General features: G+C 69.6%; 68 protein-coding genes and 1 pseudogene. 21 read left to right on the top strand and 48 right to left on the bottom strand.

Annotation, left to right across the window (positions count from 1 at the left end; genetic code table 11):
- Positions 1-220 precede the first annotated feature (220 nt).
- Entirely contained in the window at positions 221-1,570 is a 1,350-nt protein-coding gene (locus A7B18_RS17205; protein WP_342747181.1) for a phosphodiester glycosidase family protein, read from the top strand.
- Between the two features lie 28 nt (positions 1,571-1,598).
- Here the strand turns inward: A7B18_RS17205 and A7B18_RS17200 are convergent, their stop codons facing one another.
- The 3 genes from A7B18_RS17200 to A7B18_RS17190 are packed head-to-tail and all read right to left on the bottom strand — an operon-like array spanning position 1,599 to position 3,331.
- Positions 1,599-2,141 carry a 3'-5' exonuclease gene (locus A7B18_RS17200; RefSeq protein ID WP_102127930.1) on the bottom strand — a complete coding sequence of 181 codons (543 nt, stop codon included), beginning with the start codon at positions 2,139-2,141 and terminating at the stop codon, positions 1,599-1,601.
- Positions 2,142-2,192: 51 nt separating this feature from the next.
- A complete protein-coding gene (gene uvsE / locus A7B18_RS17195) occupies positions 2,193-3,158 on the bottom strand; it encodes a UV DNA damage repair endonuclease UvsE (protein ID WP_281260172.1) in 966 nt (321 codons plus the stop codon).
- The gene (locus A7B18_RS17190; protein ID WP_102127924.1) at positions 3,155-3,331 is read right to left on the bottom strand and encodes a DUF2256 domain-containing protein; all 177 of its coding nucleotides are present in this window, start codon (positions 3,329-3,331) and stop codon (positions 3,155-3,157) included. Before A7B18_RS17190 ends, uvsE begins: the two co-directional genes overlap by 4 nt.
- 281 nt (positions 3,332-3,612) lie before the next feature.
- Here A7B18_RS17190 and A7B18_RS22925 point away from each other — a divergent pair, with 281 nt between their 5' ends.
- Together A7B18_RS22925 and A7B18_RS17185 are read left to right on the top strand one after the other, a co-directional pair.
- The gene (locus tag A7B18_RS22925; RefSeq protein ID WP_281260171.1) at positions 3,613-3,738 is read left to right on the top strand and encodes a hypothetical protein; all 126 of its coding nucleotides are present in this window, start codon (positions 3,613-3,615) and stop codon (positions 3,736-3,738) included.
- 28 nt (positions 3,739-3,766) lie between these two features.
- Positions 3,767-4,216 carry a helix-turn-helix domain-containing protein gene (locus A7B18_RS17185; protein ID WP_180970211.1) on the top strand — a complete coding sequence of 150 codons (450 nt, stop codon included), beginning with the start codon at positions 3,767-3,769 and terminating at the stop codon, positions 4,214-4,216.
- Positions 4,217-4,234: 18 nt separating this feature from the next.
- Here the strand turns inward: A7B18_RS17185 and A7B18_RS17180 are convergent, their stop codons facing one another.
- Complete coding sequence (locus A7B18_RS17180) at positions 4,235-5,323, bottom strand: 3-deoxy-7-phosphoheptulonate synthase (RefSeq protein ID WP_102127922.1); 1,089 nt, start codon at positions 5,321-5,323, stop codon at positions 4,235-4,237.
- 293 nt (positions 5,324-5,616) lie between these two features.
- Here A7B18_RS17180 and A7B18_RS17175 point away from each other — a divergent pair, with 293 nt between their 5' ends.
- From A7B18_RS17175 to A7B18_RS17135, 9 genes are all read left to right on the top strand, one after another.
- Positions 5,617-6,285, top strand: coding sequence for a hypothetical protein (locus A7B18_RS17175; protein ID WP_102127921.1), 669 nt, complete (start codon positions 5,617-5,619; stop codon positions 6,283-6,285).
- Between the two features lie 297 nt (positions 6,286-6,582).
- Entirely contained in the window at positions 6,583-8,907 is a 2,325-nt protein-coding gene (gene mbhE / locus A7B18_RS17170) for a hydrogen gas-evolving membrane-bound hydrogenase subunit E (protein ID WP_102127920.1), read from the top strand.
- On the top strand, positions 8,904-9,389 hold the full coding sequence (gene nha, locus A7B18_RS17165; protein ID WP_102127919.1) for a cation/proton antiporter, MnhB/MrpB subunit: 486 nt from the start codon (positions 8,904-8,906) through the stop codon (positions 9,387-9,389). The genes mbhE and nha overlap by 4 nt, the downstream gene beginning before the upstream one ends.
- Before the next feature lie 142 nt (positions 9,390-9,531).
- Positions 9,532-9,987 carry a sodium:proton antiporter gene (locus A7B18_RS17160; protein ID WP_102127918.1) on the top strand — a complete coding sequence of 152 codons (456 nt, stop codon included), beginning with the start codon at positions 9,532-9,534 and terminating at the stop codon, positions 9,985-9,987.
- Complete coding sequence (locus tag A7B18_RS17155; protein ID WP_102127917.1) at positions 9,984-11,522, top strand: proton-conducting transporter transmembrane domain-containing protein; 1,539 nt, start codon at positions 9,984-9,986, stop codon at positions 11,520-11,522. Before A7B18_RS17160 ends, A7B18_RS17155 begins: the two co-directional genes overlap by 4 nt.
- Positions 11,519-12,019, top strand: a complete 501-nt coding sequence (locus A7B18_RS17150) for a Na+/H+ antiporter subunit E (protein WP_102127916.1) — start codon at positions 11,519-11,521, stop codon at positions 12,017-12,019. The genes A7B18_RS17155 and A7B18_RS17150 overlap by 4 nt, the downstream gene beginning before the upstream one ends.
- Positions 12,016-12,276 (top strand): MrpF/PhaF family protein, encoded by a 261-nt coding sequence (locus A7B18_RS17145; protein ID WP_102127915.1) that lies wholly within the window; start codon positions 12,016-12,018, stop codon positions 12,274-12,276. Before A7B18_RS17150 ends, A7B18_RS17145 begins: the two co-directional genes overlap by 4 nt.
- 33 nt (positions 12,277-12,309) lie before the next feature.
- Positions 12,310-12,702: a monovalent cation/H(+) antiporter subunit G gene (gene mnhG, locus A7B18_RS17140; RefSeq protein ID WP_102127914.1), complete on the top strand. Its 393-nt coding sequence runs from the start codon at positions 12,310-12,312 to the stop codon at positions 12,700-12,702.
- Positions 12,699-12,953 (top strand): DUF7683 domain-containing protein, encoded by a 255-nt coding sequence (locus A7B18_RS17135; protein WP_102127913.1) that lies wholly within the window; start codon positions 12,699-12,701, stop codon positions 12,951-12,953. Before mnhG ends, A7B18_RS17135 begins: the two co-directional genes overlap by 4 nt.
- 7 nt (positions 12,954-12,960) lie before the next feature.
- On the opposite strand, the gene A7B18_RS17130 is transcribed toward A7B18_RS17135, so the two are convergent.
- Entirely contained in the window at positions 12,961-13,950 is a 990-nt protein-coding gene (locus A7B18_RS17130; protein ID WP_245872938.1) for a TerC/Alx family metal homeostasis membrane protein, read from the bottom strand.
- Between the two features lie 297 nt (positions 13,951-14,247).
- Positions 14,248-14,571 carry a hypothetical protein gene (locus tag A7B18_RS17125; protein ID WP_102127911.1) on the bottom strand — a complete coding sequence of 108 codons (324 nt, stop codon included), beginning with the start codon at positions 14,569-14,571 and terminating at the stop codon, positions 14,248-14,250.
- Positions 14,572-14,693: 122 nt separating this feature from the next.
- Between A7B18_RS17125 and A7B18_RS17120 the strand changes: the two genes are divergently transcribed.
- The 3 genes from A7B18_RS17120 (at position 14,694) to A7B18_RS17110 (ending at position 18,311) form a co-directional block, all read left to right on the top strand.
- On the top strand, positions 14,694-16,430 hold the full coding sequence (locus A7B18_RS17120; protein ID WP_102127910.1) for a circularly permuted type 2 ATP-grasp protein: 1,737 nt from the start codon (positions 14,694-14,696) through the stop codon (positions 16,428-16,430).
- Positions 16,431-17,384, top strand: coding sequence for an alpha-E domain-containing protein (locus A7B18_RS17115; RefSeq protein ID WP_180970210.1), 954 nt, complete (start codon positions 16,431-16,433; stop codon positions 17,382-17,384). It begins immediately after the preceding gene.
- 102 nt (positions 17,385-17,486) lie between these two features.
- On the top strand, positions 17,487-18,311 hold the full coding sequence (locus tag A7B18_RS17110; RefSeq protein ID WP_102127909.1) for a transglutaminase family protein: 825 nt from the start codon (positions 17,487-17,489) through the stop codon (positions 18,309-18,311).
- A gap of 70 nt (positions 18,312-18,381) precedes the next feature.
- Here A7B18_RS17110 and A7B18_RS17105 read toward each other — a convergent pair whose 3' ends face one another.
- Positions 18,382-18,963 (bottom strand): YIP1 family protein, encoded by a 582-nt coding sequence (locus A7B18_RS17105; RefSeq protein WP_102127908.1) that lies wholly within the window; start codon positions 18,961-18,963, stop codon positions 18,382-18,384.
- Between the two features lie 128 nt (positions 18,964-19,091).
- Here A7B18_RS17105 and A7B18_RS17100 point away from each other — a divergent pair, with 128 nt between their 5' ends.
- Genes A7B18_RS17100 through A7B18_RS17090 form a run of 3 tightly spaced genes read left to right on the top strand, consistent with a single transcriptional unit; the run spans position 19,092 to position 21,112 of the window.
- On the top strand, positions 19,092-19,916 hold the full coding sequence (locus tag A7B18_RS17100) for an SDR family NAD(P)-dependent oxidoreductase (RefSeq protein WP_102127907.1): 825 nt from the start codon (positions 19,092-19,094) through the stop codon (positions 19,914-19,916).
- A 57-nt stretch (positions 19,917-19,973) separates the two neighbouring features.
- The gene (gene era, locus A7B18_RS17095; protein WP_102127906.1) at positions 19,974-20,915 is read left to right on the top strand and encodes a GTPase Era; all 942 of its coding nucleotides are present in this window, start codon (positions 19,974-19,976) and stop codon (positions 20,913-20,915) included.
- Between the two features lie 2 nt (positions 20,916-20,917).
- The gene (locus A7B18_RS17090) at positions 20,918-21,112 is read left to right on the top strand and encodes a hypothetical protein (RefSeq protein ID WP_102127905.1); all 195 of its coding nucleotides are present in this window, start codon (positions 20,918-20,920) and stop codon (positions 21,110-21,112) included.
- A 27-nt stretch (positions 21,113-21,139) separates the two neighbouring features.
- Here A7B18_RS17090 and A7B18_RS17085 read toward each other — a convergent pair.
- The 5 genes and pseudogenes from A7B18_RS17085 to A7B18_RS17070 form a co-directional block, all read right to left on the bottom strand.
- Positions 21,140-21,475 (bottom strand): annotated as a pseudogene (locus A7B18_RS17085) (NUDIX domain-containing protein); the annotation flags it as partial.
- 15 nt (positions 21,476-21,490) lie between these two features.
- Positions 21,491-21,613, bottom strand: a complete 123-nt coding sequence (locus tag A7B18_RS22920) for an NUDIX hydrolase (protein ID WP_281260170.1) — start codon at positions 21,611-21,613, stop codon at positions 21,491-21,493.
- On the bottom strand, positions 21,614-22,168 hold the full coding sequence (locus tag A7B18_RS17080; RefSeq protein WP_281260169.1) for a YfiT family bacillithiol transferase: 555 nt from the start codon (positions 22,166-22,168) through the stop codon (positions 21,614-21,616).
- Between the two features lie 35 nt (positions 22,169-22,203).
- Positions 22,204-22,533 (bottom strand): nucleotide pyrophosphohydrolase, encoded by a 330-nt coding sequence (locus A7B18_RS17075; protein WP_102127904.1) that lies wholly within the window; start codon positions 22,531-22,533, stop codon positions 22,204-22,206.
- Between the two features lie 73 nt (positions 22,534-22,606).
- On the bottom strand, positions 22,607-23,092 hold the full coding sequence (locus A7B18_RS17070) for a DUF4384 domain-containing protein (protein WP_102127903.1): 486 nt from the start codon (positions 23,090-23,092) through the stop codon (positions 22,607-22,609).
- 125 nt (positions 23,093-23,217) lie between these two features.
- Here A7B18_RS17070 and ftsH point away from each other — a divergent pair, with 125 nt between their 5' ends.
- Positions 23,218-25,095 (top strand): ATP-dependent zinc metalloprotease FtsH, encoded by a 1,878-nt coding sequence (gene ftsH, locus A7B18_RS17065; protein WP_102127902.1) that lies wholly within the window; start codon positions 23,218-23,220, stop codon positions 25,093-25,095.
- A 68-nt stretch (positions 25,096-25,163) separates the two neighbouring features.
- On the opposite strand, the gene A7B18_RS17060 is transcribed toward ftsH, so the two are convergent.
- From A7B18_RS17060 to A7B18_RS17045, 4 genes are all read right to left on the bottom strand, one after another.
- A complete protein-coding gene (locus A7B18_RS17060; RefSeq protein WP_102127901.1) occupies positions 25,164-26,345 on the bottom strand; it encodes a mechanosensitive ion channel family protein in 1,182 nt (393 codons plus the stop codon).
- A 43-nt stretch (positions 26,346-26,388) separates the two neighbouring features.
- The gene (gene plsX, locus A7B18_RS17055) at positions 26,389-27,435 is read right to left on the bottom strand and encodes a phosphate acyltransferase PlsX (protein WP_102127900.1); all 1,047 of its coding nucleotides are present in this window, start codon (positions 27,433-27,435) and stop codon (positions 26,389-26,391) included.
- A complete protein-coding gene (locus A7B18_RS17050) occupies positions 27,425-28,018 on the bottom strand; it encodes a LabA-like NYN domain-containing protein (protein WP_102127927.1) in 594 nt (197 codons plus the stop codon). Before A7B18_RS17050 ends, plsX begins: the two co-directional genes overlap by 11 nt.
- Positions 28,019-28,097: 79 nt before the next feature.
- Complete coding sequence (locus A7B18_RS17045) at positions 28,098-28,424, bottom strand: DUF309 domain-containing protein (protein ID WP_102127899.1); 327 nt, start codon at positions 28,422-28,424, stop codon at positions 28,098-28,100.
- A 95-nt stretch (positions 28,425-28,519) separates the two neighbouring features.
- On the opposite strand from A7B18_RS17045, the gene trxA reads away from it, so the two are divergent.
- Positions 28,520-28,858 (top strand): thioredoxin, encoded by a 339-nt coding sequence (gene trxA / locus A7B18_RS17040; RefSeq protein WP_102127898.1) that lies wholly within the window; start codon positions 28,520-28,522, stop codon positions 28,856-28,858.
- A gap of 48 nt (positions 28,859-28,906) precedes the next feature.
- Here trxA and A7B18_RS17035 read toward each other — a convergent pair whose 3' ends face one another.
- The gene (locus tag A7B18_RS17035; RefSeq protein WP_102127897.1) at positions 28,907-29,485 is read right to left on the bottom strand and encodes an RBBP9/YdeN family alpha/beta hydrolase; all 579 of its coding nucleotides are present in this window, start codon (positions 29,483-29,485) and stop codon (positions 28,907-28,909) included.
- 48 nt (positions 29,486-29,533) lie between these two features.
- Between A7B18_RS17035 and A7B18_RS17030 the strand changes: the two genes are divergently transcribed.
- Positions 29,534-30,061 (top strand): HIT family protein, encoded by a 528-nt coding sequence (locus tag A7B18_RS17030; protein ID WP_102127926.1) that lies wholly within the window; start codon positions 29,534-29,536, stop codon positions 30,059-30,061.
- 179 nt (positions 30,062-30,240) lie between these two features.
- On the opposite strand, the gene rplQ is transcribed toward A7B18_RS17030, so the two are convergent.
- The 31 genes from rplQ to A7B18_RS16875 all read right to left on the bottom strand — a co-directional run.
- The gene (gene rplQ, locus A7B18_RS17025; RefSeq protein ID WP_102127896.1) at positions 30,241-30,591 is read right to left on the bottom strand and encodes a 50S ribosomal protein L17; all 351 of its coding nucleotides are present in this window, start codon (positions 30,589-30,591) and stop codon (positions 30,241-30,243) included.
- A gap of 147 nt (positions 30,592-30,738) precedes the next feature.
- Complete coding sequence (locus A7B18_RS17020) at positions 30,739-31,743, bottom strand: DNA-directed RNA polymerase subunit alpha (RefSeq protein WP_102127895.1); 1,005 nt, start codon at positions 31,741-31,743, stop codon at positions 30,739-30,741.
- A gap of 12 nt (positions 31,744-31,755) precedes the next feature.
- Positions 31,756-32,376, bottom strand: a complete 621-nt coding sequence (gene rpsD / locus A7B18_RS17015; protein WP_102127894.1) for a 30S ribosomal protein S4 — start codon at positions 32,374-32,376, stop codon at positions 31,756-31,758.
- Between the two features lie 135 nt (positions 32,377-32,511).
- A complete protein-coding gene (gene rpsK / locus A7B18_RS17010) occupies positions 32,512-32,907 on the bottom strand; it encodes a 30S ribosomal protein S11 (RefSeq protein WP_102127893.1) in 396 nt (131 codons plus the stop codon).
- A gap of 3 nt (positions 32,908-32,910) precedes the next feature.
- Positions 32,911-33,291 (bottom strand): 30S ribosomal protein S13, encoded by a 381-nt coding sequence (gene rpsM / locus A7B18_RS17005; RefSeq protein ID WP_102127892.1) that lies wholly within the window; start codon positions 33,289-33,291, stop codon positions 32,911-32,913.
- A 1-nt stretch (position 33,292) separates the two neighbouring features.
- The gene (rpmJ, locus tag A7B18_RS17000) at positions 33,293-33,406 is read right to left on the bottom strand and encodes a 50S ribosomal protein L36 (protein WP_102127891.1); all 114 of its coding nucleotides are present in this window, start codon (positions 33,404-33,406) and stop codon (positions 33,293-33,295) included.
- A 124-nt stretch (positions 33,407-33,530) separates the two neighbouring features.
- A complete protein-coding gene (infA, locus tag A7B18_RS16995) occupies positions 33,531-33,773 on the bottom strand; it encodes a translation initiation factor IF-1 (protein ID WP_019588656.1) in 243 nt (80 codons plus the stop codon).
- 161 nt (positions 33,774-33,934) lie between these two features.
- The gene (locus A7B18_RS16990; RefSeq protein ID WP_102127890.1) at positions 33,935-34,528 is read right to left on the bottom strand and encodes an adenylate kinase; all 594 of its coding nucleotides are present in this window, start codon (positions 34,526-34,528) and stop codon (positions 33,935-33,937) included.
- A 132-nt stretch (positions 34,529-34,660) separates the two neighbouring features.
- Positions 34,661-35,986, bottom strand: a complete 1,326-nt coding sequence (gene secY, locus A7B18_RS16985; protein WP_102127889.1) for a preprotein translocase subunit SecY — start codon at positions 35,984-35,986, stop codon at positions 34,661-34,663.
- Position 35,987: 1 nt separating this feature from the next.
- Positions 35,988-36,464 carry a 50S ribosomal protein L15 gene (rplO, locus tag A7B18_RS16980; protein WP_102127888.1) on the bottom strand — a complete coding sequence of 159 codons (477 nt, stop codon included), beginning with the start codon at positions 36,462-36,464 and terminating at the stop codon, positions 35,988-35,990.
- Positions 36,461-36,628 (bottom strand): 50S ribosomal protein L30, encoded by a 168-nt coding sequence (gene rpmD, locus A7B18_RS16975; RefSeq protein ID WP_102127925.1) that lies wholly within the window; start codon positions 36,626-36,628, stop codon positions 36,461-36,463. Before rpmD ends, rplO begins: the two co-directional genes overlap by 4 nt.
- Before the next feature lie 11 nt (positions 36,629-36,639).
- Positions 36,640-37,176 (bottom strand): 30S ribosomal protein S5, encoded by a 537-nt coding sequence (rpsE, locus tag A7B18_RS16970; protein WP_180970209.1) that lies wholly within the window; start codon positions 37,174-37,176, stop codon positions 36,640-36,642.
- Complete coding sequence (gene rplR / locus A7B18_RS16965; RefSeq protein WP_102127886.1) at positions 37,166-37,504, bottom strand: 50S ribosomal protein L18; 339 nt, start codon at positions 37,502-37,504, stop codon at positions 37,166-37,168. The genes rpsE and rplR overlap by 11 nt, the downstream gene beginning before the upstream one ends.
- Complete coding sequence (gene rplF, locus A7B18_RS16960; RefSeq protein ID WP_102127885.1) at positions 37,504-38,061, bottom strand: 50S ribosomal protein L6; 558 nt, start codon at positions 38,059-38,061, stop codon at positions 37,504-37,506. The genes rplR and rplF overlap by 1 nt, the downstream gene beginning before the upstream one ends.
- Positions 38,062-38,119: 58 nt before the next feature.
- Positions 38,120-38,521, bottom strand: a complete 402-nt coding sequence (gene rpsH / locus A7B18_RS16955; RefSeq protein ID WP_102127884.1) for a 30S ribosomal protein S8 — start codon at positions 38,519-38,521, stop codon at positions 38,120-38,122.
- Between the two features lie 217 nt (positions 38,522-38,738).
- On the bottom strand, positions 38,739-38,924 hold the full coding sequence (locus tag A7B18_RS16950) for a type Z 30S ribosomal protein S14 (RefSeq protein WP_102127883.1): 186 nt from the start codon (positions 38,922-38,924) through the stop codon (positions 38,739-38,741).
- 10 nt (positions 38,925-38,934) lie between these two features.
- On the bottom strand, positions 38,935-39,474 hold the full coding sequence (rplE, locus tag A7B18_RS16945) for a 50S ribosomal protein L5 (RefSeq protein ID WP_102127882.1): 540 nt from the start codon (positions 39,472-39,474) through the stop codon (positions 38,935-38,937).
- A 60-nt stretch (positions 39,475-39,534) separates the two neighbouring features.
- Complete coding sequence (gene rplX / locus A7B18_RS16940; RefSeq protein WP_102127881.1) at positions 39,535-39,882, bottom strand: 50S ribosomal protein L24; 348 nt, start codon at positions 39,880-39,882, stop codon at positions 39,535-39,537.
- Positions 39,882-40,286: a 50S ribosomal protein L14 gene (rplN, locus tag A7B18_RS16935; protein ID WP_102127880.1), complete on the bottom strand. Its 405-nt coding sequence runs from the start codon at positions 40,284-40,286 to the stop codon at positions 39,882-39,884. The genes rplX and rplN overlap by 1 nt, the downstream gene beginning before the upstream one ends.
- Entirely contained in the window at positions 40,283-40,567 is a 285-nt protein-coding gene (gene rpsQ / locus A7B18_RS16930; protein ID WP_102127879.1) for a 30S ribosomal protein S17, read from the bottom strand. Before rpsQ ends, rplN begins: the two co-directional genes overlap by 4 nt.
- On the bottom strand, positions 40,564-40,791 hold the full coding sequence (gene rpmC, locus A7B18_RS16925) for a 50S ribosomal protein L29 (RefSeq protein ID WP_102127878.1): 228 nt from the start codon (positions 40,789-40,791) through the stop codon (positions 40,564-40,566). Before rpmC ends, rpsQ begins: the two co-directional genes overlap by 4 nt.
- Positions 40,778-41,203, bottom strand: coding sequence for a 50S ribosomal protein L16 (rplP, locus tag A7B18_RS16920; RefSeq protein ID WP_102127877.1), 426 nt, complete (start codon positions 41,201-41,203; stop codon positions 40,778-40,780). The genes rpmC and rplP overlap by 14 nt, the downstream gene beginning before the upstream one ends.
- Positions 41,203-41,946, bottom strand: coding sequence for a 30S ribosomal protein S3 (gene rpsC, locus A7B18_RS16915; protein ID WP_102127876.1), 744 nt, complete (start codon positions 41,944-41,946; stop codon positions 41,203-41,205). The genes rplP and rpsC overlap by 1 nt, the downstream gene beginning before the upstream one ends.
- Positions 41,946-42,371 carry a 50S ribosomal protein L22 gene (rplV, locus tag A7B18_RS16910; RefSeq protein ID WP_102127875.1) on the bottom strand — a complete coding sequence of 142 codons (426 nt, stop codon included), beginning with the start codon at positions 42,369-42,371 and terminating at the stop codon, positions 41,946-41,948. The genes rpsC and rplV overlap by 1 nt, the downstream gene beginning before the upstream one ends.
- Entirely contained in the window at positions 42,368-42,655 is a 288-nt protein-coding gene (gene rpsS, locus A7B18_RS16905) for a 30S ribosomal protein S19 (protein ID WP_019588638.1), read from the bottom strand. Before rpsS ends, rplV begins: the two co-directional genes overlap by 4 nt.
- 12 nt (positions 42,656-42,667) lie before the next feature.
- The gene (gene rplB, locus A7B18_RS16900; protein WP_102127874.1) at positions 42,668-43,501 is read right to left on the bottom strand and encodes a 50S ribosomal protein L2; all 834 of its coding nucleotides are present in this window, start codon (positions 43,499-43,501) and stop codon (positions 42,668-42,670) included.
- Between the two features lie 13 nt (positions 43,502-43,514).
- Positions 43,515-43,802: a 50S ribosomal protein L23 gene (locus tag A7B18_RS16895; protein ID WP_102127873.1), complete on the bottom strand. Its 288-nt coding sequence runs from the start codon at positions 43,800-43,802 to the stop codon at positions 43,515-43,517.
- A complete protein-coding gene (gene rplD, locus A7B18_RS16890) occupies positions 43,799-44,440 on the bottom strand; it encodes a 50S ribosomal protein L4 (RefSeq protein WP_102127872.1) in 642 nt (213 codons plus the stop codon). The genes A7B18_RS16895 and rplD overlap by 4 nt, the downstream gene beginning before the upstream one ends.
- Position 44,441: 1 nt before the next feature.
- Positions 44,442-45,065 (bottom strand): 50S ribosomal protein L3, encoded by a 624-nt coding sequence (rplC, locus tag A7B18_RS16885; protein ID WP_102127871.1) that lies wholly within the window; start codon positions 45,063-45,065, stop codon positions 44,442-44,444.
- Positions 45,062-45,385 carry a 30S ribosomal protein S10 gene (gene rpsJ, locus A7B18_RS16880; protein ID WP_102127870.1) on the bottom strand — a complete coding sequence of 108 codons (324 nt, stop codon included), beginning with the start codon at positions 45,383-45,385 and terminating at the stop codon, positions 45,062-45,064. Before rpsJ ends, rplC begins: the two co-directional genes overlap by 4 nt.
- 4 nt (positions 45,386-45,389) lie before the next feature.
- Positions 45,390-45,535, bottom strand: a 146-nt coding sequence (locus A7B18_RS16875; RefSeq protein ID WP_483863808.1) for an EF-Tu C-terminal domain-related protein, incomplete at its 5' end; no start/stop codon positions are given.

The following is a 45,535-nucleotide window of genomic DNA, read 5'->3' as shown; positions in this document are numbered from 1 at the left end:
TTGTATCACTTCTACGCCTATCTCTCTTTTTTTTTTTTTTTTAATGATCCGGCGCCCCCCGAGATCTCCCCTCTTCCCCTCCCCGCCGCTCTCCCGCCCCCCCGCCCCGGGAACGCCCGCGCCCTCCACCCCCGCCGCGCCGCTGCCCACCCCTTCCGTCCCGGCGACGCCGCCCACCGTCTCTCCTCCCCCGGCGCCGGCCCTCCCGCCCCCGGCCTCGGTGGCGAACCTCGACACGGTGCGGGTGAGCCGGACGCTGCACCGCACGGTGGAGGTGCAGCGGGTGGTGCTCGAACTCAGCGGCGAGGCGCCCCACCAGATCACGCGGGAGGGCGCCGGGCTGAGCGTGGTGCTGCCGGGGGTCACGTCGAGCCCGTCCTCGCAGACGCTGGAGAGCGGAGACCTGCTCGGCGTCGAGCCCGGCGTGGTGGGCGGCCCGGCGGGCACGAGGACGGCCCGGACGACCGTGCGCCTGAGAACCGGCGGCGGCACGACCGAGGTGTTCACGCTGGAAGACCCCCCGCGTGTGGTGATCGACACGACGACCCACACCGACCCCCGCGTGCCGCCGCCCATCGACCCCGAGGGGCTGCCGGAGGGCGTGACGTACCGGGCGCGCGGAACGCTGCATCTGCTGAGCTTCGATCCCGCCCGTTTCCAGCCGCGGGTGGTGACGGCCCCGCTGGGCGCGGCGCGCGACGTGGCCGCCCTCGTGAAGGCGGCGGGCGGCGTGGCGGGGGTGAACGGCGGGTATTTCGACCCGGCGAGCCACCTGCCCGTCGATCTGGTGGCGGTGGGCGGGCTGATGACGGCCCCCAGCCTGGAGCGGCGGGCGACGGTGGGCTTCACGGCGCAGGGGGGGACCTTCTTCGGCTACCCGCGCCCGCGCTACGTGCTGAGCGGCGCTTTCGGCACCGTCACCGTGAATAGCGTCGGGGCGAAGGTGCGGCCCGAGCTGCTCACGGCCTTCGTGGGAGACGGGCACACCGCCGTGGGCGCCGAGGGGCTCACCACCCTGTACCTCACGCCGGGGGCGGCGGCGGTCTCACGGGTGGTCTCCGGGCGCAACGTGCCCTCCGGCGCAACGCTCGCCTTCACCTTCGACCCGGCCCGTTTCCCGCAACTCCCGCGCGGGGTGGGCGAGCCCCTGAGCCCCACCCTGAACTGGCAGGCGACCGACGCCCCCTGGACGACGGCGCAAGACGCCCTGAGCGCCGGGCCCCTCCTCGTGCGGGAGGGACGGGTGGTCGTCAACCCGGGGCGCGAGCAGTTCGACACGCGGGCGGGCGTCTGGCGGCCCACCCGGCAGGTCGCCTTCGGGGTGATGGCGGGGCAGCCCACCATCGCCTACCTCGAACACGGGTCGCCCGAAGCCTTTGCCGCCGCGCTCGCCGCCGCCGGGGTGCGCGACGCCGTGCGGCTCGACAGCGGCAGCAGCGCGACCGCCTACCTGACGGGGGGTTACGGGGGGCTGGGCGGCTACCTCAACACCGTCTGGAGTCGGCCCGTGCCCAACGCCATCGTCTTCGTGCCGAAGGGCCATGGGGCACCCGCCGCCGTGAAACCGTAGGCGGTCCGCCCCGGCCCGACCTCACCCCTCACCCCTGAGCCCTCAGCCGCTCCATCAGGCGGACGAAGGCCTCGGCGGTGACCCGCGCGTCGCTCAGAGAGCGGTGGCGACCGCCGCGCGCGAAGCCGAGGTCGAGGCGCTGGGCGAGCACGTCGAGGTTGTGGGACCGCTCGCCGGGGAAGGCCTGGCGGGAGAGCCGCATGGTGCAGTGTTCGGCGGGGGGCGCCCAGGTCAGGCCGTGGCGACCCGCGGCGGCGCGCATGAAGCCCCGGTCGAAGCCGATGTTGTGCGCGACCACGGGCGAGTCGCCCACGAAGCTGAGGAACTCGGGCAGCGCGTCGGCGGGGTGCGGCGCGTCCCGCACCATCTCGTCGCTGATGCCGTGAATGCGCTGCACCCGCCAGGGAATGGGCAGCGGCTCGCCCCCCGCCCCCAGCGGCCTGACGAGCGTCTCGAAGCGTTCGGCCTCCTGCACCCGCCCGTCGCGGACGCGCCACGCCCCGATCTCCACGATGGCGTCGCGCTCGGGCGACAGGCCGGTGGTCTCCAGGTCGAAGACGACGACATTCACGCCCCGCAGGGTAGCGCAGCCGGGCCACACGGGAGAGGCGGCCCCTCTGGCCTATTCCCGGGCCGCCTCCAGGGGCACGCCGTCCACGGTCAGCTCCTCCGCGGTCGGCAGCGGCACCCCGGGCAGCCCCATCAGCGCCGCGACCGCCTCCTCCTTGCCCTTGGCCTCGACCTCGATCCACGGCACGTCGAGGTAGGCGCTCGGGAAGTCCGTGATCAGGTGGCTGTGGCGGCGGTCTTGCGGGCTGTCGATGCCGTTGGAGAGGTGGACCACCTGCCACTCGGGGGGGCGCCACGTCTCGCGGGCCTTCATGACCCACTCGCGGACGCTGGGGTCCTCCTGCCCCTCCAGCTTCTCGCGGACGACGTGGTGGTGGGCGTCGAAGACGAGGGGCGCGCCGGTCGCCTCGCAGACGGGGAGGAGGTCTTGGGGGCCGTAGGCGCGCTCGTCGTTCTCGAAGCCCAGCCGCAGCCGGGCGCCGTCGGGCAGGTCGGGCACGAGGGCGGCGAGTTCGGCGGCGCGGCCCCCCTTGCCGCCGTGCAGCAGCAGCAGGTTCCAGGGCGAGCGCTCGAAGCCGAAGCGGTCGAGCGTGTCCGCGTGCGCGACGAGCGTGCGGGCGCTGGAGGCGCGGACCTCGGGGCGCTCGGAATTGAGGACGATGAACTGCTCGGGGTGCATCAGCACCCGGATTCCGGCGTCCAGAAAAGCCTGACCGGCCTCCCGCATGGGCAGCGCGAGGTGATCGAGGACCCCCCGCCCGGTGTCGTCTCCCTCCAGGTCGAACATCGGGAAGAGGCTCGAACTCAGGCGGTAGAGCCGGATGCCCCGGGCGGCGCAGAAGTCCGCGGCCCGCCGCACCCGCGAGAGGTTGTCCGCGTAGAGGTCGAGGAGCTTGGCCTCGCGCTCCCCGGGCGAGAGCTTGAGGTAATTCGTCAGGGTGACCGTGCGGAAGCGCACCTCGGGCCCGACCGTCATGCACACCAGGCCGTAGGCGGGCAAGAAGGCGGGCGCGGTCACGAGGCCCCCCGCTTCGCCGCCGCCCGGCAGCGGTCGGAGCAGTACCGCACGTTCTCCCAGTCGCGCTCCCACTTCTTGCGCCAGGTGAAGGGCAGGCCGCAGACCGGACACACCTTGCTGGGGCGCTCGCCCGGCTTGCGGCCCCCGCCGAAACTTTTGCGGGGCTCAGGCATAGGCCGTCCCCTCCCGGCCTGCCTTGTCCGTTCTGCCTGCCTCCACACCTGTCACGCCAACCCGCATGGCGACAGTCTGCCGCACGTCACCGTGCCGGAACGTGGGGAAAGGTGAAGGTGGCGCGGGGAGAGAAGAAAGGGGGTCAATGGCGCCGTTCCGAGACAGGTGGAGCGAGGAGCTGAGGCAGTCACGCAGAGCGTTCACTTTTAAGTGAACATGGCAGGGCGTCCGGGGCTTCGACTTCTCCACCGCCGGGGTCTTGGACTGGGAGGTGGAGGCGGTGTGGAAGGCCCTGGACAGCGGCGAGCTGCGCGTGAGCGTCCACGCCCAGAACGAGATCAACCTCGACGCCCTCACCCTGGACGATGTGTTTTCGGCTGGCGCGGGACCTCCTACATCGTCGTGACCGCGATGGCGAACGGAGAGGAGGAGCTATGCCCGACACCCCCATGACCCACCCCTTCCCCAGCCGTGAGGGCGTCACGGTGAGCCTCAACGACGTGCCCACCACCCTCGACGCCGAAACCGGCGAGGTGATCGGCTTTCGCCTCAATGTGTCGCGGGCCATCGCCCACCTCGTTCAGGAAGCGGCTCGTGGGCAGACGCCCGGCACCACCGTCGAGCGACGCTATGAGGCCCCCCCGAAGCAGACCCTCCCGACGCCGGACCCCGTGAGCCTGGAGCTGCGCCGGGTGCTGCGCAAGCGGGGCCTGACGGGCGCCGAGATCGCCGAGCGGCTGGGGATCAAGCCTCCGCTGGTGTCCCGCTGGCTCAGCCCCACCTCCCACGGGCACGGCATGGAAACCCTGCGGCGCATCGCCGATGCCCTGGACATGGACGTGGAAGTCAGGCTCAAGCCCAGGGAGCGCCAGGAGGCTTCGTAATCTCTCCGCCCGCGCGCCTCACCCCCTGACCGTCTCCCGCCCCAGCGCCGCGTGCGCTTCGAGCAGCAGCGCCTCCGTCTCGTCCCAGCCCACGCAGGCGTCGGTGACGCTCACGCCGGGTTGAAGCCCCGAGAGGTCGGCGGGGATCGCCTGCTTGCCGGGGTGGAGGTTCGATTCCACCATCAGGCCCTTGATCGTTTCCTGGCCGCGCGTGCGCTGGTGGAGCACGTCGCGCCACACGAGGCCCTGGCGGGTGTGGTCGCTGCCGCTGTTGGCGTGCGAGCAGTCCACCATCACCGCCGGGTCGAGCCCCGCCGCGCGCATCAGCGCCTCGGCCTCGGCGACGAACTGGGGGGCGTAGTTGGGGCCATTCCGCCCGCCGCGCAGGATCACGTGCCCGTCGGGGTTGCCGCGGGTGTGGACGATGCAGGCCTGCCCGTCGTCGTCCACGGTGAAAAAGGCGTGCGGGTGGCTCGCCGCCACGATGGCGTCCACCGCGAGCTTCAGGCCGCCGCCCGTGCCGTTCTTGAAGCCCATCGGGGCGCTGACCGCGCTCGCCATCACCCGGTGGGTCTGCGACTCGGTGGTGCGCGCACCCAGGCAGGCCCAGGCCACCGCGTCGAAGAGAAACTGCGGCGCGAAGGGGTCGAGCAGTTCGGTGGCGACGGGCAGGCCGAGTTCGGAGACGCGGATCATCAGTTCGCGGGTCATGGCGAGGCCCTTGTTGATGTCGTTCGCCCCCGTCATGTCGGGGTCCATCAGGTAGCCGCGCCAGCCCACCGTCGTGCGGGGCTTGTCCACGTAGACACGCATGTGGACCTCCAGGCGGTCATCAACCCGCTCGCGCAGCCCGGCGAGGCGCCCGGCATACTCGACGGCCTGATCGAAGTCGTGGACGGAACACGGCCCCACCACCACGAGCAGGCGGTCGTCGCGCCCGTGCACGATGTCCTGGGCGGCCCGGCGCCCCGCCAGCACCGTGCGCTCGGCCTGCGGGGTCAGCGGCAGCCTCGCCTTGAGCGCGCGGGGGGTGACCAGGGGCGTGAAGCCCGAGACGTTGAGGTTCTCGGTGCGGCCAGGTTGGATGAGGGGGTCGGGGTGGGTCATGGCGGGGGCTCGTCCTTTCCTGGGGAGCGAAGAAAAACCGCCGGGAGGGGGGACTTCCTCCGGGCGGCTCGTGGCTGGGGTGGCAGCGCTGGCGTCAGGCCCGGAGCCAATTCTCCTGAACCTGGCCGAACCCATAGAAAAACGCGGCGCCGAACGGCATGGTTCAAGTCTAAGCCCGGGACCCCCGGGAGGCGCGCGGGGCCGTCTAGCCGGGCCTTCCCTCGGCCTTCATCCGGGGCAAAACCGTGTCTGCGGCGGGAACTTCCGCCTTTCCCGGCGCGTAGTATAGGGAGATGAAACGTCTTCCCGCTCTTCTCCTGACCACCCTCGCGCTCGCGGCGGGAGTGGCCGACGCGCAGCGCCGCAGCGGCGGCGGCTTCGGCGGCAGCCGGGGCGGGTACAGCGCCCCGCGCTACCGCGCCCCGGCCCCGGTCCCGCGTTACACGCCCCCCCGCACCACCTCGCCGGGCAACACCTCCACCGCGCCGCGCTCCCCCCTCCCCTCCACCCGCACGCCGAGCGCCACCCAGCGCGCCACCACGTCCGGCCCCACGAGTGCGGCGAACCGGGCGGCGGCGGCCCGGGTGACACCCACCCAGCTCGGCGCGTGGAGGAACGTGCGTCTCCCGGCGGGCGTGCCGCGCAGCGCCATCACCTACAGCGCCACCCCGGGCGGGCCGTACCGCTATCAGCTCTCGCCGGGCCGCTATTTTCCCTACCCCCAGAGCTACTACCGCAGCCGGGGCATCGGCTACGACATCCTCAAGTACGCCCTGATCTTCACGGCGGTGAGCAGCGTCGCCGACGCGCTCGACGGGCCGGACGTGATCGTGAACGGCGGCGTGCCCGCTGGCGGTCAGGTCGCCGCCCCCCAGCCGGGACCCAACCTGTGGACGTACGCGGGCGTGGGCTTCCTGGCCGCCGCCGCCGGGTGGTTCGTGCTCGGGCGCCGTCGCCGCTGACCCCTCCTCCCCGAACGCCGCTGCGGTTATCGTGCCGGGCGGCGTTTTTCCACCCGAGGACCTTGAGCAAAGCTTCCCGTTCCTACACCTGTCTAACGGAGGGCGTCCCGGGGTCCCTTAGACTGACTCTTGCATGTCGGTCGGGGGCGCCCAGGCGCCGATTCGGGGACAGGGGGGCCGCAGGGGGACGGCCACCGCTCATCAGTTCGCAGACACGCGGCGCTCCGGAACCCCAGGGCGCGGCGTCATGGGGTTCAAGGTGGCGAGACGAATGCACTGTCAATTCCGGGGCGGGCCGTGACGCTCGCCGTTTTCCTTCCCTTCCTCCTCGCCGCGCTCGCCGCGTGGCTGGGGCCGCGCCTGGGACGGCGCACCGGGTACGTGGCGGCCCTCGCGTTCGTGCCCGCGCTGCTCCTCGCCGTGCCGCTCGCGGGCGCCGGGCCCGGCGCGGCTCCGGCGCTGGAGGTCACCCGCTGGGTGCCGGACCTGGGGCTCGCGCTCGCCTTCCGGGGAGACGGCTTCTCGCTGCTCTTCGCCGCGCTCATCGGCGTGATCGGCACGCTGTCGAGCCTGTACTCGGTGGCGTACCTCTCGGGGCATGAGCGCTTCGGGCGCTTCTACGCGTATCTCCTGCTCTTCGGGGGCTCGATGCTGGGCCTGGTCCTGAGCGACAACCTCGTGGCCCTCTTCGGCTTCTGGGAGATGACGAGCGTCACGAGCTTCCTCTTGATCGGGCTGTGGCACACCCGCTCGGCGGCGCGCGACGGGGCGGTCAAGGCCTTTCTGGTGAGCGCGCTGGGCGGCCTGGGGCTGCTCGCCGCCGTGGCGATGATCGGTCTGGCGGGAGGCAGCACCACGCTGTCCGGGCTCGACGTGGAGGCCCTGCGCGCCTCCCCCCTCTTCGTGCCCGCGCTGCTGCTCACGTTGCTCGCGGCCTTCACGAAGAGCGCCCAGCTCCCCTTCCACCTCTGGCTCCCGACCGCGATGGAGGCGCCCACGCCCGTCTCCGCCTTCCTCCACTCCGCGACGATGGTGAAGGCGGGCGTCGTGCTCGTCGCCAAGTTCGGGCTGCTGTTCGGCTCCAGCCCGCTGTGGGGCGGGATCATCGTGCCCGTGGGGCTCGCCACGCTGGTGTGGGGGGCCTGGATCGCGCTGCGGCAGACCGACCTCAAGGCATTGCTCGCGTACTCCACGGTCTCGCAGCTCGGCCTGCTGATGAGCCTGTACGGGCTCTCCGACGCGGAGGGGAGATTCGCGGCGACGGCGCATCTGCTCAACCACGCGGCCTTCAAGGCGGCCCTCTTCTTCGTGGTGGGCATCATCGACCACGAGACGGGCACGCGGGAGCTGCCGCGCCTGGGCGGGCTCAGGAAGGCCCTGCCCGTCACCTTCGCGGTCGCGCTTCTCGCCTCTCTCAGCATGGCGGGGGTGCCGCCCCTCGGGGGGTTCATCTCCAAAGAGCTGTTCTACGAGGCGATGCTGCACCGGGGGCCCCTGTTCATCGCGGTCGCCGTGCTCGGCAGCGCGCTGACCTTCGCCTACTCCTTCCGGTTGCTGCGGGTGTTCTGGGGCCCGCCGCGCTCCCCGCCGGGCGCCGAGCCGCACGAGGCCCCGCCCGGCCTGACGGGGCCCGCCGCGCTGCTCGCCCTGACCGCCCTCGCCTTCGGGCTGCTGCCGGGGGTCGCGGGGGCCCTGACGCGGACGGCGCAGAACGCGCTGGACTTCGCCTCCTACCGGGGCTACCTGAGCCTTTGGCACGGGGTCACGCCCGCGCTGCTCGCCACGTTCGTCACGTGGGGGCTGGGGGGGCTGCTGATCCTTCAGGCGGCGCGGGTCGGCGCCCTGGGGAGGCGGCTCACCCCGCGCGTGAACGCGAATACGGTGTACTACGCGCTGACCGAGGGGGTGAACATCCTCTCCAGCCGACTCATCGCGCGCACCCAGGGCCTCGCGCTGCCCGACCAGCTCCGGATCATGCTGGGGGCCGCCGGGTTGATCGCCGGGTACGCGGTGTGGCGCTCGCCGCAGGTCTTCCACTCCATCGGCACGCCGCCGCTCGCGCTGCTGCCGGTCGCGGCGCTGCTCGTGGCGGGGGCGGTCGGGGTCCTGCTCGCGCGCAGCCGCCTGACCGCCGTGGTCGTGACGGGCCTGACGGGCTTCGGGAGCGCCGCCGCCTTCCTGGGGCTGCGCGCCCCCGACCTGGCGCTGACGCAACTGCTCGTGGAGGCGGTCACCGTCATCTTGTTCCTGCTCGTGTTCCGTTACCTGCCGCGCACCCGCGACCTGCCGCGCACCCGCTGGCGCTACGGGGTCGACCTCCTGCTCGCCGGGTCGGCGGGGCTGGGGGCCACCCTGCTCGTGCTCGCGGGGGTGCGCTTTCTGGCCCCGCCCATCTCGCCGTACTACCTGGAAAACAGCTACCGGCTCGGCGGAGGCCGCAACGTCGTGAACGTCCTCTTGGTGGACTTCCGGGGATTTGACACCCTCGGGGAGATCGCGGTGGTCGGCATGGTGGCCCTCGCCGTGCTGGGGCTGGTGCGGCTGGGCAAGAAGGGCCGCGCGCCGGGCGAGCCCCCACCCGTTCCGGCCTCCCCCCCGCCCAAGGAGAAGGAAGAAGCATGAGTCCCGACCCCCTGCCCCCCCCGCCCGCGCCCCCCACCCCCGCTCCCCTGAGCGGCGACCCCATCCTGCGGACGGTGAGCCGCGCCGTCTTCGCGCTCGTGCTGCTCTTCGCGCTGCTGCTGCTGTGGCGCGGCCACAACGCGCCGGGCGGCGGCTTCATCGCGGGCCTGATGACGGCCTGCGCCCTGATCTTGCACCGCATCTCCTACGGGCACACCGCCCTGCGCATAGACCCCGCCCGCCTCGTCCCGTGGGGGCTGGCGCTCTCCTTTACGACCGGGCTGGTGCCCTACCTCCTGGGAAAGCCCTTCCTCAAGAGCGACTACGGCTACCTCACGACCGCGCTGACGGGCGAGTTCGAGTGGGCGACCGCGCTGCTCTTCGACGTGGGGGTCTACCTCGTGGTCGTGGGGGGCAGCCTCGCCATCGCCTACGGGCTGATCCGGGTGGACCCGCAGGAGCGCGTGGAGGGCGACGAGTGAGGGGGACCGCCCGCCGCGGCGGCGCCCCGGAACGCGGTCGGGCCGAGCGGGACAGCGCGGCGCCCCGGCGGGTGGGCCGGCGGGTGGGGAGGACCTTCGCCCCGCTCTCCCGGCGACCCTCCCCCACCCCGGAGGCCCGCTGATGGAGACCCTCTTCGCCCTGCTCATCGGCCTGCTGATCGCGGCGGGCGTCTTCTTGCTGCTGTCGCGGGTGATCGTGCGGGTGGTGCTGGGGTTGAGCTTCATCACCTACGGGGGCAACCTGGCGATCCTGACGGTGGCGGGGCTGCGGGAGGACGCGCCGCCGCTGCTGACCTTGAAAGGGCCCTACGTGGACCCGCTCCCGCAGGCGCTGATCCTGACGGCCATCGTGATCGGCTTCGCCACGACCGCCCTGCTGCTGACCGTGGCCTTGCGCGCGTATCAGGTCGCCGGGCACGACGACGTGGAGGCCTTCGGCGACAACCTCGCCCGCGACCCCGAGGCCGACGACGGCCTGGCCGCCGACCCCGAACACCAGGGCCCGGACCGCCCCGACCCCGAGGAGCCGCGCACCCTCGTGTACTCCGCCCGCAGCCCGGGGGGAGGCGAGCCGTGAGCGACCTCTCCTGGCTGACCCTGGCGCCCATCCTCACGCCGCTGGGCTTCGGGCTGTTGCTGCTGTGGCCCTCGGCGCGCGCCGTGCGGGTGGGGCTGTCGCTCGCGGGCGCGGGGCTCACCCTCGCCTTTTCGCTCGGGCTCCTCGCGGCCACGGCGGACGGGACGGTGCTCGTGGGCGCCGTCGGCGGGTGGCCCGCGCCCTTCGGCATCGTGCTGACCGCCGACCGCCTCGCCGCGTGGGTGAGCGTCCTGGGGGCGGTGAGCGCCGTGTTCGCCGTGTGGCAGGCCGCCGCCGACCCCGACCCGGTGCGCGAGAAGCACCACCTCCTCGCGCTGATGCAGTTTCTTTTCGCGGGGGTGCAGATGTCCTTTCTCACCGGGGACCTCTTCAACCTGTTCGTGGCCTTCGAGGTCATGCTCGTGGCCTCGTACGCCCTCGCGGTGCTGGGCTCCACCCGCGAGCAACTGCGCGAGGGCTTTCGCTACATCGTGATGAACCTCGCCGCCTCGGCCCTGCTGGTGGTGTCGTGCGGGCTCGCGTACGGGGTGCTGGGCACGCTCAACATGGCGCACCTGGCCCAGCGGGCGGCGGAGCTGGGGCCCAACCCCACCGTCACCGCCGTCGGCGTCCTTCTCCTGATCGTCTTCGCGGCAAAGGGGGCGCTCTTCCCGCTGGGCTTCTGGCTGCCGGGCACCTACCCGGCGCTGCCGCCCGCGGTGGGGACCTTCTTCGCGGCGGTGCTCACCAAGGTCGGCGTGTACGCCCTGTTGCGGGTCTTCACGACCGTCTTCAACCAGGAGGCGGCGGTGACGAACACCCTGCTCCTGGGGCTGGGCACGGTGACGATGCTCTACGGGGCGCTCGGGGCGGCCTCGCAGCGGGAGTGGCGGCGCATCCTGTCGTTTCTGGTGGTGAGTTCGGTGGGCTACCTCGCCTTCGGGCTGGGGCTGGGCACCGGGGAGGCGGTGCGGGCGAGCGTGGGGTACTTCGCGGTGAGCGTGGTCGTGACGACCGCCCTCTTCTGCGTCGCTGGCGTGGCCGAGCGGGCGAGCGGCTCACGGCTGGTGCGGGTGCGGGGGATGCTCGACGTGCTGCCGCTGCTCGCCGCCTGCTTCCTGCTGTGCGCGCTGACGGTGGCGGGGCTGCCCCCCAGCGGCGGCTTCGTGGCGAAGTACGCGCTCGTGCGGGCGGGGCTCGCGCAGGGCTCGCTCCTGGCGGGGCTGGCGGTGGCGAGCGCCCTGCTCAGCAGCCTGATCACCCTGTACGCGATGCTGAACGTCTGGCGGGGCTTTTTCTGGGGGCAGCACCCGAACTGGCTGCCGGTGTACCGGGTGCCCCGCCCCCTGCACGCCGCCGCCTACGCGGCCTGCGCGCTCGTGGCGGGGCTGAGCCTCTTCGCGGGGCCGCTCTTCGCCCGGGCGGACGCCACCGCCGCCGAGCTGCGCGACCCCGCGCGCTATGTCCGGGGGGTGCTGGGGGACGCGCCGGTGGTCATCCCCCCGGCGCCGACGGGCGAGGAGGCGGTGAAGTGAGGGGGCTGACCCTCAACCTCCTGCTCGCCGTGGTGTGGGCGCTTTTCGCGGGGCAGGTCGGCACCCGGGAACTCACCATCGGCTTCGCGGTGGGCTTCGCCGTCCTGGCCCTGTTTCCGCGCGCGCTCGCCACCCACGCGTACGTGGGCCGGGTCCTGGCGGGGCTGGCGTTCGTGGGCTTTTTCCTGCGCGAACTCACCGTGGCGAACGTGCAGGTCGCGCTCTTCGCCCTGCGCCCGGACCCGCCCCTGACTCCGGCCATCGTGGCCGTGCCGCTGCGCCTGCGGGGGGAGGGCGCGCTGACCTTTCTGGCCGCCACCATCGGGCTGATGCCGGGCACGGTCGTCCTGGGCTTCAGCGCGGACCGCCGCACGCTCTATGCGCACGCCATCGGCACGGCGAGCGCCGGGGCCGCCCGCGCCGCCATCCTGAAGGTCGAAGACCGCCTGCTGCGTCTCCTGCGGCCCACGCCCCCCCACCTGGAGGTGGAGCCATGATCGTCAACCTCGCGCTCGGCGTCGTCACCCTCTCCGTCCTGCTCGTCACCGTCCGCGTGCTGCGCGGGCCCTCCTGGGGCGACCGCATCATGGCGTTCGACTTCCTGAGCGTGAATCTGGTCGTCCTCTTCACCCTGATCGCCGTGAAGACCGGGCTGCTCGTAACCCTCGACGCCGCCCTCGTGCTCAGCCTGCTGGGCTTTCTCTCCACGGTGGCCCTCACGCGCTATCTGCTCGTGGGGCGGGTGATGCGGTGAGGCGGTCGGCTCGGGGCCCACAGGGGGGCGGGCGTGGCTGACTTTCACCCCTGGCGGGACATCCCCATCCTGATCGGGGCCTTTTTCGTGCTCACCGCCGCGATCGGGGTGGTGCGCTTTCCCGACCTCTACTCGCGGCTGCACGCGAGCAGCAAGCTCGTGACGCTGGGGTCGGCGGGCATCTTCTTGGGGGTGGCCTTCGAGCTGGCCGACGCGGCGGCCTTCACCCGGCTCGCCGCCGTGCTGCTCTTCCAGTTCCTGACCACCCCGCTCACCGCCTACCTGATCGCGCAGGCCGCCTACCTGCGGGGGCTGGCGCCCACCCTGGAGGACGGCACCGACGAGTGGGGCGCCCTCGGGCAGGCGGAGCAGGTCGCGCAGGCCGACCGCGAGGCGCAGCGGTCGCTGAGGGCGGAGGAGGCGTGACCCCGTGGGTCTACGTCCTGTACGTGTTCGACAGGACGACCGGGGCTCTGGTCGAGGAGGTGGAATTGAGCGGCTGCAACCCTGAGCGAATCAGGGACGTGCTGGCCCCAGGAGCGGATGAGCGCCCATACATCTTCGACGCTCATCCTCTGGAAACGCTTGATCAAATAGAAGTTTTGGATGACCGTCTTCCCAATTCAGGCTGGGACTTCCGAAAGTTCAGCTACCTCATCGAAGCCAACCCGGTTTGAGGTCCCATTATGCCGCGGGCCGCGCCTCCTCCCCGCGCGTCTTCCACAGGCTGACGAGGATGCCGCCCGCGAGGATGGCGAGCGTGACGCCGAGGCTGATCGCCGGGTCGAGCTTGCCGAAAAACTGGTTGTAGAAGATTTTGCCGCCGATAAAGACGAGCACCAGCGCCAGCGCGGGCTTGAGCGCCTGGAAGCGGTGGATCAGCGCGTCGAGGGCGAAGTACAGGGCGCGCAGGCCCAGGATGGCGAAGATGTTGCTGGTGTAGACGATGAAGGGGTCTTGCGTGATCGCGAAGATCGCCGGGATGGAGTCCACCGCGAACACCAGGTCGGCGGCCTCCACGAGCAGCAGGGCGAGCAGCAGCGGCGTGGCGTGCAGGCGCACCCGGCCCGCGGCGTCGGGCAGCCGGGTCACGAACTTCTCGCCGTCGAGCTTGGGGGAGATGGGCATCACCCGGCGCAGCATCCGCACGACGGGGTGGCGCTCGAGGTCGGGGGCGTGGTCGTGGCCCCCCCGCACGAAGAGCAGCCGCACTCCGGTGAGCAGCAGGAAGGCGCCGAAGACCCACATGATCCAGTCGAAGTTGCTCACGAGCGCCGCACCCAGCCCGATCATGATGCCGCGCAGCACGATCACGCCGAGGATGCCCCAGAAGAGCACCCGGTGCTGGAGGTGGCGGGGCACGGCGAGGGCCGCGAAGATCACGCTGATCACGAACACGTTGTCGAGGGCGAGGGCCTTTTCGACCGCGAAGCCCGTGAAGTACGCCAGGCCGCTCTCGGCGCCCAGCGTGCCCCACACCCACCACCCGAACAGCAGGGCGATGGCGATGTAAAAGGCGCTCAGCCGCAGGCTCTCGGCCACGCCGATCTCCTGCGAGCCGCCCTTGGCCGCCCGCCGCCGACCCAGGACGCCGAGGTCGAAGGCGAGCAGCGCGGTCACGAGCGTGATGAACAGCGCCCACATCCAGGCGGGCTTACCGAGCCAGAGGGTCATCAGAACTTCCATCGGGGGAGTGCCCTTCCAGACTCCCGCCCAGGTTCCCCGTCCCGGCCCGCCTCCCACCGGGGAAGGGCCAGACACGAACAGGAGCCCGGGCGGCGTCCTGTCCGGGTCTGGCCCTTGCCGCGCGGAACCGGAGCGGATTTCCCGCCCGAACTGTCGGTCCCCGCGCACCCTCGCTCGTCTCAGGAGCGGGGCGGCGTACTCCCCCGGAGTGAGGCTCAGCCTGCCAGAGCCCCCGCCCGCCCTTTGTAGAAGAGCCTACACACCTCCCCCGCCGGGGGCATTTCTTCAGGCTTCGTCAATGCCCCGCAGCCGCTCGACCCGCTCCGCGAGGTCTTCGAGCCCCAGGCTGCGCAGGGCCTTGGCGGCCCGGGTCACGCCCGCGTCGTCCACCCGGTTCTCGTTCCAGCCCGCGATCAGCATGGCGCAGCCTTGCAGGGCGTCGGAGACGGTCTCCTTGTGGAACATGGCGGCGAGGTTGCCGGGCCGCTCGGGCTCGGTCTGCTGCACCTGCGCCTGCACGTCCAGAACGACCTGCATGAAGACCTGATCGAGCCTCGCGCGGTCGTCCGGGGCGATGAGTTTGTCCTGGGTTCCCTGATCCTGGGTCATGGGGGGCAGTGTAGGGCGTGGGGCGGCGGGGGGCCTGTCTGATCGCCGCCTTCCCCGGGCTGGGCAGTTCGTTATCTTGGGGCATCGTCCGGGGCCGCGCCCCAGGGGAGGGAGACGGGGGCATGAAGTACGAGCCGGGCAGCAGGTTCTTCGACGAGATGTTTGGGCAAGGCGGCACGGTGAGGCCCCACTACCAGGGCATTCGGGAGTACCTCGCCGCGCAGGGGGTCGAGGAGTTCGGGCGCCGTCACCGCCTCCTCGACCTCGCCTTTCGCAACCAGGGCATCACCTTCACGGTGTACGGCGACTCGCAGGGCACCGAGCGCACCTTCCCCTTCGACCCGGTGCCGCGCGTCATTCCGGCGAGCGAGTGGGCCCACGTGGAGGCCGGGCTCACCCAGCGGGTGCGGGCCCTGAACGCCTTTCTGGGCGACATCTATTCCCAGGCCCAGATCCTCGGCGACGGGGTGATCCCCAGTGAGCTCGTGTACACCTCCGCCCACTTCCGGCGCGAGGTCCACGGGATCAGGGTGCCGCTCGGGCTCTACACCCACATCGTCGGCACCGACCTGATCCGCAATGAACAGGGCGAGTACCTCGTGCTGGAGGACAACCTGCGCTCGCCGAGCGGCGTGTCGTACCTGCTCGCCAACCGGCAGGCGATGACCCGCATCTACCCCGGCATGTTCCGGGGACAGGGGGTGAGGCCCGTCGGGCACTACACGAGTACCCTGCTGCACCTCCTCCAGTCGCTCAGCCCGCGCGAGAACGGCACGGTCGTGGTCCTCACGCCGGGGATGTACAACTCCGCCTACTTCGAGCACGCCTACCTCGCCCAGCAGATGGGGGTCGAACTCGTCGAGGGCCGTGACCTCTTCGTGGACGCCGGGCGGGTGTGGATGCGCACGACCGGGGGCAGGCGGCAGGTGGACGTGATCTACCGCCGGATCGACGACGACTTCCTCGATCCGCTGACCTTCCGCCCCGACTCCGCGCTGGGGGTCGCCGGGCTCGTCGAGGTCTACCGCCAGGGCCGGGTCGCCATCGCCAACGCCATCGGGACGGGGGTGGCGGACGACAAGGCCGTGTACGCCTACGTGCCGGAGATGATCCGCTACTACCTGAACGAGGAGCCGCTCCTGAACAACGTCCCCACCTTCCTGGGCTGGAACCCGGACCACCTGGAGTACATGCTCGCCCACGCGGACGAACTCGTCTTCAAGGGGGTCGGCGAGGCGGGCGGGTACGGGATGCTGCTCGGTCCCTACGCCACCCGAGAGGAGGTGGAAGCGTACCTCGTGAAGGTGCGCTCGGCACCGCGTGAGTTCATCGCCCAGCCGGTCGTGGGCCTCAGCCGCCACCCCACCTTCTACCCCGACTCCGGCGAGTTCGAGCCCGCGCACGTGGACCTGCGGCCCTACATCCTGTGCGGGCAGGAGGTGACCATCGTGCCGGGGGGCCTCACCCGGGTGGCGCTGCGGCGGGGTTCTCTCGTCGTGAACTCCAGCCAGGGGGGCGGGAGCAAGGACACCTGGGTCCTCGACCACGACGGGCGGGCCACCCCGCAGGGGATGAGCCAGCTCCTCTCGGGCGGCGCTCCTCTGAACGTTCAGGCGCAGAGCCAGTACCAGGGGGGCTTCGAGCCGGGGGCGGCCACGCAAGGCCAGTTCCAGTCGAGCGGGGCCCAGACCCAGAGCCAGTCGCAGTCGGGGGGCGGCACCCAGTCCCAGTCCCAGAGCCAGACGCAGGGAGCGCCGCCTGTCGGTACCCCGCCGCCGCCGGACGCGCCCGGCCAGCACTCCTTCCAGCAGGAACTGGAAAAAGACGAGCTGGACACCACCTCAGGGGAGGAACGCTGAATGCTGCTGCTTTCCCGCCTCGCGGAGAATCTGTTCTGGATCGGGCGGTATGTCGAGCGCGCGGAGAACACCGCCCGGCTGCTGAACGTCAACTACTCCGCCACCCTGGAGATGACCGGGCGGGCGCGCGAACACTGGGCGCCCCTGCTCGAACTTACCGGGGGCGAGGGGCCGCTGCGTGAGAAGTACGGGCGGGTGGACGCCCGCTCGGTGAGCGCGTGGCTGGCCTTCGACCAGGGCAACCCGTCGAGCATCGCCAGCAGCGTGCTGCGCGCCCGCGAGAACGCGCGGGGCCTGCGCGACCGCATCCCCTCGGAGATGTGGGAGGCCCTCAACCGCACCTACCTCGACGTCTGTTTCCAGGACGAGGGGGTGATCGACCGCGACGGCCTCTTCGAGTTCTGCGCCTCGGCGCGCGACGCCTCGCAGTTTTTCTTCGGGATCGCCTTCGCCACCCTCCCGCGCGACGAGGGCTGGTCCTTCCTGCGCGCCGGGCAGATGCTCGAACGCGGCGACAACGTGACTCGCGTGCTCCAGACCTACTCCCGGGTGATGGACGGGCAGGCGCAGGGCGACCCGACGCAGCGCGCGGTGCAAGACCAGCGCTGGGTGAGCGTCCTCAAGGGGGCGAGCGCCTACGAGGCCTACCGCAAACGGGTGCAGAGCGGCATCGACCCCGCGCGCATCGGCGAATTCCTGCTGCTCGACGAGTACTTCCCACGCAGCGTGCGCTACAGCGCCGAGAACCTGCACGACGCCCTCACCCAGATCGACCGCCACCACCCCGGCGCGCACCCCGAGATCCTGCGCCTCTCGCGCTGGCTCGTCGCCCGGCTGCAATTCGCGGGCGTGGAGGACATCCTGGAGCGGGAGGACCCCGGCCTGGGCGAACTGCTCGGGGACTTCAACCGGGTGGGCGCGGCGATCAACCGGGCGTACTTTCAGCAGGAATGAAGCTTCCCCGCCCGGGCCTTTCTTCAGTCCGGCTGAGCCCCGCGTCACGTTCTTCCGGGCCCCGCCTGTCAGACTGCCCGGGCTGAGGGTCCCTTTCCGCGTATGCGCTGCGAAATCCGCCACACCACCGAGTACCGCTACCCCAAACCCGCCTGGGACTCCTTTAACGAGGTGCGGCTGCACCCGTCCCGCGAGGCGCGGCAGAGCGTGCGCTCCTTCCACCTCTCCGTCGAGCCCGAGGCGGTGGTCACCTCCCACAAGGACTACTTCGGGGCCATCGTCCACCACGTCCACGTCCACGAGCCGCACACCACCCTCAGGATCGAGGCGCAGGCCATCGTGGACACCCACCCCGTCCCCCCGCCCCCGCCCATCCCGTTCGCCGCCTTGCAGGGCGCGTGCGGGCCGCACACCGAGTTCCTCGTTCCCAGCCCGCGCGTGCCCGCCGGGAACTGGGCGGCAGTCTTCGGGGTCGCCACGCCCGATTCCGGCGACGACCTGCCCGGCTTCCTGATGGACCTCACCACCTCGCTCTACCGCCGCTTCCGCTACGACACGCGGGCGACGACCGTGAGCACCCCGCTGGCCGAGTTCGCCACCCACGGGCGCGGGGTGTGCCAGGACTTCACCCACGCGATGCTCGGCGTAGTGCGGGGGCTGGGCATTCCGGGCCGGTACGTGAGCGGTTACCTGTACTCGGGGGGCGAGCTGGTGGGGGCGGAGGCGACCCACGCCTGGGTCGAGTGCTTCCTGCCGGGCTCCGGCTGGCTGGGCTACGACCCCACCAACAACTGCCTCGCCCGCGAGCGCCACGTCAAGATCGGCCACGGGCGAGAGTACAGCGACGTGTCCCCCGTGCGCGGCACCTACTACGGCGGCGGGCGCGGGGAACTCGACGTGGAGGTGCGGGTCTACGGCGAGCAGTAGGGGGCCAAGGGGAGGGGCGGAGAGGGTGGGCCCGCCACCGCCTCCGCCCCGTCCTTTCCATCCCTGACCGTTACCCGCGCGTGAACGGCGCGAGGATCAGCGCCAGCAGGAAGCCGCCCACCGCCCAGTACGCGATGCCCGAGAGGATCAGCGTGACCCCGGCCTTGACCGCGTCGTGGATGTTCATGCTCGACCCCACCGCGAGGAAGCCGTAAAAGATCATGGCGACCGAGATCAGCAGGCCCACCAGGAAGCCCAGAATCGGGATGATGCCCAGCAGGGTGCCGATGATGCTCAGGGGCACGAAAAAGAGCGCGAAGGAGTAGGCGACCTCGGGGTAGGTGCCCGTGCCCCGGAAGACGTACTTGCCGATCAGGTACACGGCCCCGGTGAAGATGAAGAACTGAAGGGGAATCAGGACGAGGCGGGTGATGAGCTGCCCGAAGAAGGTGGTGCCCGCGTGAAAGGGCGCGAAGATCGCGGCGATGAGGGCCGACACAACGGCGGCGAGCAGCACGTAGATCACGGCCTGCGAGATGCCCCCGCGGCGCTCAAACAGCTCGAAGGTCTGGGGCCCGGGGCGGGCGAGCACCGTGACACTCTGCGAGAACATGTCGGTGATTTTCGCCTGGATGGGAGAGGGAGCAGTCATGCCCCAGAGTACGGGGAGGGGGGTGGGGGGGTTCCAGCCCGGGGCGCGAGGGTGAAGTGGGTCTAAAGGCGGGGCGCCCCGTCCCCCGGGCCCTGTTCCCGGCCCCCCGATTCAGGCAGGATGGCCCCATGTCTTCCCCCACCTCCCCCACCCCCCGGCCCGGTCCCCCCACCGCCCTCGTCACCGGCGCGAGCGGCGGCATCGGCGAGGAGATCGCCCGGCACCTCGCCGCCAGGGGCGCGAACCTCGTCCTGGTGGCCCGCCGCGAGGAGCAGTTGCGGGCGCTGGCGGACGAGCTGACGAGTCAGCGCGGGATTCAGGCCCACCCCCTCGCGCTCGACCTGACCCGCGACGGCGCGGGCGCGTGGCTGGAGGGCGAACTCGCCTCGCGCGGGCTGACGGTGGACCTGCTCGTCAACAACGCGGGCTTCGGCGGCTACGGCGAGTTCCACACCCAGGACCCCGGCGAGATCGCCCGGATGGTGCAGGTCAACGTCGCCATCCTGACCGACCTGAGCCGCCGCTTCCTGCCCGGCATGGTGGAGCGCCGCCGGGGCCGCCTTCTCAACGTCGCCAGCACCGCCGCCTTCCAGCCGGGGCCGCTGATGGCGGTGTACTACGCCTCGAAGGCCTACGTCCTGTCCCTCAGCGAGGCCCTGGGCGAGGAGCTGCGGGGCACGGGCGTCTCGGTCACCGCCCTGTGTCCCGGTCCGGTCGAGACGGGCTTTCAGGACGCGGCGCGGCTGGGGCAGAGTCGGCTGCTCCAGGGTCCTGCCCGCGCGACCATGCTGAGTGCCCGGGAGGTCGCCCGGCAGGGGGTGGAGGCCATGCTCGCCGGGCAGGCGGTCGTGGTGCCGGGGCGGCTCAACCAGCTTCAGGTGCTGGGCCCCCGCCTCCTGCCGCGCGGGGTGATGACCCGGATCATCAAGGGAGTGCAGGCGCGGAGGAAGTGAGGGGCGGCCCCCCCCCCCGGCACGGTTGGCCCGTCGCCCCCGTGAGACAATCCCCCCATGACGGACCCCATCTCCTCCCCCGAATCCGGCGGGGCGACCACCTCCAACGAGACGCACAGCGGCTTCATCGCCATCGTCGGCAAGCCGAACGTCGGCAAGAGTACGCTCCTCAACGCCTTCCTGGGCACCAAGGTGGCCCCCACCAGCCCGCGCCCGCAGACGACGAGGCGGGGCGTGCGCGGCATCTACACGACCGAGACCCGGCAGATCGTCTTCGTGGACACGCCGGGCCTGCACAAGCCCAAAGACGCCCTCGGCAAGTACATGAACAGCGAGGTCCAGAGTGCCCTGGCCGACGTGGACGTCATCGTCTGGGTGGTGGACCTGCGCCGCCCGCCCTCGGACGAGGACGAACTCGTCGCCCGGCAGGTGCGCGATCTGCCCAAGCCCCTCTTCCTGGTGGGCAACAAGACGGACGCCGCCAAGTACCCCGACGAGGCGATGAAGCTCTACCGCGCGCTGCTGGAGGGCCGCGCGGGCGAGACGCAGGAGACGATGCTCAGCGCGCAGAACAACCCGGCGGCGGTCGCCACGCTGCGCGAGCAACTGCTCGACGTGCTGCCCGAGAACCCCTTTTTTTTCCCGAACTCGGGGGCGTCGGACCAGACGCGCGAGCAGTGGGCCGCCGAGATCATCCGCGAGGAGGCGATGAAGAAGCTGCGCGAGGAGCTGCCCTACTCGGTCGCCACCCGCGTCAACGGCTGGACCGAGCGCGAAGACGGCCTCGTCCGCATCGAGGGCGAGCTCATCGTCGAGAAAAACGCCCACAAGGGCATGGTGATCGGCGCGGGCGGCAAGCAACTGCGCGAGATCGGGCAGGCCGCGAGAAAGCAGCTCGAAGTCTTCCTCGACCGCAAGGTCTTCCTGGGCCTGGAGGTCATCGTGATCCCCGGCTGGCGCGAGGACGAGGAGGCGCTGCGGGAACTGGGGTACGAGTAAGGATGAGCCGGGCCCGCTTCGTCGCCAAGGCCATCCCCGGTGAGGGTTGGCGCGTGTGGAACCGGAAGACGGAACGCTGGAGGGGCGAGGTCTGCAAGGAGTATCCAGCGGCCCTCCTCGCGGAACTGAACGGCGAGAAGCGTCCCCCGGAACTCGTCACCCTGATCAAGGCGAGCAGGAAGCCGCACAAGCGTTGAAAGTACCGAATCAAGAGGGCGGGCGGCTCAGGCTCCCGCCTTCTCCTCTCGCATCTCATACGCCGTATCCACGAAAACCTTCGTGTGGTACATGCGGAGTTCTCCACGCGCGTACAGCTCCTCGACCTCGGCGCGGGTGAAGAAGCGGGCCTTTTTGACCTCCCCTTCGAAGGCGGGAAGAGGGGCGGGGTTGTCCCCGTCGCCCACGACCTCCGCCAGCCACGCGAAACGCAGGATGAGGGGACCGTCGGGCATCCGGCCCAGCAGCGTGTTCAGGAACCTGACGGGCCGCACGGTCAGCCCCGTCTCCTCGTACGCCTCCCGCACCGCCGTGTCCTGCGGGTTCTCACCCTCCTCCACCCCTCCGGCGGGGAGGTGCTACAGCCCGCGGCTCCCCGGCTTGTGCTCGCAGACGAGGAGCACCTCGTTCCGGCTGTTGAGCACGACCACGCCCGCCGAACGCAGCGTCACGGGCACGTCGAAGGTCTGGTCGTACTGCATCTACCAGCCCCGCCTCTGCCGCAGCCCGGTGATGTGCAGGGCGTGGTGCCGCCCGTGCCAGGCGTACATCGCCGCCAGGGTATCCACCGTGAAGGTGTGGCCGTGCGCCGGGTGGGTCCACTCGCGCGCCCAGTCCTGCGGGGTCAGGCTCCCCAGCACCGCCGCCCAGCGCGCGTGCAGGCCGTCCAGCACCATCAGGGAGGGTTCGAGGGGCAGCCGCACGTCGGCGAGTTCGGCCCACAGGCCCTCCTCGTACGGCTTGACCGTCGGGCGCTCCTCGGTGAGGGCGAGTTTGAGGCGGACCACCGCGTTCAGGTGGCTGTCGGCGACGTGGTGGACGACCTGCCGCACCGTCCAGCCTCCCTCGCGGTACGGGGTGTCGAGCCCGGCGTCGGGGAGGCCTGTGACGGCGCCGCGCAGCTCGCCGGGCAGGGCGCGGATGGCGGCGAGGGCCCCCGCCCGCTCCTGGGGCGTCAGCGTGAAGGGCTGGGGCATCGGGCCGAGGGGGGAGCGTAAGTCGGTCTGGGGGAGGTCGGTCGGGGAGGGGTCGGGCACGGCTCAGCCTACCTTGCCATCGTCCCCTGCCATCGTCATTCCCCGGACTGCTTTTTCGTCCAGCGGGCCGCGTCGCGCGTCTCGACCTTCTCCATCATGCGTGTGAAGCCGCGCTCCAGGCTCAGACCTTGCCTGTTGGCGAGGCACACCATCACGAAGAGGAGGTCGGCGAGTTCCATCTCCAGGTCGCCGCCCTCCTCGCCGGGCTTGGGCGTCTTGCCGTTCTGGTGCGCGAGGACGCGGGCGACCTCCCCGGTCTCCTCGGTCAGGCGCGCGAGCAGGAGGAGGGGCGGGAAGTAGCCCTCCTCGAACTGCGAGACGTAGGCGTGCACCCGCTCACCCGCTTCGGCAAAGGTCAGACTCATGCGGCCCAGGGTAGGCGCCCACCCCACGGAAAACCAGCCGCCCGTGGACGGCTGGCGGCTGGAAGTCGGCGAATCAGCGGATGTAGAAGTACGTCTCCTGCACGTCGCGGTCGGCGGGCGCGTAGGGCGTGAGGTACTGGTTGGTGGCGACGTTGAGGCGGTCGCCGGTATACACGCCGCTGAGCACGATGTCGGTGGTCGGGCGCACGCGGGTGAAGAGCACCCGGACCCGCTGGAGGCCGCGCGGCGGGGCCACGTTGTAGGTCACGCCGTCTTGCGCGCGCGGGAAGACGGTGGTGCCGGGGTTCACGTAGACGTTGCGGGCCAGGGTGCTCGCGAACCCGTTGGGCTGGAGGGCCACCAGCGTCACGTACCCGGCGGCGCGCGTGGTCACGCTGATCCGCACGGGGTCGCCCACGAAGTAGCTCCCGCCCTCGCCGCGGTCGGGGCGCACGTCCGAGATCAGGTTGCCCCCCACCAGACCCACGTTCGACCGGACAGAGACGGTGCAGGCGCTGAGCCCCAGGGCCAGCGAGCCGAGCAGAAGTGCGGTGCGCATGGGCCCAGCATAGGCGCGCAGGCTGACGGAACCCTGAGGAAAAGGGCGGCCCCGCCTGCGGGGTTCCTCCCCAAAGGTCACGGAGCGCAAGGTATGGAGCGGGGCACGCGGCGTAGCATGGCGCCATGCCCCCCTCCCGCCCCCCGCGCCGTGTGCTGGCGGCGCTGCTGGCCCTCCTGCTCGCCGCCCCCGCCGGGGCCCGGCAGGCGACGAATGCTCCCGGCCCCCTCAGCGCCCCCGGCCAGATCCCCCCGGCCTCCACGGGCGGGTACACCACCAGCCGCTTTTTCGAGGACCTGCGCCAGGGCGAGGTCAAGTCCGTCACCCTCGACGGCGCGGGCAATGCCAGCGTCTGGTTGCAGGGGGCCACGCGGCTGCGCTCGGTCGTCCTGCCCCCCGACGCCGCCACCCTGACCCGGCTGCGGGAGGCGGGCGTGCCGGTCAAGGTCACGGCGGGCGGCACCCCCTTCGGCTGGATGGCCCAGGTGCTTCCCCTGATCCTCACCGGCTTGATCCTGCTCGTCTTGTGGCGCAGCCTGCGTGGCCCGTCGGGGGGCGGCGCCGCGAGCACGTTCGGCAAGTCGAAGGCGGCGGTGATCGCCGAGGGCCAGATCAAGCTGACCTTTGCGGATGTGGCCGGTTGCGACGAGGCCAAGCAGGACTTGCAGGAAGTCGTCGACTTCCTGCGCCAACCCGAACGCTACCACCAGCTCGGCGCCCGCATCCCCCACGGCGTGCTCCTCGTCGGCCCCCCCGGCTCCGGCAAGACCCTCCTTGCGAAAGCCGTCGCAGGTGAGGCCAAGGTGCCGTACTTCTCGATCTCGGGTTCGGACTTCGTGGAGATGTTCGTCGGGGTGGGGGCAGCCCGGGTCCGTGACCTGTTCGAGCAGGCGCGCAAGAGTTCTCCGTGCATCGTCTTCATCGACGAGATCGACGCGGTGGGTCGTAAGCGTGGCGTGAATCTGCAAGGGGGCAACGATGAGCGCGAACAGACCCTGAACCAGTTGCTGGTGGAGATGGACGGGTTCGGCAGCGGGCAGGAGGTGATCATCCTGGCGGCGACCAATAGGCCGGATGTGCTGGACGCAGCCCTGCTGCGTCCGGGGAGATTCGACCGTCAGGTCGTCGTCGATGCCCCCGACGTACGCGGCAGGGAACAGATTCTCAGGATTCACGCGCGGACCAAGCCGCTCGATCCCAGCGTCGATCTCGGGGTGGTGGCACGGAGAACGGCGGGGATGGTGGGGGCGGATCTGGAGAACCTGCTCAACGAGGCGGCGTTGCAGGCGGCCCGGGCGGGGCGCAGCCGGATCACGGGGCGGGATGTGGACGAGGCCAGAGACCGGGTGTTGATGGGCCCCGAACGCCGCAGTCTGGTCGTCAGGGAAGCCGACCGCAAGGTGACGGCGTATCACGAGGTCGGTCACGCTCTCGCCGCCCAGCTTCTGCCCCACGCGAACCGGGTCGCCAAGCTCACCGTCGTGCCGCGGGGTCGGGCGGCGGGGTTCATGATGCCGGACGCCGACGACCGACTGCACGTGACGCGCCCGGCGCTGGAGGACATGATCGCCGTGGCGCTGGCGGGCCGCGCCGCCGAGGAGGTCGTGTACGGCGAGGTGACGACGGGGGCCCAAAACGACTTCCAGCAGGCCACGAACATCGCCCGCCGCATGGTCACCGAGTGGGGCATGAGCGGGAGATTGGGTAAGGTGGCCCTCGCCACCGACGACGGAAGCTTCCTGGGCGGCGGCCCCCACGCCCTTCCCATGAGCGAGGCGACGGCCTACGTGGTGGACGAGGAAGTCCGCGCCCTGATCGACGCGGCCTACGCCCGCACCCTCGCCCTGATGCGCGAGCACCTCCACCGGATGCACGAGATCGTCACGGTCCTGATGCGCCGCGAAACGCTGAGCGGCGAGGAATTCTCCACCCTGCTCGCCGGGGGCACGCTGGAGGAGGTGCCGCCCCCGAGCGGCGCGGGCCTGACGCCACTGCCCGCCTGAAGTCAGTGGGAAGTGGTGAGTGGTCAGTGGAGAACAGTCTGACCCACTCACCACTCACCATCAACCACCTACCGTTCCTCCTCCGGGTCCCGCGTCTCGCCTACCCTCACGGGCGCCCGCGTGCGGTTCTGGGTCTCGCGCGGGTCGCGGTCGTCCTGCCCGCCCGGGGTGAGCTTGAGTTCGATGGGGGCGCTACCCAGGGTCACCTTGCGCTGCGGCGAGGGAATCTCGATTCCGGCCTCGTCCATGGCGATCTTGATGCGGCGGTTGAACTCGCGCCCGAGGGCGAACTGGCTTTTGGGCTGCACCTTGAAGAGGGCTTGCAGCCGCACGCCGTCGGGGGTGAGCTGCGTAACCCCCTGCATCTCGGGCTCCTCGAGAAAGAAGGTGCTCCACTCGGGGTCGGCGTGCAGCTCGCGGCCCACGGCCTCCAGCACCCGCAGGGCGTCGTCGATGTTCGCCCCGTAGCTCACGTCCACCGTGGCGACCACCCGCGACCAGTCCTTGCTGCTCACGCTGACGGTCAGGATCTGCCCGTTGGGAATGATGTGCAGGGTGCCGTCCAGGGCGCGCAGGGCCGTCACGCGCAGGTTCAACCTCTCCACTCCCCCGCTAAGTTGTCCGGTGTTCACCGTGATCACGTCGCCGACCCCGTACTGGTCTTCGAGCAGGATGAAAAAGCCCGTGAACACGTCCTTGATCAGGCTCTGCGCCCCGAAGCCCACCGCGAGGCCGAGCACCGACACGCCCGCCAGCAGGCTGGTCGCGTTCACCCCGAGCGCCTGAAGGCCGGCGATCAATCCGATGACGACCACGACGGCCTTGAGGGTGCTCTCGACGACGCCCTTGAGGGTCTGGACCCGCACGGTGCGGCGGTTGAACTCCTCCTCGGCGACGATGCGGGCGCTGAGGGTCCCGATCAGGTTCCAGGCGATCAGGGCGAGCGCCAGGATGACGACGACCTGCCCCGCGCTGTTGCGAAAGCCCCCCACGATGTCGCCGCCGAGGTCGAACAGGAAGGGCACGCTGGGCAGGTACACGACCCGGGTGGCGACCGCGAGCCAGCCTATCCCCACCACGAGCAACCACAGCCACCCCAGCGCGGTCAGCAGGGAGCGGCGGACGTGCGGCGCCAGGGCACGCAACAGCGTCCGCCCGAAGCGGTAGAGCGCATAGGCGACGACCAGGGTGAGGCCGAGGCCCAGCCACACCTGGGGCTTTTGCAGTTGAAAGGTCAGTTCGTCCAGCACCGGCCCAGCCTCTCACGAACGGGTGAGGAAGCGGAAGGGCCCGCTACGCGTCCGCCCCCGGAGCCAGCGCCGCCTCCAGCCGCGCGATCAGGTTCGCCTCGTGCGCCCGCGAGGCCCGCAGCAGGGCGTTCTTGACCGCCCGGGCGTCCGCGCTCCCGTGCCCGATAAAGGCGAGCCCGCGCACCCCGAGCAGGATGCTCGCCCCGTAGGTGCTGGGGTCCATCCGCTCGGCGAGCCCGCGCAGGGCGCCGCGCACGAGCAGGCCGCCCACCTTCGTCTTGAGGTCGCTTCCCAGCGCCTCACGCACCCAGCCGAACAGAACCTTGGCCTCTCCCTCCGCGAGCTTGAGGACCACGTTCCCGGTGAACCCGTCCGTCACCACGATGTCCGTCGTCCCCTGGAAGATGTCGCGGCCCTCGACGTTGCCGTGGAAGTTGATGCCTTGGCCGTGCAGCTCACGCAGCAGCGCGTGTGCCTCCAGCACGGTCTGGCTGCCCTTGTGGTCCTCCTCGCCGATGGAGAGCAGGCCGACGGTGGGGTCCGCCCGGTCCTCGATCACCCGCAGGTACACCGTGGCGAGCCGCGCCCACTGGGCGAGGTACCCCGGCTTCACGTCGGCGTTGGCACCCACGTCGAGCAGGGTGACGAAGCCCGTCTTGGCGGGGAGGTGGGTCAGGATCGCCGGACGGTCCACCCCCTTCACCCGCCCCAGGGTGAGGAGCGCCGAGGCCATCGTGGCGCCGCTGTGCCCCATGCTGACGGCGGCGGCGGCGCGGCCCTCCTTCACCAGCCGGGTACAGACGTTGATGCTCGCGCCCGTGCGGCCCCGCACGTCCGAGGCGTGCTCGTCCATGCCGATCACGTCGGGGGCGTCCACCACGTCGATGGGGAGGCTCACACTCCCCGCGTGCTTGCCGAGTTCGCCGTGGAGCCTCACCCGGTCGCCGACGAGGAGGACGGGGACCCCGGCGCGGGCGGCCTGCACCGCTCCTTCCACGTTGGGCGGCGCCCCGTGGTCTCCCCCGACCGCGTCGAGAGCGATGGGCAGGGCGGTGTTGGTCTTCCCGGCGCTTACCTTGTCAGCGGTCATCGGCGTCGCTGAGGGGGGCGGTCACGTAGTACGGGCGGGTCCCCTCGCCCCGCGTCTCCCCCCGCTGCTCGCTGGGGAGGCGGTAGCCGGGCCGCTCGACGGCCTCGCGGATGTCCTTGAAGTCGATGTACTGGTCGGCGGCGTTGCGCAGCTCGTAGCTCGTCATCTCGGGGATGCTCGCCACGATCACCCGCTTGCCGCGCGCCCGCAGCACCTCGACCGGGCGCTCGAAGTCGCCGTCCCCGGTCAGGAGGACCGCCGTGTCGTAGCGCGCGTCGGTCGTCAGCAGGTCGGTCACGATCTCGATGTCGAGGCTGGCCCGGCGCTGGGTGTCGCCGTGCTCGTCGGTGGACTCGCGCAGGGGGCGGGTGCGGACGGTGTAGCCCATGTACGTCAGGGCGTCGATGAAGCGCTTTTGCTTGTCGTCCATCGGGAGGGGCACCGCCGTGTAGTAAAAGGCGTTGTGGAGAGTTCCGTAGCCCCCGAAGTGCTCCAGAATCTTGCGGTGGTCGAAATTCCACCCGAGTCGCTTGGCCGCCGCGTACACGTTGGCGCCGTCAATAAAGAGTGCGATGCGTTCCATCATCAGTCTGCCTTTCATGTCTGCCGCCGGGAGGAACAGGCGGACCTCCGCACAGGATACGGGAGGCCCACCCCCCGGCTCAATCCTCCACCCTCGGACGCAGGGCCGGGTCGTGCAGCGCCGCCCACACCTCCGCGCGCAGCCGGGCGAGGTTCACCCCGCCGTACTCGGGGGGCAGGCGGTCGAGGTAGGCGGCGGCCTTGTGGAAGTTGCGGTGTGCGAGGCTGCCGTGGTGCCAGCGCTTGTGCAGGGCGGCAGCGAGCAGGATCAGCGCCTGGATGAAGTGCCGATCGTCGCCGGTCGCGCGCATCCAGGGCCCCTCCCACGCCTCGTGCGCCTCCCACCACTCGCCCGCGTCAAAGAGCCGCGCCCCCGCCCGCAGGTCCTCCCTGAGCGTCTCCCCCATCTCCCCACGCTAGCGTCCTGAGCGCATGAACGACGGGTTAGCCACTGTCCATCTCGTCCCTATCCGCCTCCGGCCCCCGGGGGTAGACTGACCTCATGAAGCCTGTGGAACTCACTGACAGCAACTTTAAGGCCGAGACGGGCGAGGGCCTGACCCTGGTCGATTTCTGGGCCCCCTGGTGCGGGCCCTGCCGCATCATCGCCCCCGTCGTCGAGGAACTCGCCGGGCAGTACGAGGGCCGGGTCAAGATCGGCAAGCTCAACGTGGACGACAACCCCGTCACCCAGGGCCAGTTCCGCGTCATGAGCATCCCCACCCTGATCCTCTTCAAGGACGGCCAGCCCGTCGAGGGCATGGTGGGCGCCCAGCCCAAGCGCGCCTTCGAGGCCCTGCTCGACAAGTACGCCCAGCCTGCCGCCGCGACCGCCAACTGAAGCCCTTTTACAGCAGGGCCGCCTCCGTCCTCGGGGGCGGCCCTCTTCCTATGCCCGGAAGCGGGTGACCTCCGGCGGCGTCCAGGCGTGCAGGGCCTCGCCGAGCAGGATTTCGCCCTCCTCCCACTCCCCGTGCCCGCTCGCCACGTTGATGTGCCCCGCCTCCCCCGCCGTGACGAAGGCGGCCTCCCAGGCATCCGCGAGGGTTCCGGCCCGCTCGAAGCTCACGTAGGGGTCGTTCTCGCTGGCGACGACGAGGGCCGGAAAGGGTAGGGGATCGAGCGGCACCGGGGCGAGGGGGAGCACGGCGGGAGCCAACTCGCCCATGTTCGCCTGCTCGGCATCGGTCGGGCTCACGAGCAGCGCCCCCCGCACCCGCTCGTTCCCCCCGTACAGCCGCGCCCAGTGGACGATGGTGAGCACCCCGCACGAATGCCCGACGAGGACGAGTTCGCCCGGCGTCGTCTGCACGACCTCCTGAAGTCGAGCTGCCCACGCCTCGGGAGCGGGCGCCTCCGGGTCGTCCTGCTGCACCCGGGCCGCGCCGAACTTCTCGGTCCAGAGGGTCTGCCAATGCTCGGGGCCGCTGTCGCCGAGGCCGGGGACGATGACGAGGGTGGGGGTCATGAGGGCAGTCTAGCGCCGCCCGTTTTCAGCTCTGTGCTACGGTCGGCCATGCACGTTCGCCAACCGTACGATCTTGAGGCTTACGTCGAACGCACCCGCAACGGGCCGTGTTTCATCTGCGCTTTGCTGAGCGGCCACCCGGATTACCGACACCACATCATCTACGAGGACGATCTCGCCGTCGCCTTTCTCGCCCAGGCTCCCAACAAGGAAGGCCGAACCCTCGTTCAGGCGGTCGACTATACCCTAGTCGTCCCCCGGGAGCACCGCGAACACGTGACGGGGAGCTTCACACCCGAGGAATACTTGCGCCTCCAGTCGCTCGTCTACCGGGTCGGAGAGGCTTTGCGGGCGGAACTCCCCACGGAGCGCGTCTATGTCCTGTCCCTCGGCAGCCAGCAGGGCAACAGCCATGTCCACTGGCATGTTGTCCCCCTCCCGCCAGGTGTTCGATACGGCGAGCAGCAGTTCCACTTCCTGATGGCAGAGAACGGGAAGATCGAAGTGACGCCGGAAGAACACGCCAACCTCGCCGTACGCTTGTGGGAAAGGCTGAAAGACCAAACGTCGGGGTAAACGCCCCAGGGATTACAGAGGTTGTCTTTTGCTCCTCCCCCTTGAGGGGGGAGGCCGGGAGGGGGTGAACGGGCAGGGCGACCAAGGGAACCTGGCGCCACAAATCCCTATGTTCATCCCGCACGTCATCAACCCAAAAGCAAAACCCCGCCGAAGCGGGGCCTTTGAATTTCCCGAACTCAGACGAGTTCGATCAGCGCCATCGTCACGCCGTCGCCGCGGCGGGTGCCCACACGTAGGATGCGGGTGTAACCGCCAGGACGGTCGGCGTACTTGGGGGCCACCTCGTCCATCACCTTGCGCACCACGTCGTTGTCGTGGATGTCGCGGGCGACGAGGCGGCGGGCGTGAAGGTCGCCGCCCTTGGCGGTGGTGATCAGCTTCTCAACGTAGGGGCGCAGCTCCTTGGCCTTCGTGAGGGTCGTCTGGATGCGGCCCTCGCGCAGCAGCGCGGTCGCCTGGGCACGGGCCAGGGCGACGCGGGCGCTGCTGTTGCGGTTGAGCTTGCGACCGGCTTTGCCGTGACGCATGGGAATTCTCCTTGAGGGTCGGGCGGAGGTAGGACCGCCGGAAAGGTCGGAACGCCGAAGCGCTGTCACCCTGAACGAAGTGAAGGGTCTACTCCACCGCTGGCGGAAGATGCTTCGCTCCGCTCAGCATGACAACACTAGGTCGGCTCAGTCGCGCAGGGCCAGGCCGAACTGCGCGAGCTGCTGCTTGATCTCGTCGAGGCTGCGCTCGCCGATGCCGGGAACCTTCTTCAGGTCACGGTCGGACAGCGCGCACAGGGCGTCCACCGAGTCGATGCCCTCCTCCTTGAGGGAATGCAGCACCCGGGTGGTCAGCCCCAGCCCCTCTAGCGTCACGCGCGGCGTGTCGAGGTCGGCGGGGTACGGCTGGGGGTTGATGCTGAGTTCCGGCTGGCGCGGCAGGTCGTACACGCTCGGCAGGCTGGTGGGCGCGGCGGGCGTATAGACGGGCTGCACGTCGGGCACGGTGACGGCAGGAAGCGTCTCCACGTTGCCGAACACCGTCAGCTCGTCGCGCAGGATCTCCACGGCCTTGTCGAGCGCGTCCTGCGGCCCGGTCGAGCCGTCCGTCCACACCCGCAGGATCAGGCGGTCGAGGTCCGTCTGCTGGCCCACGCGGGTGTTCTCCACGTGGTAGGCCACGCGGCGCACCGGCGAGAACACGGCATCGACGGGGATCGAGTTGATGCGGTCCTTGGTGGCGTGCTTGTCAGCGGGGACGTAGCCCTCGCCTTCCTCCACGCGCACCTCCATGACCAGCTTGCCGTCCTCGGCGAGGTTGGCGATCACCAGGTCGGGGTTGACGATCTCGGCGTCCGACGGCACCTCGAAGGCGCTCGCCCGCACCACGCCCTCGCCCTGGGCACGCAGCGTCAGGGTCTTGGGGCCGGGCGAGTGGAACTTCACGACGAGTTCCTTGAGGTTGAGGATGATGCGGATGACATCCTCGCGGACGCCGGGAATGGTCGAGAATTCGTGAAGCACGTCCTCGATGTACACGCTCGTCACGGCGGTGCCGGGAATCGAGGACATCAGGATGCGCCGGACGGGGTTCCCGATGGTGACCCCGTAGCCGCGCGCGAGCGGTTCGAGCACGAACTCGCCGTAATCGCCGTCCACGCGGGCCTTGAGTTGGGGGCGCTTTTGGTCCACTTCGGGCCTCCCTTAGCGCGAGTAATACTCGATGATGAAGTTCTCGTTAATAGGCAGCGCCAGGTCCTCTCGCGCGGGCAGGCGCGAGAAGGTGCCGCTAAAGGTATCGGGGTTCAGCTCGATCCAGGGGCTGGTGCGGCGACGCTTCTGCGCCTCCATGTTCTCCTGGATGAAGCCCATCTGCCGGCTCTTCTCGGAGACGCTGATCTCATCGCCGATCTTCACGCGGTAGGAGGGGATGTCCACCCGCTTGCCGTTCACCAGCACGTGCCCGTGCCCGACGAACTGCCGGGCCTGACGGCGGGTGCTGGCAAAGCCCATGCGGAAGACCACGTTGTCCAGGCGGCGCTCCAGCAGTTGCAGGAACACCGTGCCCGTCACCCCGGGCACATTCGCCGCCTCCTCGAAGAGGTTGCGAAACTGCTTCTCGCTCATGCCGTACAGGCGGGAGAGCTTCTGCTTTTCACGCAGACGCACGCTGTAGTCGCTGGGGCGGCCCCGGCCCCGGCGCTGGCCGTGCTGGCCGGGCGCGTAGGGACGGCGGTCGAGGTACTTTTGAACCTTCTCGGTCTCCGCGAGGTTGATGCCCTCACGGCGGCTGAGCTTGGTAATCGATCCACGGAAACGACCCATGTCCTCACTCCTCTTTGGCCCATGCACGCGCATGAGCCGGGTCTGCGGCCCTCTGGTGCCCGCCTCCTCGCCGGTGGTGCGGCTTCAGTCGTGAGACAGCGGGGGCGGGGCAGGTGGGCCGCGCAGGCCGCGCCCTTAGGCGCGGAACTTCTTCTTGGGACGGCAGCCGTTGTGGGGCACGGGGCTGTCGTCCATGATCGACTTGACCTCGATGCCGGACGCCTGGATGGCGCGGATCGCCTGCTCACGGCCCGAGCCGGTGCCGCGCACGATCACGTCCACGACGTTCATGCCAAAGGTCTGCTGGGCCTTTTTCACCGCGTCGGCGGCGGCGAGCTGGGCGGCGTAGGGGGTCCCCTTCTTGCTGCCCTTGTAGCCGATGGTGCCGCCGCTCGACCACGCCACGGAGTTGCCGTCGAGGTCGGTGATGGTGACGATGGTGTTGTTGTAGCTCGCGCTGACGTACGCGCGGCCCGCGCTGATGTTGCGCCGGGCGCGGCGGGGGGTCTTGCCCTTGGTCGGTCTCGCCATACGTTACTTCCTCGTCGCCTTTTTCTTCCCGGCTACGGTCTTGCGCGGGCCCTTGCGGGTGCGGGCGTTCGTCTTCGTGCGCTGGCCGCGCACCGGAAGGCCGCGGCGGTGACGCAGACCACGGTAGGCGCCGATGTCCATCAGGCGCTTGATGTTCTGGCCGATCTCGCTGCGCAGGTCGCCCTCGACCTTGTAGGTCCGCTCCACGGCGTCGCGCAGGCTGCTCTGCTCGGCTTCCGAGAGGTTCTTCACACGCGTGTCGGGGCTGATCCCGGTCTGCGCCAGAACTTCCTTGGAGCGGGTCAGGCCGATCCCGTAGATGTAGGTCAGGGCGATCTCGATGCGCTTCTCGCGCGGAAGGTCCACTCCGGCAACTCGCGCCATCTCAGCCCTGCCTCTGCTTGTGCTTGACGTTGGTGCAGATGACCACCACGCGCCCGTGGCGGCGGATCACCTTGCAGTTGTCGCACATCCTCTTGACACTGCTGCGAACTTTCATGCTTCCTCCTCGCAGCCGCCTCACGTCCCCACCCATCATGGTGGCGCGCCCGGCAGCGCTCGACCCCCCCATCCCGGCACGCTGGCCTTCTCGGGGAATCTGTTGGGTACCCGTGCCTGTCGGCCTACTTGCGGTAGACGATGCGCCCGCGCGACGTGTCGTACGGGCTGATCTCCAGAACCACACGGTCCCCCGGCAGGATGCGGATGTAGTGAATGCGCATCTTGCCGCTGATGTACGCCAGAATGTCGTGCCCGGTGTCGAGCTTTACCCGGAACGTGGTGTTCGGCAGCGCCTCTTCGACCACGCCCTCCGCCCGCACGGTGTCGGACTCTTCCTTCTTGCGCTTCTCCCGCTGTTCCGGCATCTTTCGTCTCGCCACGCAACCTCCAGGCTTGATACAAGCCAAAGGGGAAGTTAGCACGCCCTCTGCGCGGGAGGCAAGCGCGGGTTACAGTTCGGGCAGCACATCTGGGGAGAGCCGGAGACGCGGGCCTTGGGCCTCCCCACGTCCTCGGCTCTTCCCCCTCAGGGCATCGTCCCCGTGATCCGGCTGTACACCTCGTCCATCGTGCCCACCCCGTCCACATGTCGAAGGTGGCCGCGCGCCCCGTAGTAGTCGATCAGCGGTTGGGTCTGCTCGCGGTAGACCTGCTGGCGCCTGCGGGCGACCTCCTCGGTGTCGTCCGCGCGGGGCGTCTGCCCGGCGGCGACCGCCTGCCGCCCGCGCTCCACGATGCGCTCGATGAGCACCCCGTCGGGGACCTCGAGGAGGGGCACGGCGCTCACCGGGGTGCCCAGTTCCTCGAGCAGCATGTCAAGGGCCTCGGCCTGCGCGGTCGTGCGGGGAAAGCCGTCGAAGATCACGCGCACAGGCTCCATCCCGGCGAGGCGGTCGCGGATCAGGGCGATCAGGATCTCGTCGGGCACGAGCTGTCCGGCGTCGTAGATGGGCCTTACCATCTCGCCGAGTTCGGTGCCGCGCGCCATGTGGTCGCGCAGGATGTCCCCGGTGCTGATCTTGGTCAGACCCCCCTCGCGGGCGAGGCGCTCGGCCTGGGTCCCCTTGCCCGCGCCGGGCGGGCCGAGAAAGATCACGACCTTGTTCTTGCGTTGCGTCACTGCTGCCTCCTGTGGGTGTACAGCATAGGGCCGGAGGGTGAAAGAGCGCACGTTCCTGCCCAGCCTTGTCCGTGCCCGGGTAACGCAAAAAACCGCCCACCACGCGGGTGAGCGGCTCAGGTCGAGGTCTTCTCAGTTGTTCAGGCGTCCGCGAATCCGGCCCTTGCTGATGAAACCGTCGTAGCGCCGCACCGTGAGCTGCGCTTCGAGCTGCTTGAGGGTTTCGAGCGCCACACCCACGATGATCAGGAGGCCCGTGCCGCTGAACTGGAAGGTCGTGATGCCCGTCAGGCGCTGCACGATCTGCGGGACGACCGTCAGGATCACCAGAAAGATCGCGCCCCAGAAACTCAGGCGACCGCTGATTCCGCCCAGGTACTCGGCAGTCGGCGCCCCCGGACGCACGCCGGGAATGAAGCCCCCCGCCTCGCGCAGTTGCTCGCTGATGCGCCGGGGATCGAACTGCACGCTGTTGTACAGGTAGGTGAACCCGAAGATCAGCAGGGCCTCTAGCGCGAGGTACCATGGCGCCCCGGGCGTGAGGTACGTCTGAATGAAGGCGTTGACCCCCGGCGCACGGGTCGCGGTGGAGCTGCCGATCAGGTTGGGGATGATCAGCATCGCCGAGGCGAAGATCACCGGGATCACGCCCGCCTGGTTTACCTTGATAGGGAGCCAGGTCGCCTGCCCACCCAGGTTGCGCGCCGCGCCGCCCGGAGCCCCGCCCCGTGCCCGCGCGTAGGTGACGGGCACCCGGCGCTCGCCCTGGTACACGTACACGATGCCCGCGATGGTCACCAGGATGACGGCGGCGAAGGCGAGAATCTGGAGCAGGGAGACCTGCTCGGTGCGGAAAAGTTGCCCGGTCGCCGCGATCTCGCGAGGATAGTTGGCGATGATGCCCGCCGTGATGATCAGGCTGATGCCGTTGCCGACACCGACCTCGGTGATGCGCTCGCCGATCCAGAGGGTGAAGGCGATGCCCGCCACCTGGGTCAGCACCATCACGAGGACCGTGAACAGGCCGGGGTCCCAGCCCACCGCGATGAAGGCCGGATTGCTGGTGATGTAGAGCGAGAAGAACAGCGCCTGCAACGTCCCGAGTCCCACGGCGGCGTAGCGGGTGTACTGGTTGATCTTCTTGCGACCCTCCTCGCCCTCCTTGCTGAGCTTTTCCAGGGTGGGAACGGTCGTGGTCAGAAGCTGGATCACGATGCTCGCCGTGATGTACGGCAGCACGCCGAGGGCGAAGATCGAGAACTGCGAAAGATTGCCGCCCGAGATCAGGCTGATCAACCCGAAAAGGCCACCCGAGGTGGCCTGTTCGAGGGCTGCGGTGTTCACGCCCGGCGTCGGGATGGTGCTCCCGAGGCGGTACACGGCGAGCAGCAGCAGGGTGAAGACAATCTTCCGCCGCAGGTCCGGAATCCGGAACGCGTCACGGAAGGCGCGCAGCATGTTAGCCCGCCTGCTCGGCGTTCTCGCTGCCCGCGTCCGTGGCGTTGTCAGGCAGGACGACCCGCCCGCCCGCCGCCTGCACCGCCTGGATGGCGGCCTCGCTCGCGGCATCCACGTGGACCGTCACGGCGCGGGTCACCTCGCCCCGGGCGAGGAGCTTGAGGGGACGGTTCTTGCGGCGCACCAGGCCCGCCCGCTCCAACGCGGCGCGGTCGAGGGTGTCACCCTCCACGGCGGCGAGCTGCGAGAGGTTGATGACCTCGTAGGTCGTGCCGACGTTGTTGAAGCCGCGCTTGGGCAGGCGGCTGATCAGCGTCGAGCGGCCACCCTCGAAGAACTGGCCCTTGCCCGCGCCGCTGCGCGCCTTCTGGCCCTTGTGTCCGCGCCCGGCGGTCTTGTCGGTGCCGCCGGGGCCGCGGCCCACGCGCTTCTTGGGCTTGCGGCTGCCGGGCGCGGGGGTAAGTTCGTGCAGTTTCACGCTTCCACCTCCAAGAGGTGCTCCACGGTCTTGATCATGCCGCGGATGGCGGGAGTCGCCGTCAGCTCACGGCTGTCGCCGATCCTGCGCAGGCCCAGCGCCTTGACGGTCTCGACCTGGTTCTTGGGGCGACCGATCACGCTGCGCCTCAAGGTAATCTTCACGGTCTGGGCGGTCACTGGGCACCTCCCACCTGGGCCGGTTGGGCCGCCGGGGCCGCGATGCCGCGAATGGCGCGCACCTGCTTGGCGGTGCGGAGGTTTTTCAGGCCGTCGAACACCGCGTAGGCCACGTTGACCTTGTTGCGGCTGCCGAGTTCCTTGGACAGCATGTTGGTGATGCCCGCGAGTTCGGCGATGGAGCGGGGCACGGTGCCCGCGATCACGCCCGTGCCGGGGGCGGCGGGCTTGAGGAGCACGCGGCTCGTCGAGTTCGCGCCCACGATGTCGTGGGGGATGGTGCCGTTCTCCACGGGCACCTGGATCATGTTCTTGCGCGCGATGGCCTTCGCCTTCTCGATAGCGACGGGCACCTCCTTCGCCTTACCGATGCCCATCCCCACGCGGCCATTGCGGTCCCCGAGGATCACGAGCGCGGCGAAGCGGAAGCGGCGGCCACCCTGGTAGGTCTTGGACGTGCGGTTGACGAAGAGCATCCGCTCCTCGAACTCGCTCGTCTCGCGCTCACGGTCGTTTCGACGGTTAGAAGTCAAGGCCACCCTCCCGCGCCGCGTCCGCGAGCGCCTTTACCCGTCCGTGGAACTTGTACCCCCCACGGTCGAAGACAACCTGCCTCACACCCTTGGCGGCGGCGGCCTCGGCCAGCGCGCGGCCCACGGCGGCGGCGGTGTCGGTCTTGGTGCCCGTCTTGACGGCGCTGCTGCTCGCGGCGGCCAAGGTGGTGCCGGTCGAGTCGTCAATGATCTGGGCGTAGATATGCTTGCTGGAGCGGAACACGCTCAGGCGGGGGCGCTCCCCGGCGGCCACGCGCACCTTGCGGCGGGCGCGCAGCTTGCGGCGCTCTGCGGTCAGGTTCGCCATTACTTCTTCCCTTTCCCGCCCGTGGCGCCGGCCTTGCCGGCCTTGAGGGCGATCTGCTCGCCGACGAAACGCACACCCTTGCCGTGGTAGGCGTCGGGCTTACGCACCTTGCGCACGTTCGCGGCGACCTGACCCACAAGCTGCTTGTCGATCCCGCTCACGTCGATGCGGGTGGGCTCGGGAACCGCAAAGGTGACTCCGGCGGGCGGCTCGATGACGACGGGGTGGCTGAAGCCGATGGTCAGCTCCAGGTTCTTGCCGACCAGGCGGGCGCGGTAGCCGACCCCACGCAGTTCGAGGTTGATGGTGAAGCCGTCGCTCACACCCTTGACGGCGTTGGCGACCAGCGTGCGGGTCAGGCCGTGCAGGGCGCGGTGCTCCTGGCGGTCGCTGGGCCGCTCGACGAGGAGCTGGCCGTCCTCGTTGCGGATGCTCAGCTCGGAGTTAAAGGGCACGGTGAGTTCGCCCTTGGGTCCCTTGACGCGGAAGAGGCCAGGGTCGGCGTTCACGGTCACGCCGCTGGGCACGGCGATGGGTTGTCTGCCAATACGTGACATGGGTCTCCTTAAGTGTCGGGGTCCGTTGGCGGAGCCCCGTGTTCAGGGGATGGAGCGATTACCAGAGGACGCAGATGACTTCGCCGCCGACGCCCTGACGACGGGCTTCGCGGTCGGGCAGCAGGCCCTTGCTGGTCGAGACGACCGCGACGCCCAGCCCGCGCTGGATGCGGGGCAGGTTGTCGGCGCTCACGTAGGCGCGGCGGCCCGGGCGGCTGATGCGCTCGATGTGCTTGATGACCTGCTCGCGCTTCTGGCCGTACTTGAGCGTAACGCGCAGCACGTCGAACTTCTGGCCCTCGGGGCGGACGCGCTCGACGCCCGCGACGTACCCTTCACGCACGAGGAGCTTGGCGAGTTCCTCCTTGAATTTGGAGGCCGGGATGTCGACGCTCTCCTTGTAGGTGCGCGTCGCGTTGCGGATGCGCGTGAGCATGTCGGCGATGGGATCACTCAGCATGGTTCCTCCGGGGGCGCGGTGGCCCCGGGCGGGGGGGAGGCCGCGTGGTGCAACCTCCCGAGTCTTCCCGAAGAACGCGGTCCTACCTCTTTTAAGCCGAGGCAAGCCCTTTCTTCTGTTGGGTCCTTCCCGTCTCCCGGACGATCACCACCCAAAGTGCCTCCTCACGGGGCGGGCGGTTCGTATCCAGGTGGGGCTGGGCGGGCGGAAGCCGGTCTTACCAGCTACTCTTCTTTACGCCGGGCAGTTCGCCCTTGTGGGCCAGCTCGCGGATGCAGATGCGGCACAGGCCGAAGAAGCGGTAGTAGGCGCGCGCACGGCCACAGCGGGAGCAGCGGTTGTAGTTCTGCACGGCGAACTTGCTGCCGCGCTCCGCCTTCACAACTTTCGAGGTCTTCGCCATAAGCTTGTCCTTACTTGCGGAACGGGAGACCCATCGCCTGGAGCAGCGCGCGAGCTTCCTCGTCGGTCTTGGCGGTCGTGACGATGGTGATGTCCATACCGCGCACCTTGTCGACCATATCATAGGTGATCTCGGGGAAGATCAGCTGCTCTTTGATGCCCAGGTTGTAGTTCCCGCGCCCGTCGAAGGCGTTGGGGTTGATCCCGCGGAAGTCGCGGATGCGCGGCAGCCCAATGTTGATCAGCTTCTCCAGGAACACGTACATGCGCTCGCCGCGTAGCGTGACCTTGATGCCGACCGGCATTCCCTGCCTGAGCTTGAAGTTGGAGATGCTCTTCTTCGCCTTGGTGACGATGGGCTTTTGCAGGGTGATGAGCGAGAGCTCGCGCGCCGCCCGGTCGATGGCCTTGCTGTCCTCCTTGGAGGAGCCCAGGCCCTCGTTCACCACGATCTTCTCGATGCGCGGGACGGCCATGACGCTGCTGTAACCGAACTGCCCCATCAGCGCGGGGCGCACCTGCTCGTTGTACTTGGTCTTGAGGGTCTGCATGGGTGCCTTTCTTCGGGCGGTCGGGGTCGCCCGGGATCACGCCTCAGGCGTGGCCCTGAATCAGTCGATGACCTTGCCGCTCTTCACGGCGACGCGGACCTTCTTGCCGTCCACGACGGTCTTGCGGATGCGGGTGGCCTTGCCGGTCTCGGGGTCCACGAGCGCGACCTTGCTCGCGTGCATGGCGCCCTCGCGCTGCTCGATGCCGCCCTGGGGGTTGCTCGCCGAGGGCTTGACGTGTTTGGTCACGAGGTTCACGCCCTCGACGACGACCTTGGCGGCCTCGGGGAGCGCGAGCAGCACCTTACCGGTCTGGCCCTTGTGCTTGCCGCGCAAGACGACCACGGTGTCACCCTTCTTGACGTGGAGCTTGTTGTTGTGGTGGCTTCCGGCACTGGGAAGAGGCATTACAGCACCTCCGGCGCGAGCGACACGATCTTCATGAAGCGGCGGTCGCGCAGCTCGCGGGCGACCGGCCCGAAGACGCGGGTGCCGCGCGGTTCGCCCTGGTTGTTGATGATGACGGCGGCGTTCTTGTCGAAGCGGATGGTCGAGCCGTCCGCGCGCTTGATCGCGTGGCTCGTCCGCACGACGACGGCCTTCACCACGTCGCCCGCCTTGACACCGCCGCGCGGGGCCGCGTCCTTGACCGAGGCGACGATGATGTCCCCCACGTGGGCGTAGCGCTTGTTGCCGCCGCCGCCGGTGGTCAGGCCCTTGCCGCCGATGCCGCTGTTCAGCACGCGGATGCACATGATCTCGCGCGCGCCGCTGTTGTCCGCCACGTCGAGGCGGGACTGGGGCATGATCATGCCTGGCTCCCTTCGGTCTCGACCGCCGTAGTCTCGATGCCGCGCGGGCGCTCGACCAGCCTCGTGACCTTCCAGGTCTTCGTCTTGCTGATGGGGCGCACGGCGATGATCTCCACGCGGTCACCGATCTTGTATTCGTTGGTCTCGTCGTGCGCGGCGTACTTCTTGCTGCGCGTCACGACCTTGCCGTACAGGGGGTGCGTGAAGCGGCGCTCGACCTTGACGCTCACCGTTTTGTCGGCCTTGTCGCTCACCACGACACCCGTGAAAGTCTTTTTCATCGGCCCTCTCCTACGGATACGGTTCCCGTCTGCTGGCCGCGCGTCAGCTCACCCTTGATGGTGTTGAGCTGAGCGACCTCGCGCCGGAGCTGCCGCACGCGGTGCGGCTGGGCGAGGTTGCCCATCGCGCCCTGGAAGCGCAGCTCCATCAGTTCCTTTTTGCGGGCGGCGATCTCGCGGTCGAAGTCGGCCAGCCCCAGGCCCCTCATTTCACTGGGCTTCATCGTAGACCTCGCGCTTGACCATCTTGGTCTGGATCGGGAGCTTGTGCCCGGCGAGGCGGAAGGCCTCCTTGGCCTGCTCCTCGGTCACGCCGGAGACCTCGAACATCACGCGGCCCGGCTTCACGACGCTCACCCAGAACTCCACAGCACCCTTACCTTTGCCCATTCGGGTCTCGGCGGGCTTCTTGGTCACGGGCTTGTCGGGGAAGATGCGGATGTAGATCTTGCCGCCGCGCCGGAAGTGGCGGCTCATCACGATGCGGCACGCCTCGATCTGGTTGCTGCGGATCCAGGCGGGCTCCAGCGCGATGAGGCCGTAGTCCCCGAAGGCCACGTAATCGCCGCCCTTGGCGTCGCCGGTCATCCGGCCACGAAACTGCTTACGAAACTTGGTGCGCTTCGGAAGAAGCATCACTCACCTCCGGGGCGGCGCCGCGCGGTCGGGCGGCGGCGGTTCGGACGGTCACCCTCAGGGCGGCGCTCGTCGTTGCGGCGGGGCGGGCGGGCGAGCGTCTCGGTCTTGCCGCCGATCACCTCGCCGTTGAACACCATCACCTTGATGCCCAGCGAGCCGTAGGTCGTCTCGGCGCGGGCGGTGCCGTAGTCGATGTCGGCGCGCAGGGTGTGCAGCGGCACGCGGCCTTCCAGCACCTTCTCGGTGCGGGCCTGCTCGGCGCCGCCGAGGCGACCGGAGAGGATCACGCGCACGCCGCGGGCGCCGGACTCCATCACCCGCTGGGCAGCCTGCTTCATCGCGCGGCGGAAGGCGAAGCGGCGCTCAATCTGCTCGGCGATTCGCAGGGCCACCAGGGGCGCGCTGATGTTGGGGTTGGGAATCTCGGCGACGTTGACGGCCACCGTGCCCGCGCTGACGACCCGCTCGATGTCACCGCGAAGCTGCTTGATGCTCTCGCCGCCCTTGCCGATCACGATGCCGGGCTTGGCCGCGCTGATGATCACGTTGACCTGCTGGCCCGCGCGCTCGATCTCGATGCGGGCGATGCCGGCGGCGGCGAGCTTGCGGGTCACCAGGGCGCGAATCTTCTCGTCTTCCTTGACGAGTTTGGCGTACCCCTTCTTCCCGGCGTACCAGCGGCTGTTCCAGCCCCGGGTGATGCCCAGGCGGAAGCCGTTCGGGTTGATCTTGTTGCCCATTATCTGTTCCCCCTGCCGCTGCGGGCCTCGCGCTCACCCACGATAATCGTGATGTGGCTCGTGCGCTTCTTGATGATGTTGGCGCTGCCGCGGGCGCGGGGAATCAGGCGCTTGAGGGTCGGCCCGGCGTCCACGTACGCCGCCTTGATCACGAGGCGGTCTTCGAGCATCTCGTCGTTGTTCACGGCGTTACTCTTGGCGCTCTTGAGAACCTTGGCGACGGGCTCGGAGGCCGCGCGCGGGATGAAACGCAGCAGATCCTCGGCTTCGGCGACACTCTTGCCGCGAATCACGTCCACGACGAGGCGCACCTTGCGCGGGCTCATGCGCACGTACCGCGCCACGGCGTAGCCGGGCCGGCGCAGCTTGACCTGCTGCTTGCGCTCCTTCTTGTTGCGGAAGGTCTGTTCGGTGGGGGCAGTCATTTCTTCTTGCTCCCCTTGGCGTTCTTGTCGGCGCCGTGCCCGCGGTAGGTGCGGGTCGGTGAAAATTCGCCGAGCTTGTGGCCGATCATCTGCTCGTTCACGAAGACGGGCACGTGCTGCTTGCCGTTGTGAACCGCGATGGTGTGGCCGATCATCTCGGGCACGATGGTGGAGCGGCGGCTCCACGTCTTGATGACGCGCTTGTCGCGGCGCTCGTTCTGGGCGTCCACCTTCTTCAGGAGGTGGTCATCCACGAACGGCCCTTTCTTCAGGCTGCGGGGCATTGCTTACCCTCCTTACTTTCCGGCACGGCGGGAGATGATGAAGCGGTCGCTGATCTTGCGCTTCTTGCGGGTCTTCAGGCCCTTGGCGAGCTGACCCGTCGGGCTGACGGGCTGGCGGCCCGCGCCGGTGCGTCCCTCACCACCGCCGTGCGGGTGATCAACCGGGTTCATCGCGCTGCCGCGCACGTGGGGCTTTTGCCCCAGCCAGCGGCTGCGCCCCGCCTTGCCGATCACGATGTTCTTGTGCTCGGCGTTGCCCACGGTTCCGATGGTCGCGTAGCACTCGCTGTGAATGCGCCGCAGTTCGCCGCTGGGCAGGCGCAGGATCACGTAGTCGCGCTCCTTGCCCTGCACCTGGATCGAGGTTCCGGCGCTGCGGGCGATCTGCGCGCCCTTGCCGGGCACCATCTCGACCGAATGCACCACCGCGCCGACCGGCACGAAGCGCAGCGGCAGGGCGTTGCCGAGCTTAGGCTCCGCCTCGGGCCCCGCGTTCACGCTCTGACCGACCGTCAGGCCCTCGGGCGCGAGGATGTAGCGTTTCTCGCCGTCCACGTAGTGCAGCAGGGCGATGCGGGCGCTGCGGTTGGGGTCGTACTCGATGGCGGCCACCTTGGCGCTCACGCCCGCCTTGTCGCGGCGCTTGAAGTCGATGATGCGGTAGAGGCGCTTGTGCCCGCCGCCGATGAAGCGGCTGGTCACGCGACCGTGGTTGTTGCGCCCGCCCGTCTTGGGGAGGGGCGTGGTGAGCGCCTTTTCGGGGCGCTTCTTGGTCAGGCCCGAGAAGTCCGCCGTCGTCATCTGGCGGCGCGACGGGGTGTACGGGCGGTATTTCTTGACGGCCATGTTCAGTCTCTCCTTAGGCCAGGGCCTCGAGGGCCGCGATGGTCTGTCCTTCGGCGAGGCGCACGATGGCCTTCTTGCGGTCCGCGCGGTGACCGGTGAACTTGCCCACACGCTTGCGCTTGCCCGCGACGTTCATGGTGCTGATGCCGATCACGGTCACGCCGAACGCCTGCTGCACGGCGGCCTTGATCTCGGTCTTCGTCGCCTTGGGGTCGACCCAGAACGAGTACGCCCCGCGCTCCATGCCCGCGTACGCCTTCTCGCTGATGACGGGCTGCTTGATGATGTCGTAGAAACTCATTGCGCGGCCCCTTCCTGCTGGGCACTGGCCGGGTCGGCCTGCACGTCGTCCTGGGCGGGTTCCAGCGCCACCGCGTCGATCACCAGTCGCTCGTGGCGCAGGATGTCGTACACGTTCAGGCCCGCGACCGGCAGCACGGTCGCCCACGCGACGTTGCGCGCTGCCAGGCGGGTCTGCGCGTCGTCGGTGACGATGAGGACGCGCTCGCCGCCGTCCATTCCGTTGTCCTTGGCCCACTGCACGAAGCCCTTGGTCTTGCCGTCGAGCCCGAAGCCGTCCACCGCGAGGAGCTTGCCGCTTCTCTGGCGGTCGGCGAGGGCCATCGCCAGGCCGAGCTGCCGGACCTTGCGGGGCAGGGTGTAGCTGTAGCTCCGGGGCTTGGGGCCGAACGCGACACCGCCGCCCACGAAGGTGGGAACGGAGCGGTCGCCGTGACGGGCGTTGCCGGTGCCCTTCTGGCTGTACATCTTCTTGCCGGTGCGGCTGACCTCGGCGCGCGTCTTGGTGCTGGCCGTGCCGCGGCGGCGACCCGCGAGCTGCCAGTTCACCACCTCGTGCAGCACGTGGGGGTTGACTTCCGGCAGGTCGAGCTCGATGAGGCGACCGCCGTTCTGACCGATGACGTTGATCTGCGCCATCTTACCTGCCTCCCTTGACGGCCTGGCGCAAGACGACGAGCCCGCCGTTCGCGCCGGGGACGGCCCCCTTCACGAGGATCAGGTTCTCGTCCGCGCGGACCTCGACGACCTCGAGGTTCTGCACGGTGACGCGCTCCATGCCCATGTGCCCGGCCATCTTCTTGCCCTTGTACACGCGGCCCGGCGTCTTGCGCTGGCCGATGGACCCGGGGCGGCGGTGCCACTTCTTCGAGCCGTGGCTCGCGGGACCGCCCTGAAAGTTCCAGCGCTTCATGACGCCCTGGAAACCCTTGCCCTTGCTCGTGCCCGTCGCGTCGATCTTCTCGCCGGCGGCGAAGATGTCCACGTTCACGGTGTCACCCTCGGGGGCGAAGTCGCGGAACTCGCGCAGGAAGCGCACCGGAGACACGCCCGCCTTGCGGAAGTGTCCGAGCAGGGGCCTCGTCACGCGCTTTTCCTGCTTGGGCGCGAAGCCGATCTGCACGGCCTCGTAGCCGTCCGTCTGCTTGCTCTTGCGCTGCACGACGGGGCAGGGACCGGCGAGCACGACCGTCACGGGCACGGCCCGGTCACCGCGCCAGATCTGGGTCATGCCGATCTTGGTGCCGAGGATGCCCTTGGTCATGCCCGGCCCCCGACAGTCTTGATCTCGATGTCCACGCCCGTGGGGAGGTCGAGGGTCATCAGCGAATCAATCGTCTTCTTGGTGGGATTCATGATGTCCACCAGACGGTTGTGGGTGCGAATCTCGAAGTGCTCGCGCGCGTCCTTGTACTTGAAGGGCGAGCGCAGCACCGTGAAGCGGCGGATGCGGGTGGGGAGCGGCACGGGACCGCTCACGTCCGCCCCGGTGCGCCGAACCGTATCCACGATCTTGCTCGCGGACTGGTCCAGCGCCTTGTGGTCGAAACCACGCAGTTTGATACGGATCTTCGGGGCGACCATGTGATTACTCCAAGACCTTGGTAACGACGCCGGCGCCGACGGTGCGGCCCCCCTCGCGGATGGCAAAGCGCAGGCCCTCTTCCATGGCAATCGGCTTGATCAGCTCGACCGTGAACGTCACGTTATCCCCGGGCATCACCATCTCCACCC

The sequence above is a fragment of the Deinococcus planocerae genome, assembly GCF_002869765.1.
GTDB classification, from domain to species: Bacteria; Deinococcota; Deinococci; order Deinococcales; family Deinococcaceae; genus Deinococcus; species Deinococcus planocerae.
Note: the sequence above shows the minus strand (reverse complement) of the source record. Positions and strands in the feature narration are given on the sequence as shown.

What these genes read in the sequence shown, in the direction of transcription:
- rpmC (WP_102127878.1), bottom strand. Translation starts at nt 40,791, where the DNA reads ATGAAGCCCAGTGAAATGAGGGGCCTGGGGCTGGCCGACTTCGACCGC.
- A7B18_RS17130 (WP_245872938.1), bottom strand. Translation starts at nt 13,950, where the DNA reads ATGACCCTCTGGCTCGGTAAGCCCGCCTGGATGTGGGCGCTGTTCATC.
- infA (WP_019588656.1), bottom strand. Translation starts at nt 33,773, where the DNA reads ATGCCGGAACAGCGGGAGAAGCGCAAGAAGGAAGAGTCCGACACCGTG.
- rplE (WP_102127882.1), bottom strand. Translation starts at nt 39,474, where the DNA reads ATGCAGACCCTCAAGACCAAGTACAACGAGCAGGTGCGCCCCGCGCTG.
- rplP (WP_102127877.1), bottom strand. Translation starts at nt 41,203, where the DNA reads ATGCTTCTTCCGAAGCGCACCAAGTTTCGTAAGCAGTTTCGTGGCCGG.
- rplB (WP_102127874.1), bottom strand. Translation starts at nt 43,501, where the DNA reads ATGGCCGTCAAGAAATACCGCCCGTACACCCCGTCGCGCCGCCAGATG.
- A7B18_RS17120 (WP_102127910.1), top strand. Translation starts at nt 14,694, where the DNA reads ATGAAGTACGAGCCGGGCAGCAGGTTCTTCGACGAGATGTTTGGGCAA.
- A7B18_RS17160 (WP_102127918.1), top strand. Translation starts at nt 9,532, where the DNA reads ATGGAGACCCTCTTCGCCCTGCTCATCGGCCTGCTGATCGCGGCGGGC.
- A7B18_RS17145 (WP_102127915.1), top strand. Translation starts at nt 12,016, where the DNA reads ATGATCGTCAACCTCGCGCTCGGCGTCGTCACCCTCTCCGTCCTGCTC.
- rpsH (WP_102127884.1), bottom strand. Translation starts at nt 38,521, where the DNA reads ATGCTGAGTGATCCCATCGCCGACATGCTCACGCGCATCCGCAACGCG.
- nha (WP_102127919.1), top strand. Translation starts at nt 8,904, where the DNA reads ATGAGTCCCGACCCCCTGCCCCCCCCGCCCGCGCCCCCCACCCCCGCT.
- rplV (WP_102127875.1), bottom strand. Translation starts at nt 42,371, where the DNA reads ATGACTGCCCCCACCGAACAGACCTTCCGCAACAAGAAGGAGCGCAAG.
- rplF (WP_102127885.1), bottom strand. Translation starts at nt 38,061, where the DNA reads ATGTCACGTATTGGCAGACAACCCATCGCCGTGCCCAGCGGCGTGACC.
- A7B18_RS17175 (WP_102127921.1), top strand. Translation starts at nt 5,617, where the DNA reads ATGAAACGTCTTCCCGCTCTTCTCCTGACCACCCTCGCGCTCGCGGCG.
- rplX (WP_102127881.1), bottom strand. Translation starts at nt 39,882, where the DNA reads ATGCCTCTTCCCAGTGCCGGAAGCCACCACAACAACAAGCTCCACGTC.
- rpsC (WP_102127876.1), bottom strand. Translation starts at nt 41,946, where the DNA reads ATGGGCAACAAGATCAACCCGAACGGCTTCCGCCTGGGCATCACCCGG.
- A7B18_RS17115 (WP_180970210.1), top strand. Translation starts at nt 16,431, where the DNA reads ATGCTGCTGCTTTCCCGCCTCGCGGAGAATCTGTTCTGGATCGGGCGG.
- A7B18_RS17110 (WP_102127909.1), top strand. Translation starts at nt 17,487, where the DNA reads ATGCGCTGCGAAATCCGCCACACCACCGAGTACCGCTACCCCAAACCC.
- A7B18_RS16950 (WP_102127883.1), bottom strand. Translation starts at nt 38,924, where the DNA reads ATGGCGAAGACCTCGAAAGTTGTGAAGGCGGAGCGCGGCAGCAAGTTC.
- A7B18_RS17105 (WP_102127908.1), bottom strand. Translation starts at nt 18,963, where the DNA reads ATGACTGCTCCCTCTCCCATCCAGGCGAAAATCACCGACATGTTCTCG.
- rpmJ (WP_102127891.1), bottom strand. Translation starts at nt 33,406, where the DNA reads ATGAAAGTTCGCAGCAGTGTCAAGAGGATGTGCGACAACTGCAAGGTG.
- rpsS (WP_019588638.1), bottom strand. Translation starts at nt 42,655, where the DNA reads ATGCCCCGCAGCCTGAAGAAAGGGCCGTTCGTGGATGACCACCTCCTG.
- rpsQ (WP_102127879.1), bottom strand. Translation starts at nt 40,567, where the DNA reads ATGAAAAAGACTTTCACGGGTGTCGTGGTGAGCGACAAGGCCGACAAA.
- A7B18_RS17090 (WP_102127905.1), top strand. Translation starts at nt 20,918, where the DNA reads ATGAGCCGGGCCCGCTTCGTCGCCAAGGCCATCCCCGGTGAGGGTTGG.
- rpsM (WP_102127892.1), bottom strand. Translation starts at nt 33,291, where the DNA reads ATGGCGCGAGTTGCCGGAGTGGACCTTCCGCGCGAGAAGCGCATCGAG.
- rplQ (WP_102127896.1), bottom strand. Translation starts at nt 30,591, where the DNA reads ATGCGTCACGGCAAAGCCGGTCGCAAGCTCAACCGCAACAGCAGCGCC.
- rplR (WP_102127886.1), bottom strand. Translation starts at nt 37,504, where the DNA reads ATGGCGAACCTGACCGCAGAGCGCCGCAAGCTGCGCGCCCGCCGCAAG.
- rpsK (WP_102127893.1), bottom strand. Translation starts at nt 32,907, where the DNA reads ATGGCGAGACCGACCAAGGGCAAGACCCCCCGCCGCGCCCGGCGCAAC.
- secY (WP_102127889.1), bottom strand. Translation starts at nt 35,986, where the DNA reads ATGCTGCGCGCCTTCCGTGACGCGTTCCGGATTCCGGACCTGCGGCGG.
- A7B18_RS17030 (WP_102127926.1), top strand. Translation starts at nt 29,534, where the DNA reads ATGCACGTTCGCCAACCGTACGATCTTGAGGCTTACGTCGAACGCACC.
- A7B18_RS17035 (WP_102127897.1), bottom strand. Translation starts at nt 29,485, where the DNA reads ATGACCCCCACCCTCGTCATCGTCCCCGGCCTCGGCGACAGCGGCCCC.
- rplC (WP_102127871.1), bottom strand. Translation starts at nt 45,065, where the DNA reads ATGACCAAGGGCATCCTCGGCACCAAGATCGGCATGACCCAGATCTGG.
- A7B18_RS17045 (WP_102127899.1), bottom strand. Translation starts at nt 28,424, where the DNA reads ATGGGGGAGACGCTCAGGGAGGACCTGCGGGCGGGGGCGCGGCTCTTT.
- A7B18_RS17190 (WP_102127924.1), bottom strand. Translation starts at nt 3,331, where the DNA reads ATGCCTGAGCCCCGCAAAAGTTTCGGCGGGGGCCGCAAGCCGGGCGAG.
- ftsH (WP_102127902.1), top strand. Translation starts at nt 23,218, where the DNA reads ATGCCCCCCTCCCGCCCCCCGCGCCGTGTGCTGGCGGCGCTGCTGGCC.
- A7B18_RS17180 (WP_102127922.1), bottom strand. Translation starts at nt 5,323, where the DNA reads ATGACCCACCCCGACCCCCTCATCCAACCTGGCCGCACCGAGAACCTC.
- trxA (WP_102127898.1), top strand. Translation starts at nt 28,520, where the DNA reads ATGAAGCCTGTGGAACTCACTGACAGCAACTTTAAGGCCGAGACGGGC.
- A7B18_RS17070 (WP_102127903.1), bottom strand. Translation starts at nt 23,092, where the DNA reads ATGCGCACCGCACTTCTGCTCGGCTCGCTGGCCCTGGGGCTCAGCGCC.
- A7B18_RS17125 (WP_102127911.1), bottom strand. Translation starts at nt 14,571, where the DNA reads ATGACCCAGGATCAGGGAACCCAGGACAAACTCATCGCCCCGGACGAC.
- rplN (WP_102127880.1), bottom strand. Translation starts at nt 40,286, where the DNA reads ATGATCATGCCCCAGTCCCGCCTCGACGTGGCGGACAACAGCGGCGCG.
- A7B18_RS16895 (WP_102127873.1), bottom strand. Translation starts at nt 43,802, where the DNA reads ATGAGTTTCTACGACATCATCAAGCAGCCCGTCATCAGCGAGAAGGCG.
- A7B18_RS17050 (WP_102127927.1), bottom strand. Translation starts at nt 28,018, where the DNA reads ATGGAACGCATCGCACTCTTTATTGACGGCGCCAACGTGTACGCGGCG.
- A7B18_RS22920 (WP_281260170.1), bottom strand. Translation starts at nt 21,613, where the DNA reads ATGCAGTACGACCAGACCTTCGACGTGCCCGTGACGCTGCGTTCGGCG.
- A7B18_RS17100 (WP_102127907.1), top strand. Translation starts at nt 19,092, where the DNA reads ATGTCTTCCCCCACCTCCCCCACCCCCCGGCCCGGTCCCCCCACCGCC.
- era (WP_102127906.1), top strand. Translation starts at nt 19,974, where the DNA reads ATGACGGACCCCATCTCCTCCCCCGAATCCGGCGGGGCGACCACCTCC.
- rplD (WP_102127872.1), bottom strand. Translation starts at nt 44,440, where the DNA reads ATGGCGCAGATCAACGTCATCGGTCAGAACGGCGGTCGCCTCATCGAG.
- rpsD (WP_102127894.1), bottom strand. Translation starts at nt 32,376, where the DNA reads ATGGGTCGTTTCCGTGGATCGATTACCAAGCTCAGCCGCCGTGAGGGC.
- A7B18_RS17185 (WP_180970211.1), top strand. Translation starts at nt 3,767, where the DNA reads ATGCCCGACACCCCCATGACCCACCCCTTCCCCAGCCGTGAGGGCGTC.
- rpsJ (WP_102127870.1), bottom strand. Translation starts at nt 45,385, where the DNA reads ATGGTCGCCCCGAAGATCCGTATCAAACTGCGTGGTTTCGACCACAAG.
- A7B18_RS17075 (WP_102127904.1), bottom strand. Translation starts at nt 22,533, where the DNA reads ATGAGTCTGACCTTTGCCGAAGCGGGTGAGCGGGTGCACGCCTACGTC.
- plsX (WP_102127900.1), bottom strand. Translation starts at nt 27,435, where the DNA reads ATGACCGCTGACAAGGTAAGCGCCGGGAAGACCAACACCGCCCTGCCC.